The sequence below is a fragment of the Arthrobacter sp. B1I2 genome, from assembly GCF_030816485.1.
Lineage (GTDB): Bacteria > Actinomycetota > Actinomycetes > Actinomycetales > Micrococcaceae > Arthrobacter.
Window position 1 is genome coordinate 3,517,815 of the sequence record NZ_JAUSYC010000001.1, and the last position, 57,671, is coordinate 3,575,485.

Consider the following 57,671-nt stretch of genomic DNA (forward strand, 5'->3'; position numbering starts at 1 on the left):
CCCGCTGAAGGGCCGAATCAGCCACTTCGCGGTAGCTGGTCCGGGGCCCTGTGTTGCTGAGTCCCCGGGCTTCCAGGGCCGCGGCGCGGGTGCCGGCGTCATCGATCAGGGAGAGGACCAGCGGAACGGCTTGCAGCCGGAACGCGCCCGCCCTGGACACCAGGCTGCGGGAAACCACCAGGCCTCGCGACTCCTGGGCCTGCCGGATCCGCTGTGCCCGGGCCGCGATGGCGGGCAGCAGGGTCAGGGTGGACGCCAGGACGAAGGCAAAGCGGCCCTGTACTCCCCGTGCGGACAAGGCCGCCACGAGGTCGGGAACGCGGACGCTGAAAGAGAACAGCAGCAGGGCCAGGACCACGGCGGCCAGCTGCAGGATCCGCTGCCCGGCGAAGTCCAGGCCCTCTGCCGTGATGCGGGCGGGTCCCCACTCTGCCAGGACCGTCCTGCCCTCGGGAAAGAACAGCCCGTGCAGCCAGAGCAGTGACAGGCCAAGCGGGACGAGGACTGCCGCGGCCGCCGGCAGGACGCGGCGGGCCGTGCCGCCCGCCATGGACAGGCCAAGGCACGCGGCAACCACGGCGAGGGACAGCAGCCAGCTGCCGGCCGCCGTCGTGATGGCCGCCGTGGCCACGGCCGCCGCCAGCGACGTCAGCGGGTTAAGGCGTTCCCGCCTGGCGGGCTCTGCGGTCCTGCCTGCCGGTGATGCTGCCACAGGTTTCCGGTCAGCCGTTCCGTGCTGAATCCTGGGCATTGCCCTGTACCGGGCCTTGGGCCGAACTTTGCACCGGACCGCCCGCCGGGGTCTGGCCGGCCAGGACCCGGTGGCGCCGGAGGAAGGGGAACTGTCCGCGGGACCGGCGGGGCAGCGCGTAGACCAGGATGGCCACGATGGTGAACACGATGGCCTTGTCCATGGGGTCGGAGAGCAGCGCCTGCTTGGTGATGGCGGCCAGGAGGGTGTCACCCATGGCCCGGAACGCACTGACGATTGCCCCGGTGGCCACGCCCGAGGTTCCGCCGAAGACGAAGGCGGCCACGGGGGCGGAAACCACGCCGGCGATGATCCCGGTGACGAAGCCGGCGACGGGGGCCAGGTAGAAGCGGCGGAAGAGGCCGTAGCGTGCTGCCAGCCCTGCCAGGCACCCGATGAGCGCGGCGCCCGCGGCGAACGGAAGCACCGTGGGGTTGAAGAAGGACCAGACAATGCTGCTGAGCGCGCCCGTGGCGGCACCGGCGGCCGGTCCTGCCAGGACGGCGATCAGCACCGTGCCGATGGCGTCGAGGTAGAAGGGAACCAGGGTGCTGCCGACGAACTGGCCGAGCACGATGTTCAGGACCAGTGCCACCGGGATCAGCACCAGGGTGGATGCCGGCAGCGTGGGCAGGACGGCGATGATCAGCAGGACCGCGCCTGCCAGGAAGCCGGTGAGGGCGATCAGGGCCGATGCGCTGCCCGGGCCTCCGGTAATGTCTGCCGGCTGGTTGAGCACCAGGTAGACGTAGGTTGCGGCGATGGCCAGGGCGCCAAGGATCTCCAGCACCCGGCGGCGGGCTGCGGGGCGTTCCTGGGACGGAAGCGTCAAAGAGGACGATGACATGGGGAATGTTCCTTTGGGGGCAGGCAGGTTGCCCGGCAGTACCGGGACGAAGGATGGCTGCCTATGTCACCTCGGCAGCAGCCGGCGGCAACTGCGCCGGGCCGGACGTGGCCCATTCTACCGGCCATCCACCTCCCACGGCCCACCCTCCGGCAGTGGACTTCTTTGCCTCACCCGCCTTTATCCCACCTGCTTAATCCCGCCCGCCTTATCCCACCCGGCGGGCCAGGCGCCCCACGGCGGACACCAGTTCGCGGAAAGCCTGCTCCGGTTTGTTGCCGGAAACCACTCTGGCGTTGGGGGGTGTGCCCCAGAGCCCGCGGAAGTCGGCCACGGTGGTTCCCGCCAGGAGCGGAGAATCCGTTTCGACGTCCACGGTGGCGGTGCGGGCCGTGTACTCGAGGGTGCCGGCGGCGACTCCTGCGGCGAAGAAGTCGTGGACGTGGGCCAGGTACCCCTGGTCATAGAGCCGGTGGAACTCGAAATAGAAGCGCAGGGCATCTGACAGGTGCCGGATGAGTGTGTTGTCGGAGGTGCTCCGCAGGCCCTCGGGCTGTTCGGGGAGCACCAGTTCGGGCACGGCGGCGCCTGCAGCCTGGGCCAGCGCCGTGACGTGGGCCGGGTGCAGCTCCATGCGTTCGGTGGTGTCCAGCGAGCAGACGATGGGGAGTTTCTCCAGGGGCCGTCCCCGGTAGGCGGCGTAGACCTCCTTGGCTGCGTGGGGGTCCACGTGGGTGTTCCACTCGGCGGTGGGGGTGGTGTTGCCCTGGTGGTAGAACGCCCCGCCCATGATCACCACCTTGGCCAGGAGGTCGGGAAGCGCCGGTTCCTTGCGCAGTGCCAGGGCGAAGTTGGTCAGCGGGGCGGTGATGAGCGCGGTGAGCTCCCCCGGCCTGGCCCGGGCATGTTCGACCCAGAGGTCCACGGCGTTCCGGGGGCTGAACCGGCCGGCGGGTTCGGGCAGGACGGCGTACCCGATGCCTTGCGGTCCGTGGGTCTCAGGGGTGGTGAGCAGCGGGATGGACAAGGGCTTCCGCGCGCCCACCGCCACCTGGACGCCGGGCCGGCCGCACAGTTCCAGCAGTGCCAGTGTATTGCGGGCCACCTGATCGGCGTCCACGTTGCCGGGGGTGGCCGTGACCGCCACGAATTCGGTGTCCGGGAGGGCGGCGAGGTAGGCAAGGGCCAGGGCGTCGTCGATCCCGGTGTCTACGTCCAGGAGGTAGGCGGGCATGGTTGCCTAGAAGAGCGCGACCTTGGGCACCGCGGGGAAGATCGCGTCCAGCTCAGCAAGGTCCTCGGCTGCAGGGACCCAGTTTGCCGCTTCCGCGTTCTGCCTGACCTGCTCCGGCCGGGTGGCGCCGGCGATGACGCTGGCCACGGAAGGCTGGGCGGCGAGCCAGGAGAAGGCCACCTCGATCTCCGTGAGGCCCCGTTCCTTCGCAAAGGCGCTGAACCGGCCCAGCTGGTCCCAGTCGGCGTCGTCCACCATGTTGGTGCGGGTGTGGCTGAGCCGCGACCCCTCCGGAGCGTGGCCCGGCGAGTACTTGCCGGTCAGTAAGCCGTTGGCCAGCGGGAAGTACGGCAGGACACCCAGGCCGAACTCTTCCGCGGCCGGCGTCACCTCAAGCTCGGCACGCCTGTCCAGCAGGTTGTAGTGGTTCTGGGTGGAGATAAAGCGGGCCGTGCCCAGTTCGCGCGCCACGTACTCCGCCTGGGCAATCTGCCAGCCGGACCGGTTGGAGTGGCCGATGTAGCGGACCTTGCCGCTGCGGACCAGGGTGTCCAGCGCCGCGAGGGTCTCATCGATGGGAGTCAGCGGATCCGGGGTGTGGAACTGGTAGAGGTCGATCCAGTCGGTGCCGAGCCGCCGGAGCGAAGCCTCCACCGCCTGGATGATGTACCGCCGCGATCCGCGGGCGCCGAAGTCCGGCCCGCTGCCGCCCTTCATGTCCATGCCGAACTTGGTAGCCAGGACCACGCCGGAACGCCGGTTTCCGAGGGCCTTGCCGAGCATGGTCTCGCTCAGCCCGGGCTCCCGGCCGTACGTGTCCGCCACGTCGAAGAGGGTGATGCCGGCGTCGACCGCCGCGTGGACGACGGCGTCCGTGGCGTCCTGCGACTCGGTGGCGGTATTGGCGCGGCCAAGGTTGTTGCAGCCCAGGCCCACGGTGGAGACGGTCAGGCCTGACTTTCCAACGCGGCGGTAACTGGTCAAGGACGCCTCCTAAAGGCTGAAGCTGTTGGCGGGCTTGGCTGAGTGCTTGAGTTTGTAATGCTCCGGGTCGCTGTACGGGGCGGCGCCGATGCTGAGCTTGGTGAAGTCCAGGTCCTCGCCGCGGGCGCAGACTTTGATGGCGTTGACGGCCTTGTTCACGTCCGGGCAGAGGCAGAAGATGTTGAGCTTGTAGTCCGTGAATTCGGAACGCTCCACCGTGCCCAGGCCCCGCCAGGCGAGGTGGCTGATCAGGGCGTCGGTGGCCTTCTGCTCCAGGTAGCGGTCACGGTCGGTGCCTTCCCGCGTCTTGAGCGCGAACTGCGCCACCACCCAGAACTGCTCCTCGGTGGGGATCTCGGCGAATCCGTCCTCGGCGCACTGGGCTGCGAAGGCGTCCAGGAGGCCGTCGGCCGCGGCATCGTCGGGAACGTCGGTTTCCTCGGTCTTGCTCTGGTGCCCCACCACGCCGAAGTTCATGACGAACTGCGAGTAGTCCTCATCGAACCAGGCCTCCCGGAAGTGGAGGGTGCCCTCGTCGTCGCGCTTGTAGACCCTGACAATGCCGCTCATGTGCGTCCTTTTGTAAACCATTCGACGTCGGTGCCGTCGAATGGAGATTGCTGTGCCTTCACCGCGTGGTACAGAGTGTCAGCGGAGGTCTGGATGTCCTCGATCAGTTGCTGCGGGTAGCGCATGGAGACGCTGTGCTCCGCGAATTCGTCCTGGTCGTCGATGAAGACGCCACGGGAGGCGGTCCGGATGACGTCCAGGTCCATGTCAATCACGTGGAACTCGGTCACTGAGGGCCGGATCTGCGTCCACTCATGGCCGACCGCCAGGTCGATGTACACCCGTACTCCGCCGGGGTGGGCGGAGTCGTAGAATGTGGCCACCCAGTCACCCTGGCGCGGCACCAGCAGTACGGCGTCGGACCGCGTGTAGAACGCGGCGCCGGGGCGGGAACAGAACTCGTTGGTGCCCTGGAAGATCCACCACCCGTGCTGGTCTTCGCCAAGGTACCGGCCCGGCACCACCCAGTGGGCCTTCCCGTTCCATTTCCGGTTCCGGGAGACCACCAGCTGGCCCGGCTGCAGTCCGTTGGGAACGCGGGTGGTGGTGGTGTGCAGAACCGGTCCGGACTCCCCTACGGCGCCGGGGTACTTCAGTTCGTCCTCGTCCCTCACAGGATCGGAAGGCTGCCGGTGGTGGGGTGCTGCTGTCCAGGCAAGGGACGCGCGAACGGAACCTTGGTTCCCAGGACCTGCGCCACGACGTCGTGCGTGATCTGCTGGGCGGTCAGCCCTACCCGCTCAAGCACCTGGTTGCGGGTGCCGTGGTCCAGGAACTCCACGGGCAAGCCCACCTCGTTCAGGGCCGTGTCCACACCTGCGGCACGCATCTCCTGCCGGATGCGCGAGCCCACGCCGCCCGCGCGGACGCCGTCTTCGATGCAGACCACCAGCCTGTGGTGCGAGGCCAGCGCAATGATGGAGCGGCGGACGGGCAGGACCCAGCGGGGATCCACCACGGTGGTGCTGATGCCCTGCGCCCCGAGCCGGTTGGAGACATCCAGGGCCAGCTCGGACATGGCGCCGACGCTGACGATCAACACGTCATTTTCGGTGGAGCCGGAGGGGCGGCGGGCAAGGATGTCCACGCCGTCGCCCAGCCGTTCCAGTGCCTCGACCGCCGGACCAACGGATCCCTTGGAGAAGCGGACAACGCTGGGGGCGTCGCTGATGGCCACCGCCTCGCGCAGTTCCTCCCGGAGCCGGCTGGCGTCGCGGGGTGCGGCCAGGTGGAGGCCGGGAACGATCTGGACCATGGCCATGTCCCACATACCGTGGTGGCTGGCGCCGTCCGGGCCGGTGACGCCGGCACGGTCCAGGACGATGGTAACGCCGGCTTTGTGGAGGGCGACGTCCATGAGCAGCTGGTCGAATGCCCGGTTCAGGAAGGTGGCGTAGACGGCGACGACGGGGTGCAGCCCGCCGAAGGCCATGCCTGCTGCGGCCGTGAGGGCATGCTGTTCGGCGATGCCGACGTCGATGACGCGCTCGGGGTGCCTGGCGGCGAACTTGTGCAGGCCAACCGGGATCAGCATGGCCCCGGTAATGCCGACGATGTCATCGCGCTCATCGGCGATGGCGGCGATCTCGTCGGCGAACACGGAGGTCCAGGACTGTGCGCCGCCGCTGCCGGTTGGTTCGCCGGTTTCGGGGTCGATGATGCCCACGGCGTGGAACTGGTCGGCTTCATGCGCGCGGGCGGGGGCGTAGCCGTGGCCCTTCTCCGTCATGGCGTGGACGATGACCGGCCCGCCATAATTCCTGGCGGTGGAGAGTGCGTGTTCCATGGCCTGGAGGTTGTGGCCGTCAACCGGCCCGATGTACTTCATGCCGAGGTCCTCGAACATGCCCTGCGGCGCCCACCAGTCCTTGATGCCCTTTTTCATGGCATGCAGGCTCTTGTACGTGAACTGGCCCATGGGGCCGCCGTTCTGCAGCTTCTTCTTCCACCAGTCCAGCGCGACCTCATAGGCGGGCGCGGCGCGGAAGGAGTCTATGGTGGGGCGCAGCGAGGCCAGGTAGTCCGCGAATCCGCCTACGGTAGGTGCGTAGGACCGGCCGTTGTCATTGACCACGATGACCACGCGGCGCTTCTTGTCCGCCGCGATGTTGTTGATGGCTTCCCATGCCATTCCCCCGGTGAGGGCGCCATCGCCCACTACGGCGACGACGTGGCGGTCACCTTCCCCTGTGAGCTGGCGGGCGCGGGAGATGCCGTCCGCCCAGGACAGGGACGAGGACGCGTGCGAGCTTTCGACGATGTCATGCTCGGACTCGGCCCTGGCCGGGTAGCCCGACAGGCCGCCTTCCTGGCGGAGGGTGCTGAAGTCCTGGCGTCCGGTGAGCAGCTTGTGGACGTAGGACTGGTGCCCAGTGTCAAAGACGATGCTGTCGCGGGGGGATTCGAAGATGCGGTGCACGGCCAGCGTCAGTTCCACGACGCCGAGGTTGGGCCCGAGGTGGCCGCCCGTCTGGGAGACGTTTGTGATCAGGAAGTCCCTGATCTCCGAGGCCAGCTGTTCCAGCTGTTCCTCGGTCAACTCGTTCAGGTCCTGCGGATTCCGGATGGTGTCCAAGATTCCCAATGACCCCTCCTTCGGGTGGTAGACGTGCCGTTTAACTCTAACGCCTTGGTCCGCAGGACCAGACGCACCAGAAAAGCCGAAGCCCCGGCTGGTCGCTGACCGGCCGGGGCTTCGGGGAGGATGATGCCTGCGCAGCAGTTCCCGCTAGTGCGCAGAGATCTGGCGCAGCACGTACTGCAGGATGCCGCCGTTGCGGTAGTAGTCCGCTTCACCCGGGGTATCGATGCGCAGTACGGCGTCGAACGACTTCGAGGAGCCGTCCTCGTCCGTGGCGGTGACCTTCAGGGTCCTGGGCGTGGTGCCCTCGTTCAGGGCGGTGACGCCCTCCACCGAGAAGGTTTCCGTGCCGGTCAGGCCCAGGCTGGCAGCGTTCTCGCCGGCCGGGAACTGCAGCGGGAGGACGCCCATGCCGATCAGGTTGGAGCGGTGGATGCGCTCGTAGCTCTCGGCGATGACGGCCTTGACGCCCAGCAGGGCGGTACCCTTTGCTGCCCAGTCGCGGGACGAACCGGAACCGTACTCCTTGCCGGCCAGGACCACCAGCGGGGTGCCGGCTGCCTGGTAGTTCTGCGCGGCGTCGTAGACGTAGGCCTGCGGGCCGTCAGCCTGCGTGAAGTCGCGGGTAAAGCCACCCTCGACACCGTCCAGGAGCTGGTTCTTGATGCGGATGTTCGCGAACGTGCCGCGGATCATCACCTCATGGTTGCCACGGCGTGAGCCGTAGGAGTTGAAGTCCTTGCGCTCCACACCGTTGGCCAGCAGGTACTGGCCGGCCGGGGTGTCGGACTTGAAGGAACCGGCCGGGGAGATGTGGTCGGTGGTGACGGAGTCGCCGAGCTTCAGGAGCACGCGGGCGCCGGTGATGTCCTTGACCGGTTCCGGCTGTGCCTGCATGCCTTCGAAGTACGGGGGCTTCCGGACGTAGGTGGAGTTCGGATCCCAGGCGAAGGTGTCGCCCGCCGGGGTGTCCAGTGCCTTCCAACGGTCGTCGCCGTCGAAGACGCCCTCGTAGCCCTTGGCGAACATTTCCTTGTCGATCGAGGAATCGATGACCTGCTGGACCTCAACCGGGTTGGGCCAGATGTCCTTCAGGAAGACGTCGTTGCCGGCCTCGTCCTTGCCCAGCGCGTCCGATTCGAAGTCGAAGTCCATGGAACCGGCCAGGGCGTAGGCGATGACCAGCGGCGGGGAGGCCAGGTAGTTCATCTTCACGTCCGGGTTGATCCGGCCTTCGAAGTTGCGGTTGCCGGAAAGGACGGCGCTGACGGCGAGGTCGTTGGCCTGGATGGCCTCGGAGATCTCGGGTTCCAGCGGGCCGGAGTTTCCGATGCAGGTGGCGCAGCCGTAGCCCACAATGTAGAAGCCGAGCTTCTCCAGGTAAGGCGTCAGGCCGGACTTCTCGTAGTAGTCCGTGACAACCTTCGAGCCGGGGGCGACGGAAGTCTTGACCCACGGCTTGGCGGTGAGGCCCTTTTCGACGGCGTTCCGCGCCAGGACGGCGGCGGCCAGCATGACCGAGGGGTTGGACGTGTTGGTGCAGGACGTGATGGACGCGATGGTCACCGCGCCGTGGTCCAGCTCGAACTCGCGTCCGTCAGCCATCTTCACGGGAACCGGGCTGGAGATCCTCCCGGCGCCGCCGTGGGCAGCCGAGTACTTCGGCGGTTCGCGGTCGGTGTCCGAGATGTGGGTTGCTCCGCCTGTGAAGGACGGGGCGTCGGAGGCCGGGAAGCTTTCCTCGAGGGACTCGTCCAGGGTGCCGGCGTTGGCGTCGTGGGAGACGTAGTTGAGCAGGTCGTGGCGGAACTCGTCCTTGGCCTCGGTCAGCTCAATGCGGTCCTGCGGGCGCTTGGGCCCGGCGATCGACGGAACAACGGTGGACAAGTCAAGTTCCAGGTACTCGGAGAACTTGATGTCGCGGGACGGGTCATGCCACAGGCCCTGTTCCTTCGCGTATGCCTCCACCAGGGCGACGTTCTGGTCGGACCGGCCGGTGAGGCGCAGGTACTCCAGGGTGACGTCGTCGATGGGGAACATCGCGGCGGTGGAACCGAACTCGGGGCTCATGTTGCCGATGGTGGCGCGGTTGGCCAGCGGCACAGCGGCAACGCCTTCGCCGTAGAATTCCACGAACTTGCCCACCACGCCGTGCTTGCGCAGCATTTCGGTGATGGTCAGCACCACGTCGGTTGCGGTGGCACCGGCAGGGATGCTGCCGCTGAGCTTGAAGCCCACCACGCGCGGGATGAGCATGGAGACGGGCTGGCCGAGCATTGCTGCCTCCGCCTCGATGCCGCCCACGCCCCAGCCCAGCACGCCCATGCCGTTGACCATGGTGGTGTGCGAGTCGGTGCCGACGCAGGTGTCGGGGTAGGCGCGGAGCGCACCATCCACTTCGCGGGTCATCACGGTGCGGGCCAGGTATTCGATGTTGACCTGGTGCACGATGCCGGTTCCCGGGGGGACCACCTTGAAGTCGTCGAACGCGGTCTGGCCCCAGCGCAGGAACTGGTAGCGCTCACCGTTGCGCTGGTATTCGATCTCCATGTTGCGCTCCAGTGCGCCGGAGTTGCCGAAGGCGTCGATCTGGACCGAGTGGTCGATGACCATTTCGGCCGGTGCCAGCGGGTTCACCCGCTTCGGGTCGCCGCCCAGTTCCTTCACCGCTTCACGCATGGTGGCAAGGTCCACCACGCAGGGAACGCCGGTGAAGTCCTGCATGATCACGCGCGCCGGCGTGAACTGGATTTCTGTATCGGGCTCCGCATTCGGATCCCAGCCTGCCAAGGCGCGAACGTGATCGGCAGTGATGTTCGCGCCGTCCTCGGTCCTCAGCAGGTTTTCAAGCAATACCTTGAGGCTGAACGGAAGGTTTTCTGCACCTTCAACGGAGTTCAACCGGAAAATTTCGTATTCGGTTCCGGCTACATTAAGTTTGCCTTTTGAACCGAAGCTGTCCACAGTGCTCATCGCAGGACTCCTCTCGCAACAGTTTCATCTTTGTCGCGCGGTTGACCGCCTGCTAGTTAGGAAGCCCTAAGTAGCTCCAGGGCCCGAAAATTTGCACACGGCCGGCCGAGAATTCGGGCGCGACGTGGGACTACTACGGCCATCGTAGTCGAAAACCCCGGCGGCATCATGGACCCGGAACCAGCAGTGCCACCGTCTCGAGGTGGTGGGTGTGGGGGTACAGGTCGAAGGCCCGCAGGCCGGCGAGGTCCCATCCTGAGCGGCGGAAGTAACCCAGGTCACGGGCAAACGACGCCGGGTCGCAGGACACGTACGCGATGGCCCGGGGCGTCGACGCAACGAGTTGGCCGACGACGGCTTTCCCGGCTCCGGCGCGCGGCGGGTCAAGGACAAGGGCGTCGAAATCCCGCGGTTTCTGGCGCAGGATCCGCTCCACGCGGCCCTGGACCACCTCCACCTGGGCTGCTGCGTGCAGGTTCTTCCGGGCGTCGCGGCTGGTCCCCGGCGCCCCTTCCACGGAGAGCACGGACCCCGTCTCCCCCACGGCGTCGGCCAGGACCGCGGTGAAGAGCCCCGCGCCCGCGTAGAGGTCGGCAACCACGGCACCGGGACGGAGGAAGTCCCCCTGCTGCAGGAATTTTGTGACAGCCCCCACAAGGGTCCCGGGCGCGTCGCGGTGGATCTGCCAGAAGCCGTCGCCTGTGACCCGGTAATCATGGCCCACGGCGGATTCCTGCACCCAGGTGCGTCCCCGAAGCTGCGTCACGTTGCCGGTCAGCGGATCAAAGGCCGCCACCGAGGCGTCCCCCGGCAGTTCAGCGGCGATTGCCCTCAGCCGTTTCTCCTTGGTGTTGGGCGCCGGGGCCAGGAGCACCAGGGGCCGGGAACCGTTGGCCGGAGCGGCCACCTCCACGCGGTCGATGCCCTGCAGGTCCAGGTCCCACAGGCGCAGGGCGTTGATGGCGTCGCTGGCCAGGGGCATCTCCCGCACGGGAACGATGTGGTTGGAGCGGTGGGCGTGCATCCCGAGCCTGCCGCCCGGGGTGACCGAAAAGCTGGCCCGCGTACGCCACCCAAGGCCGCTGCCGCCGTCGTACGTTTCCCCCACCGCTTCCACGCTCCCGGTCCAGGCAGGCGGCGCCTGCTCAAAGCCGGCCAGCCGGGTGAGCTGTTCGGTGAGGACGTCCGACTTCAGGCTGCGCTGCCTGGTGAGCGTCATGTGGCCGAACTCGGCACCGCCTACCGGCGGGTGGCCGTGGCTCCATGCCCGGAGGGAATCCGCGGGCCGCCAAAAGTGCTCCACGCGGTCCGGGGAAGCCTCCAGCACCTCGATGACATCCGCCCGCCAGAACTTGGCGTCATCTCCTGCGTCGGTCAGCCTGACCCGGACCTTCTCTCCCGGAATGGCGTGCCGGACAAAGACCACCCGGCCTTCATGGCGCGCCACGCAGTGCCCGCCGTGGGCTACGGGCCCGACGTCGAGCACGGCCTCTTCGCCGGCGTGGCCGGCAGCACCGGGTGCCTGGGTGGTGGAAGTTCTTGCGGTCACTGGACGTCCTGGAGGTTCTTTGCTTCTTCGGATGATTTGAGCTGCCAGGGAACGCTGGCCACCATGACTCCGGGTTCGAAGTGCAGGCGGGTCTTGATCCGCAGGGCGGTCTGGTTGTGCACCAGCTGCTCCCACCACTTGCCCACGACGTATTCCGGGATGTAGACCACGATGAGGTCCCGCGGGGAGTCGAGGCGCATCTGCTTGACGTAGTCCATGATGGGCGTGACCGTCTCGCGGTAGGGGCTGGCAAGGACGGTCAGCGGGACCGGGATTTCGAGCTTCTCCCAGTCGGCGATGGTGTGGGCCGTTTCCTCCGCGTCGATGTCCACCGTGATGGCATCCAGCCTGGAAGGCCGCGACGCGCGGGCATAGGCAAGCGCCCGCAGGACAGGCTTGCGGACGTGCGACACCAGCAGGACGGCGTGCACCCGGGTAGGCAGGGCCCGGGGTGAGGAGTCCTCGTCCACAGCGAGTTCCTTGGCCACGTTGTCGTAATGCGCCCGGATGCTCCACATGATCAGGAAGAGGATGAACATGGCCAGCAGGGCGATCCAGGCGCCCTGCTCGAACTTGGTGATGAGGACGATGACCAGCACCAGCCCCGTCATGCCGAAGCCGATGCTGTTGATGGTGCGCGACTTCATCATCCGGCGCCGGACGGCCTTGTCCTTGGCGAGCTTCAGTTCGCGTCCCCAGTGCCGGATCATGCCCAGCTGGCTGAGGGTGAAGGAGATGAAGACGCCCACGATGTAGAGCTGGATGAGCTTGGTGACGTCCGCGTCGAACGAAATGATGAGCACCAGGGCGCCCGCCGCGAGGGCAAGCACACCGTTGCTGAACGCGAGCCTGTCGCCGCGGGTCCGGAGCTGGCGGGGCAGGTAGCCGTCCTGGGCCAGGATGGAGCCCAGGACCGGGAACCCGTTGAATGCCGTGTTGGAGGCGAACACCAGGATGACGCCGGTGGCGGCCACCACGACATAGAAGGGAATGGATCCCGCACCGAAGATGGTCTGGGCGATCTGGCTGATGGCGGGGTTTTGGACGTAGCCCTCCGGCAGCGGCTCGCCGTTCAGCAGGAATTCCGTGGCCGGATCCAGCACGATGTGGACCTTGGTGGCGTTGGCCAAGTAGATGATGCCGGCCAGCATCGCGGCGCCGATGACGCCCAGGAGCAACAGGGTGGTGGCCGCATTCCTGCTCTTGGGGTGCCGGAAGTTGGGGACGCCGTTGCTGATCGCTTCGACGCCGGTGAGCGCTGCGGCGCCGGAGGAGAAGGCCCGGAGCAGCAGGAACGCACCGGCCAGGCCCACCAGGCCCTGGTCGAAGCCCTCCGCCGGGACGATGGTGAAGGCCGCCGACGGTGCCTCCCCCAGTTGCCCCGTTGCGGCTTGGAAAACGCCCACCGCGGTCATTCCCAGGATGGACGCCATGAAGATATACGTGGGGACAGCGAATACGCTGCCCGCTTCCTTGATGCCCCGCAGGTTGACCAGGGCAAGGATGACGACGCCGATCGTGGCGATGACGGCCTGCTCACCGTGCAGTGACGGTACAGCGGTGGTCAGGTAGGCGGCCGCCGAGGACATGGACACGGCCACCGTCAGGACGTAGTCCACCAGGAGGGCTGACGCCACGGTCAGGCCGGCGTACTTTCCGAGGTTTACGTTGGCGATCTCGTAGTCGCCGCCGCCCGACGGGTACGCGTGGACGTTTTGCCGGTAGGAGGCGACGACGGTCAGCAGGACCACCATCACGGCCAGGCCCACCAGGGGCGAGATCGCCACGGCGCTGACGCCTGCCAGGGCAAGGGTCAGGAGGATCTCGTCCGGAGCGTAGGCTACGGAGGAAAGGGCGTCGGACGCGAAGATCGGCAGTGCGATCTTCTTGGGAAGCAGGGTATGGGCCAGACGGTCGTTCCGGAACGGCCTGCCCACCAGCACGCGTTTGACGGCGTTCAGTATTGTCAACACCCCACAAAGCTAGTCTGAATCCCGGACGATGTCATGACGGGCAGCGGCCAGGCCTCACAGGGGCCATGCCGGTAGAGTTCTAGCTGCACGATCCTGACTTACATATAGAGGAGATACGGTGGCGCATTTCGTGATCATGGGATGTGGCCGGGTGGGGGCAACGCTGGCGCACACGCTGGAGGATGCCGGGCATTCCGTGGCCATCATCGACCAGGACGACCGCGCGTTCCGCCGGCTCCGCCAGGGCTTTACCGGGCGGAAGGTCACCGGCGTTGGCTTTGACCGGGAAACCCTCAAGCAGGCAGGGGTCGGAGAGGCCTACGCCTTCGCCGCCGTCTCGAGCGGCGACAACTCCAACATCCTGGCCACCCGGGTGGCCCGCGAAACCTTTCACGTCCCGCATGTCGTCGCCAGGATCTACGACCCGGGCCGCGCGGAGATCTACCAGCGCCTGGGCATTCCCACGGTGGCCGCCGTCCGTTGGAGCGCAGACCAGGTGCTGCGCCGCATCCTTCCCGAACAGCACCTCGCAGGGGACTTCCGCGAACCCTCCGGCCGCCTGGTCCTGGCCGAACTGGACCTCGACACCGGCTGGATCGGACACACCATCAGCAGCATCGAAAAAGCGGCCGACGTCCGCGTCGCATACCTCACCCGGTTCGGCGAGGGCCTGCTGCCTGACGCAGGGACCGCCTACCAGGACGGCGACACCGTGCACGCCATGCTGCCGGTGGACCGCAGCGCCCAGGTGGCCCAGATCCTCGCCAAAGCCCCCGCCAAGGAGTATCAGTGAAAGTCGTTATCGTCGGCGCCGGCAGTGTCGGATCGTCCATCGCCCGGGAACTGCTGGCGCATAAGCACGAAATCCTCCTGATCGACCTCAAACCAGAGGTGATCGGCCGCAGCGGCCTGCGGGGCGCGCATTGGCTGGTGGGTGACGCGTGCGAGCTCTCCACGCTGCAGGGCGCCAAGGTGGAGGACGCCGACGTCGTGGTCTCCGCCACGGGTGATGACAAAGTCAACCTGGTGGTGTCACTGCTGGCCAAGACCGAGTTTGGAGTTGGCCGGACCGTGGGCCGGGTGAACAACCCCAAGAACGACTGGATGTTCAATGATTCATGGGGCGTCGACGTCGCCGTTAACACCCCGCAGCTGATGACCGCCCTGGTGGAAGAGGCAGTGGAGATCGGCGATCTGGTCCGGCTCCTGACGCTGCAGACCGGCGTGGCATCACTGGTGGAGTTCACCGTTCCCCATGACTCCCACGTCATCGGCATGACCGTGGGCGAGATCCACTGGCCGGAGGACGCCACACTGGTGGCGATCCTCCGTGACCAGGCGCCCATCGCCCCCAGCCGGGACGACGTGATCGATGGCGGCGACGAACTTTTCTTCGTCACGACCATCGCCGCTGAGGACGGACTTCGGGAGCTGCTCTCTTCGGCCCCGGGGAGCATCGACACCGGCGGGGAGCCTTCGGGCAGCGGCCAGCCGGCCACCGCGGGCGGCCACGGGCATGCTCAGGACGACGACGGCTTCGACGGCTAGGTCCGCCGCCGCACCCTTGGGATAAGGTGGCCCGGGCTTCGCGCGGCTTGGGCGTCAGGCGGCCCGGCTGTCAGGAAGCTTGGTTCAGGTGGCCTGGTTTGTGCCGGCCACAGGTTCCGCCGGAGCAGGCCGGGTCAGGAGCCAGGCCACCCAGACGCCGAGGATGTACAGCGGTGCGCCCATGATGAGGCGGGTGGTGGCGAGGGCGGCCAGGCCGTCGGTGCCCATCAGGTAGAGGGGCACCTGCACGATGAGCCGGAGCGCCAGGACGGCCACGATGATCCAGGTACCCAGGCGGTACGCCTTGACCCGGTCCGGTTCCTTGCGCCACTCCAGGCCCTCGTTGCGGATAAAGCCGAAGAGGAGCCCGGCTACGGGCCACTTGACGGCAATTGAGAGGACCATCGCCAGAATGTAGGCCGCGTTGGTGAAGAAGCCGGGAAGATAGAAGTCTTCCGCTTTGCCGGTGGTATTGGCCAGCCAGGCGGAAATGCCGACGCCGGCCACACCCGCCAGGGCCTGCGTCAGGGGCCGCCGCTGCATCAGGCGGACAACGGTGAACACGGCTGCCGATGCCAGGGCGGCCACCAGGGACAGTGTGAGCTCGCGGGTGATGGTGAACGCCACCAGGAATACGAGGCCGGGCACGATGCTCTCGGCAATGCCCTGCACTCCCCCGGCGCTCCGCAGGACGTCCACCTGCCCGTCATGCCGGCGGTGGAGCCCGGCCTTTGCGGCGTATTGGGCGGCGAGGCCGGCAACCGGGCTCTGGCCGGCAGCCTGCCGCCCGCCCTGCTGCTGTCCGCCGGAATCTGCAGGGCCGGATGGCTGTTCGGGCTCTTGGGCGGTCATTCGTTCTCCTGGCGGGACAGTATCTCGTAGCGCGGATTGAATATGGTGGGCATGTCTTTGCCGCGGGCCAGCATCCCCTCGACCCGGATCCGCGCGCCGGCTTCGATGCCCGGTACCCGGTGGCGGCCCAGCCAGACGACGCGGAGCCGCGGCCGCCTGACCCGGCCGGGCCCCGGAGCGGGACGTTCGGCGTCGTCCGCGGAAACGATGGCGCTGAATTCAGGGGTCCGATCGGCGGGAACGAAGGTCACTGATTCAACGTGCCCCTGGCACCTGACCCTTCCCCGGTCCGGCAGTTGCCCCAGTGGGGTGATTCCAGCGGACGCACGCACAGGATTGTTGTCGGGGGCCTCAGCCGAGCTGGGTAATTTCGGGACCACGTTCGGGCTCCTCCAAAGTGGGCGCGGCGGGCGGAGGAGTGGCGGAGGCGTCCTTGGGCAGCCTCAGCTGCAAAAGGTCGCGCGGCGGCATCGGGCTGTCGCCGCGGACCACGACAACCTGCCGGAACAGGGCCTCGAGCGGTTCAGCGGCGGGGCGTTCCAGCGCCGCGGGTCCGCCCAGGACGCCGCGCAGGAACCAGCGGGGACCGTCCACACCGATGAAGCGGGCCACACGGTAGCCCTGGCTCCCGTCCGGAAGCCCGGCGGGCAGCTTGGCCACCAGTTCGGTACCGAAGGCCCCTTCCACCTCTTCAACCTGGCCGCCCTGCGCGCCGACCGACTGGCCGATCTGTTCGCGGATCTGGCCCCACAGCGTCTCAGTCTTGGGGGCCGCGAAGGCCTGCAACTGAAGGCTGGAGCCGTTCAGGTCCAGGGTTACTGCCACTACCCGCTGTGTTGCCTCTTCCACTTCGAGGCGGAGCTGAAGGCCCTCGCTCGGCGTGATAAGCAAGGCGCCCAGGTCCACAAAGCCGTCGCGGCTGCTGATCTCGGCCTCGTCAAAGGGGCCGTCCTGGCGGCGGGCGGCAGTGGCGGAGCCGCTTTCTTCGCCCTCCACCAGCGTGAGTTCTTCGGCCGGCTCCGCCGGCTCGTCCTTCTTTGCTTTCCTGCCGAACCCAAAGGCCATGGGTGACTCCTTAATTCTGAAAGATGCCAGTTCTGGAACCTGCCGGTGGAACCTTGGAGGTCCCGCCGTCGTGCGTGCTGGCGTGGCAGCGGGTGCAGCCCGGGGTCAGGCTCCGGGGATGTTGAACCCGCCGGTGGAGCCGAAGCCGCCCGTGCCGCGCACGGATCCGTCCAGTTCGCTGACGGGAATGAATTGGGCATACTCCACCCGCTGGATGACCATTTGGGCAATTCTATCGCCGCGCCGCAGCTCTATCGGCTGGGACGAATCGGTGTTCAGCAGGGTTACGGAGATCTCGCCCCGGTAGCCCGCATCAACGGTGCCGGGAGCATTGACGATCGTCAGTCCGTGCTTGGTGGCCAGGCCGGACCGGGGGTGGATCAGCGCCACGAACCCGTCGGGAAGTGCGATGGCGACGCCTGTGGGGACCAGTCTGCGCTCACCGGGCAACAGGACCACGTCCTCGCGGGCACGGAGGTCTGCGCCGGCGTCGCCCGGGTGTGCGTAGGAAGGCGCCTCGAGCTCCGGATCCAGCATCTTCAACTGGACCTGGAGGGTAGGGGCGGGCGATGCTGCGTCCGGGACGAGGTCTACCGTGGCGGGATGATCAGTCACAGTCACTCACTCTAACCCGCGCGCCCAAATCAGTCCTAGGGAGGCCCGGAGAGCGAGCCGGTCCCAAGGTGAAATAGCCGGCCAAAGGTGGAAAGCTTGGCCTTATGCCCGAATCAAGCTCGCCCGCGTCCGTTCCCAGCACGCCCCCTGCCGGGGCACCTGTTATCTACAGGGAGAAGCTGTGGCCCAACGCCTGGATCTGGATCATCGCGGCCGGCGTCTCCGCAGCGGGCATCCTGGTTTTCGCCCCTATCAGCATGGCGGCTGGCTACACGGCAGCGTTGGTCCTCTTCGCCATCATGGCTGTCCTGCTAATTCTTTCCACGCCGGCCATCACGGTGACGCCGGACACCCTTACCGTTGGAAGGGCCACCATTGAACGCCGTTTCGTCGGCGCCGTGCAGCACTTCAGTTCAGGCGAAGCGACGGCGGAGCGGGGCACCCGGCTCAACGGGCTCGCCTACCTTTGCATCCGCGGCTGGATCGATCCCGTCGTGAAGATCGAGATCACGGACCCGGCTGACCGAACCCCCTACTGGCTTGCCTCCACCCGCCATCCGGACCAGCTGACGGCTGCCCTGGCCCGGCGCTGACACTGCCGCTGCGCCTGGCCTTGGGCCGCGCAGTCCTGCCCTGCGGCCGCAGATAGCACTGACTGGTTACCGGCGCGGGGCCCGCTCACCCATCTTTCGGCCCGGTTCCGGCGGAAAATCACGGCGCGCCCTGTTCCTTGAGCCAAATCCCCGGCGTCGAGTGGCAGAGTTTCGGTTGATAGTAATGCCAGGGTGGAGGATTTGTATGCAGGATCTACGGCTTGTAGGCGTGCACGACGACGGGACGCATCTCCTGTTGAGCGGGGCCGGCGGCGAGATGTTCCAGCTGCCGATCGACGAGGCCCTCAGGACGGCCAGCCGGTCCACGGCTAGGCCGCGGGCGGAAAGGCCTGCCGTTCCGATGTCCCCAAGGGACATCCAGGCACGGATTCGTGCCGGCGCCACTGCTGCGGACGTCGCCGAGTTGTCCGGAATGCCGCTGGCCAAGGTGGAGCGCTACGAGGGACCCGTCCTGGCGGAGCGTGAATACGTTGCCCAGCAGGCGCGGAAAGTTGAAGTCGCGGCGCCCTCCCCCGGCCATGACGTCTACCGGTCCGCTTTCGGTGACAACCCGGCAACGCTGGCCGACATGGTGGCCCACCGCCTGTCCGCCCACGGGATCGACCCCACAACGGTGGAATGGGACTCGTGGCGGCGCCAGGACGGAACGTGGACTGTCTCGGCAAGTTTCGAGGCCAAGCCCGGCGGCACCTCCGGGATCGGAGAAGAACCTCCCGCGCTCTGGACCTTCAACCCCGGACGAAAGTCACTGCAGAACACCAACCGCTGGGCGCAGCAGCTGAGCGAACTTGAGCCGCTGGACGGGCCCGTTCCTGCCCGCCGGCTCACCGCGGTATCGGACCGCCCCTTTGATTTCGAGACTGACGCGGATGCATCCAAGACTTCCTCCGGCGGCCCGGGAGGACCTGGCCAGGATGCCGGCAAGGAATCCGACGGCCTCCTGGACATGCTCCGGTCACGACGCGGCCAGCGGCTGGGCTTGGACGAGGATTCGGACGACGCACTGGCGCTGCTGCTCACGCATGGCGTGCCGGCTGCCCACCCCCGCCCCTCCGAGGTGACCGCTGAAACGGAGGCCGGGGAGCCTGAACCGCAGGATGACCAGCCGGATGCACCGGCGGCGCAGGGCGGTTCCTTCATCAGGCGAAAGGATGCAAGGCCGTCCATGCTTTCAGGGCTCAGCATCCTTCCGCCGCACCGGGACAGCAATGACGATGCGCTGCGGCTTCACGACGGCGTCAGCACCGACACGAGGGAAATCACCATTGCGGCGTCCCCGCAGAAACCCTCCGGTTCCGCTCCGGGGGCAGGGTCCGGAAATTCCGGCAACGCCGGGTTGGATGAGCTTCTGGGCAGCAATCCCCGCCGCCCGGCATCCAAGCAGGACGATTCATCCCCCTCGACCGGACAGCTTCCCGAAACCGAGGCGCCGGAACGGCCTGCAAGGCCTAAACGGTCCAGCGTGCCGTCCTGGGACGAGATCGTTTTCGGCACTCGGAGCGACTAGAAGCGGCCTGGCCCGCGCGGGAGGACTGTGACCCGCTCCGGGCAGCGGCAGGCCTGGCGGCTCAACCGTTGTTAGTCGGGTCAGACTCCATTAGTGTCCTCCCTACAGGTCTTCGGCCGGTTGGTCAGCTGCCTGGATGCCCGCACCGCCGCGGGCACGTCGCAACTACCCGGGAGGTTCGCAGTGCCGGACACAACCTGCCATATGTCGATCTCACTGGACGGCTTCGTTGCCGGGCCGGACCAGAGCCGGGACAACCCTCTAGGTATTCGCGGGCTGGAGCTGCACCGTTGGCATATTGGCGATCCCCGGGCCAACGACGCCAACAACGTGGCGACCGGATGGCTCATGCGCCCGCGGGGCGCCTACGTAATGGGTCGGAACATGTATGGCCCCATCCGCGGGGAGTGGAACGAGGAATGGAGCGGATGGTGGGGGCCCGAGCCTCCGTATCACGCCCCTGTGTTCGTTCTGACCCATCATGCCCATGACCCGATCGAGATGGAGGGCGGGACAACCTTCCACTTCATCACCGATGGCTTCGATGCCGCCTACGCCGCAGCCCGGGAGGCCGCCGGGGACAACGGTGTGGATATAGCCGGTGGAGCCTCCACTGTCCGGCAGGCGCTGACCGCCGGCGTGATCGACGAACTCACCCTCGATATTGCACCGGTCCTGCTCGGTTCAGGTGAGCGCATCTTTGACGGAATTGAATCCTTCGGTTTCGAACCTGTTGAGGTGCTCCACTCGCCGCTGGCAACGCACATCCGCTACCGTCGAGTGGCCTAACAGCAATTCACCGACCCCGAATCCCCCTGAGCGGGCGTTCGGACTGAGACGGCATTCCTAGGCGGTGGCAACGAGCTGTCGTTCGAGGCCATCGGAATTCAGGAGATATGCGGCGTAGTGTTCGGGCTCGCCAGCGTTGGGGTACTTGTCCGCGAACAAGGGGGTAGGCATGCGCCGGGTATGGCAGCGAATATCCATGGTCCGATCATTCTTGACGATCAGTCTGATTGCCGTGCTCCCGGCGGTTGCCGTAGCAAGCTGCAGCTCCTCTTCCCAAGGCGAGCCGCCATGCTTTCCCCCTAAGTTCTCGGCCAATCCTTCCAGTGCCAGGACTGGTGAGGTGGTGACTGTGTCGGCCTCCGACGCGCAGTGCAATCCACGCTATGGGGAGAACGCCCGCATCAAAATCACCGTGACAGACTTCAGCGGTGGCAAAGTCATCGATGCGACAGCCCCGATGAACAATGCCGGCGGTTTCGCGTTTACCTTCAAAATACCCGCCGAAGCCGCGGCAGGAGAGGGCTCCATTGCCGCATACCCATATGACATCGACTGGTGCGACGACACGGGCCGGAACAACCGAGCCCATGCAGAAGCCCCTGCCTTCACACTCTCTTCCTGCGCAATGCCGCAGGAGCCCATCACGATACTTCCCTAGGACGGGATTCAGATGGCCGGCCACGGCCATCACGACAGACGGCCGCCCGGTGAAGGATTCTGCAACGGGACGCTCACGCGCCAGGTTAGGCCGAGTTGGTGATCCAGTCAGCCATTCTTCTCATGCATGCATCTGGCCACGCGGTGGATTTCGTTGTCGAGCCTCCTCCTCCGGCAGATCCTGCAGCGGGCACTGCAAGCTCCAATGCGGGCCGAGGGACCGAAACCGCTGAGGCTGCCTCTGGTTCTCACCGGGGTGCATTCAGGACCGATTGAGCCGACGGTGGAGGTCTTGAAAGAACGTCCGGAAGCAGCGTCTCTTGGTTGGGAGGACATCCACGAAGTTTCCCTAACGTTGCCCGCCGGGCAGGCGTACTTCAACACACCAATGGATTGGAAGACACAAGTCGTGGGCAGCATAGCTGGTGACGAGAAGGGCATCTACCGTGCGCGGCTCCACGCAAACGGCCAGGACGCAACTGTCGACCCTGTTGTGGAAGCACCCACAGAGCAGCACCTGATCCAGTTCTGGAAAGAAAACGACATCAGCGCCAACTGTCATCTCATCGCTACCAGAACAGGGCAAAAGCCTCCCGCAGTTCACGAAGTCCCTACAGATGACGCAGGTATCTCTCTGGCGAGTCCAAGAACGATCGCCAGTTGGAAATCAGGTCGAGGTCGGACCAAGTCCGCTGGCGGAGTCCCCACGGGCCGACTTCGAGAATCTGCGCACCCGGGAGGGCTGCGAGGACCGGGGAGTGGGTGGACATGATGACTTGGGAGCCTTCGGCAAGGAGGTCTTTCAGGACCGCCAGGAGGCTAAGGCATCCCGCGAAGGAGAGCGCCGACTCCGGTTCGTCGAGAACCCATAATCTGCGTCCCCGGAAACGACCCACGGCCAGTTCCAGGAACGATTCTCCGTGTGACATGTCGTGGAATGAGATGTCCGGACCCGATGTGCTCGGGTTCTTCTCAAGGTAGGTGAAAAAACCGTGCATGGTTTCCGCACGCAGGAAATAACCCCGTCGTGAGGCGCCAGCGTTTCGGACGAGTTGCAGGTGATCGGCGAGAACGGATTCGGTAGATCTGGTGCTGTGCCGGGCGCCTGTCGATCCGCCTTCCGGAGATAAGCCATAGGCCAGCGCGATAGCTTCCACGAGCGTGGATTTACCCGACCCGTTTTCGCCAACGAAGATCGTTGCCGACGTTAGGTCGAGTCCGTGGTCCAGAACCTGCGCGACAGGGGCCAGGACACCCGGCCACCGGCGGCGGTCGAGATGGTGGGCAGGGTCTTCGGCCACTCGCCTGATTGGAAAATTGTGCGAAGGCATGCCCCATTGTTGCAACCCATTCCACTGGTCCACCAAGTCGCCCGAACCATCGAAGGCACCATCGGGGCACACAGACGTCCCGTAGAAGGATCGGCGTACGGGCGTTTCCAGGGAGTCCTATGGTCCGCAAAGTAAGGCCGGGAGTCGTGTTTCCTCGGAATGATTGCGCCTACGCACCGGCCACCCTAGAGGGTGCCTTCGATAAGGCGTGGAGGCAATTCCGCGAGGCTTTGGATAGTCCCCTGACGCCTTGTGCCTTCGCGGTTGAGGTGGAGGGCTTGTAGCCCCGCGTTCCGGGCTCCTTCGATATCGACCCTGTAGCTGTCTCCGACGTAAAGGGTCTCGGCCGGCGATACGTTCATGCTTCGGCAGGGCTCCATGAAGGCTTCTTGTGCCGGTTTGGCGTGGTTTGTGAGTTCGGAGGTGAAAATCCGGTCTAGGAGTGGTTCGAGTCCTATTCTGTTGATCTTCGACGTTTGCTGGTCGTGGTTCCCGTTGGTGATGACGCCCACCGGCATGCCGATGGCCCGGAGGCCCTGCAGCGCGGGTGCCGCGTCTGGAAACGCCGTCCAGGCTTCCTCGTAGTTCTGGAGGTAGGTGGTGAATAGTTCGTCTATTCGCGTGTTCGTTTGGGGGACTGTAAGCCCGGCTAACGGGAGAAAATGGCGGAGCCGCTCACGGCGCTGTTCCTGGAAAGAGAGTTCCTTGGTGAGAAACCGGTTGTAATTGACTTCCTCGATTTCAAACCACCAACGTGTCAGTTCGTCGGAACGCTCCGTTTCAAGATATTGAAGGAAAGCGTCCAATCCGGCACGGGCAGATGCTGGATGATCGAAGAGAGTGTTGTCCAGATCGAATAGGACGGCTCGAATTTTCACCCGCCAAGCGTAGCCGCTGTTCTTCGATGCTTTGGGATCAAAGGACGCGGAAGGCACTGCCGCCGCGACGAATCACCGGGCTGATTCAACGCCCGGATAAGGATCCCCTTGCGAACTGCACAGTGCGCCAAATAGCGCTGCAAAAATGCCGCCATTTATCGCTGAAAGTCACAGTCCGAGTCTCCGCCAGCACTCAGGATCTCACTGCCCAGCGGAACGCTCCCGCGGCCGCCGGCGTGGATCCCGACACTATCTACGTCGACCACGGATTCACCGGCACCCAGGGCGAACGCGCCGGCCTTGGCAAGGCCCTGACCGTTTGCCGCAAGGGTGACACGCTCGTGGTGAACGTGGTCGCCTGCCCGATCACTGCCCGACGCCAGAGACATCGCGGACGAGCTCACCCGCATGGGCGTTGCCCTCAACCTTGGCGGCAGGATCTACGATCCTCATGATCCTGTAGGCAAGCTCTTCCCCCCGGGGCTGGCGACTCCTGGGATTTTGAGAGCTTTGGTTATTCGGCATCGCTCGCTCTACGGTCTACCGCGCCATCCAACGAGCAACACCAATGCCGCCGAGGTGACAAATAGCGCCGTGATAAGAACGCCACTTGTCGCTGGGAGTCACACCGAATTGGAGCCCAACTGCGGACAGCGGAAGTGAGGGCGGCGGGTAGTCCCGTTTAGGGAACCCCCGGGGGACCTCAAGTGTTAGGCGGGGACCACTTGTACTGGCTTGAACCTAAAAGGTCCCCCGCACTCACGTCCGAAGGGGTATTCCCCGGTTGATTCCGCTTCTATAGCCAGGGCTCTGGTTAGTCGTTTCCCAGAAGAAGTGCGGGCGTCCACATAGATCGAGGTGATGCTGACTGGCGGAGTCAGGTAGGGCGGGGATTGCGGCACCAGCCATTTACCCTCCGCGTTTTTGGTCAGCGGCTGAGGAGTGCAGCCCTCGCCGAAACAGGCCGACACCGATTCCGGCGGGGTGGAAAAGGACAGTTCTACATCACCGACAAATGCCCAACCCATTGCTGGACATGCTCGGTTTTCACCTGCCATGCTGCCGACGACGAGGGTACTTACCAGCAAGGCGGCAGCCGCAGCCAATCCAAGCAGAAGTACTTTTCGACGCTCCATAGCGGGAGCCTACGCTGTCGATCAGTCCCGGTCTTGCCCTCGAGCTCTTTCGATTGTCAAGTGATCTTCGAGAAACAAGGACAAACGCTCAGTGGGCCACTCTTGCTGGTGCCTCGCCAGGAACGCCCCATAAAAGCCACCTTCAATCAGAGGTTGTGACGCGCACGGGAAAGCACCGACCAGAGTCAGGAAGCGAGGTGCTGAAGGAGTGCTTCTTCGAGGAGGCTTCGTGCGCCGGGCAGGGACCCGGGTGGCCAGTGGGTTGGTTCCCAGTCCTGGTGTTCGCTTGTGTAGTGCCGCCCGGTGGGTGAGATCCAGCCGGGTGGTTCGTTCTTGGTGGCCGGGGTGGGTTTCCAGCCGGTGGTGTGCCGGAGTCTGTGGTGCTTGGGGCAGGGTTGTCCCAGGTTCGAGATCCCGGTGCTCCCGCCGTGGTGCCAGGCGAGAATGTGGTCGGCGTGGTTGTCCAGGGAGGTGTTGCTGCAGCCGGGGAACGGGCACTTGCCGTCCCGCATCCGCAGCCACGCCCGCATCGCGCCCGTGACCCGGTAGCTTTTCCGGCCGATCTCCAGCGGCGCCCCGTCCCGCGGGTCCACCAGCACCCGGTAGAACGACCCCGCCCCGTCCGCCACCAGCGCCCGCGCCATCGACGGCGGGATCGGACCGAACCCATCCAGCACCGCCGGTTCATCCGTCAACCCCAGCAGGGAAAACACCGGAACCGTAACCAGCACCTGGGCCCGGACCGGCGACGACGGGTAATCCTGCCCGGCACCGGCGGTGGCGCCGCTTCCACCGGGCCCGGCACCGGCAGGGGCAGCGGTGCTGCAGGTACCGCTTCCGTGGGTGGTGCCGCTGCTGAGAATCGCTGCAGCGAACTTATCGGCCCTGAGTTGGGGCATGGTGCGCGGTTCGTCAGGGCCTTGCAGGCCGCGGGCGATAGCGGTGAGCCGGTTCCAGCCGGCCAGGGCCTGGTCCGCGGGCAGGTACGCCGAGAGCCAGGCCATCCCGTCCTGGTCCGGCCGGTACTCCACCCGCCGGTCCGCGAGTCCTTTGGCGTGGCGTTTTTCGATGCTCCCGGCGTGATGGCGTTCCCGCCAGATCCGGGCCTTGGCCCTGAACCGGTGCGCCGGCATCTCCCCCACCGGGCACCCCCGCGCAGGATCCGGCGCGTCCGGGTCCAAAAAGTGCGCCTCCAACGCCGCCGCCCCGGCCGGGTCCAGGGTGGCGGCCTCATCGGCCATGACCACCGCGTGCTGCCACGACAGGTCCCCGGCAAACAAGGCAGCCAGGGTCCGCGGCAAACCGGACGTCAGGGCGTGGGAGGTGGCCAGAAACGAACCCGCAGCCCTTGGCCCGAGAGCCAACACGCACCCGATCTCCGCCGCGACCGCCATCTCCTGCGCCACCACCGGCACATCCAAAGGGGCCACAGCAGAAGCAGTGTCCGCGTACTTCACCGCAGTCTTCGCCTTCAACCCCGCGAACCCGGCCTCCACCTGCCGCGCACCGGCAAGAATATCCAGGCACCCATCCGCCAACCCCGCCAACGGATCAGCCTCCGAAAACGCCTCACCCGCCCCGTCCGCCTCCGCATTCAACACAGCAAGAGCAGCACGAATATCCCCAAACGCCTTCGCCACCGCCGCTTTCCCCATAAACCCATCATGACAAGGGGGTCTGACATTCTCCCGAAGTGCCATGGTGGGTAGAGTCGGCCACGCGAAAGACCGTGTCCAGGGGCTCCTTCGCTTTTCGCCTATGTCCCTCGGCCGTCGCCGGGCCCGCCTGAACCCCGCCAGAGGCAGGCATCCACCTCGAACGGCAGCAACTGGTCCTGCTGGGCCATCAGGCTTGCGCCGTGTGCCGTCACCCGCCGCATGAAGTGGCGCCGGCACAACGTCTCGTAACCCACCACGGGCACGTGGCCGGCCTCTGGGGCGGCGGCAGCCTCAACCACCATGTCCACGTCGCCAACCACCACCTGGGCGCCCTCGGTGACCATGACGCCGTCGACCGTCCTGGCGTTGTGCGTGGCGCGGCGCCCGCACCAGCACAGCGCCTCCACCTGGAGCACCTGTACCCGGTCGGCAAGCTCGATGAGCCGTTGTGAACCCGGGAACAGCCGGGTGCGGAAGTCGGCGGTAATGCCGAAGGCGAAGACGTCGACGTCGATTTCGTCCACCACTTTGGCCAGCTGTTCCACCTGCCCGGGAGTGTAGAACTGGGCCTCGTCGCAGATCAGGTAGTCGACACGCAGGCCCTGGGTGCGGCGGAACATGACTTCCTCCCAGAAGTCGGTGCTGTCCAGCACCTCCACCGCGTCCGTCTCCAGGCCCAGGCGGCTTGAGATCCGGGATTCACCGGCGCGGTCGTTGCGGCTGAAGCGCACGCCACCACGGCCGCGGACCCGGTGGTTGTAGTCCATCTGCAGGGCCAGGGTGGATTTTCCGCAGTCCATGGTGCCGGAGAAGAAGATGAGTTCAGCCACGCCGGCGGTTCCTTCCTTCGGCCGCGAAGCAGAGCAGCGGGACCTCCCGCTCGGATTTCGTCAGCGAGCCGTGCTGGCCCACCACCTCCATGGCGGTAGGGCGCATCCTCCGGCCGTCGTACAGCGCGACGGCGTCACGGGCCGCAATCATCACGTCGCCGATCCTGCCTTCAACAGCGGGCCGGACGTCGCCAAAGAGTCCCCCGGCAACGGCTTCCTCGCGCGTGAAGGCCCACACCCGGCCACCGAACCGCGCCTTCCAGGCAGCGAGCAGCCGTTCCCGGCCTCCTGCAGTGGCCTCCAGGTGCGTCTCTTCCAGGTACAGGTGCACCATCCGCGGCTCGCCGGCAGTATGGCGGACGCCGTCCACCAGCTCCGGGTGGGCGGAGAAATCGATCCGCTGCGGTCCAGGGACGTCCAGCATTCCGTGGTCTGCGGTGAGCAGAATCGTGGTGCCGGCCGGAAGGGAGGAGTTGAGCCGCTTCACCGTGGCATCGAGCTCTTCCAGCTGGTGTTCCCATTGCTCGGAACGGCAGCCGTAGCGATGGCCCGCCTTGTCCAGCTCGTTCATGTAGAAGTACATGAGGGACGGGCCGGCGGCCGCCATTGCCTCGGCAGCCGCGGCAGTCCGCGCGTGGGCGGTGGTTCCGGCGATGAACCTGCCGCCGCGGAGGGCAGCCCGGGTCATGGGCGAGCCGTCGAACTGGGGGAGGCTGACGGTGCTCACATCCACGTGTCCGGCGATCCGTTCGAACACCGTGGGGAACGGCTGCCAGAGGGACGGGTCCACGCCCGGATCCCAGTTGCCCAGCAGGTTGACCACCTTGTCCTGGTCAGGGTCCAGGACGTCGTAGCCCACCATGCCGTGCTGGCCCGCAGGCAGTCCGGTCCCGAAGCTGGACAATGCGGCCGCGGTGGTGGAAGGGAAGGCGGAATCCAGCCACACAGGGACGTCACCCTGCCCGGCCTGCATCACCGAGCGCAGGAAGGGCGTGTGGGCCGCCTTTTGCTTCAGCAGGTTCCTGCCCAGACCGTCGGCGAGGACCACGCAGACCCGTGAGGCGGCCGGAAGTCCCAAAGTATTGGTGAAGCCCTCCATGCCAAGGCTGGCTGCGGCGCTGGTGAGGACTTCGGCGATTGACCGGTGCCCGTAAGCGGGTGCGGCGGGAAGGTCGGGAGTGCGCTCGGAGGCTGTGGTGGCTTGTGCGGCGTGGAGGCGGTCTTCCGGCATCTCAGCGCTGCTGGTGCCCGCGGCTGAGCCGGTTGCCGAACACCCCGGCACGCGGCCGCGGCGCCATGGACTGGGCGTGCGGAACGGGAGCTGTGGAACCGGTGTTGACCGCCCGCAAGGCCCTGGCAAAGAGCTTGGCGTCCTGCACTGCCTGCAGGCCGTCAGCCTCGGCGCTGATGCGGAGCACGATGTCTTCCTGCGCGATGGTTCCGGTGTAGCCGTGGTCCGCTTCGCACTGCGGATCGCCGCAGCTGGCAGGACCCATGTCCAGCCGCTGGCCACCGGACCACGCGATGGACAAGGTGAGTTCCCGGACGGGGTCCGAGGGCTTGTAGTTCTGCGGCTGGGCGTACATGTAGCTCAAAACCACCGACCGGATCTGTGCCACGGGAACGGACTCGGTAGAGATCTGCGCGACGATCTGCTCCCCCGCCTCGTCCAACTGCTGGTCGTCCACGTGGGTGATCACCAGCATGTCCGCGGTAAGGACCAGCACGGTGATGTGGCGGCGAACTTCTGCCCGGTCAAAGTGGGTTTCCAGGTGCACCAGGTGGGCCACGCAGTCGCGGCCGTCCAATGCATCGTCGACGACGTCAGAGACCAGGCGCGGGTAGAACCCGGCCTTCTGCAGCGCGTCTTCCAAGCTTTGGCCCTGTACTCCGTGGTTGTGTGAGCTGTGCTGGCGGACTGCCTGGTTTTCATTGCCGGGCGTTTCGGGCGCCGACGCGGGAGGCTGGAAGCTCATGCCCCCATTTTCACAGATCGCCCGGTCACTTGCTAACCGCGTCAGCCCAGCATCGCCCGGCGGGCACTGTCCGTGCGCTGCGCGGCATTGCCGATCCGCACGTCGGCGGCCAGGATGGTAACCCCCGCGGTGCCGCACAGGACGGGGTTGAATTCCACCAGCGCGATCTCTGGGTGGTTGTCCTTCATCCAGGCCAGCCTGCCGGCGAGGTCCTCCAGCGCCTGCACATCAACGGCCGGCAGGCCCTGGTAGCCGAAGAGCTTCCGGGACGCCCGCGGAGCACGGACGAAGTCATGTACGTCCACCGCGGAGAGCGGCGGAACCCGGTGGGCCCAGTCGTCCAGGAGATTGACGGCGTCGCCGGCGAGGCCAAAGGAGATAACCGGCCCCAGCAATGGATCCTCGATGGCGCGGAAGGTACAGGCTTGCCCCACCGGCGCCATCGCCTGCACTTCCAGGGCGGGGTCGCCGTAGGCTGCGAGCGCCCGGCGCATCTGCACCACGTTCTGGCGCAGCGACGAGGCGTCCTCGATGCCAAGGCGCACCCCGCCCAGGTCCAGCCGGTGCCGGAGGGCGGGGTCGGTGGTTTTCAGCACCACCGGCCAGCCCAGGGCGTCCGCTGCGGCCACGGCCTCATCCGGGGTGGTGAAGGCAGCAGAGGGCAGGACGGAGATGCCGTAATGCCCCAGCAGGGACGCAGCCGCCGCGGGGTCCAGCTGCTTAAGCTGTTCCCCCTGGACGTCGCGTAGCAGGGCGTCGAGCTCGGACTCCGCCTGCCGGGGGTCGCAGCCGGCGGGTTCGACGAACTGCCCGTGGTCTCGGGCGGCCCACTCCGCGTACCGGACCACGGCCGCAAGCGCGGCCACGGCTGCCCCGGGGTTGGAAAAGCAGGGGACGGTACAGCCCTCCGCTCCCACCAGGCCCTCCACGTTGATGGCGGGGTCCAGGATGCCGGTGAAGGCCGCCACCACGGGTTTCCCGGCACTGGCCGAACATTCCGCCAGGACCTGCGCCACGGCGTCGGCGGTCAGCCCGCGGGCAGGCAGCAGTGCCGCGACGGCGGCGTGCACTGCATCCGACGCCAAGGCCTCAAGGAGGGCCTTCCGCAGTGCGGGCAGGGCCACCGACTGGCCGGCATCGAGGTCCAGTCCGGAAACCACCTGGGCCACTCCCAGCCCGTGGGCGGCAGCGCTGTCCGCCACCACGTTGCCCAGCGCCTGGGAGTTGCTGAAGATGGCGACGTCGGGCCCGGCAGGAAGCGGCTGGCCTGAGACCACCTGGGCCACATCCACCAGCTGTTCCACTGTTTCCACGCGGATCACCCCGGACTGGCGCAGCATGGCGTCCAGTGCACCGGCGGGCGCCTGGGTGGTCCGGACGGCATGTCCGGGCGGCAGGCGGAGGCCCATGGTGTCCGACTTGGCCACGATGACCGGCTTGGTCCGGGCCAGGCGCCGCGCGATCCGGGAGAACTTGCGGGGGTTGCCGATCGATTCCAGGTAGAGGCCCACGGCGGCGGTGTCGGCGTCGTCCTCCCAGTACTGCATCATGTCGTTGCCGGAGACATCGGCCCTGTTGCCGGCCGAGAGGAGGCTGGACAGTCCCAGCCGGCGCCGGCTGGAGGCGGCGTACAGCGAGACGCCGATGGCCGCGGACTGGCTGAACAGGCCCAGGCCGCCGCGCAGCGGCATGGTGGGTGCCATCGAGGCGTTCAAGGACACGTCCGGGTGGGTGTTGGCGATGCCCAGCGACGCCGGGCCAATCACCCGCATCCCGTTGGCCCGGGCCTGGCGCACCAGGGCGCGCTGCCGCAGCAGGCCGCGCTCGCCGTCGTCCGCGAAGCCTGCCGAGGCGATCACGACGCCTTTGACGCCCGCCGCCGCACATTCTGCCACCACGCCCGGCACTTCCTCGTAGGGCACTGCGACGATGGCCAGCTGGACGGGTTCGGGAACTTCGGAGAGCTTGCCGTAGGACATCATGCCGGCCAGCTCCAGCGCCTCGGGGTTGATGGCGTAGACGGAGCCGTGGAAGCCGCCCTCGATGATGTGCTCCAGCAGCTGGTACCCCACGGTCCCCCATTTGCGGCTGGCACCGATCACGGCAACGGACGACGGCGCCAGCAGGTCCCGGACGCTCCTCGCCTCCGCGCGGTGCTCGCGGGATTCCATCACCGCGCGTGATTTTTCGGTGGGGTCGATGTTGAACTCGAGGCTGACGACGCCATCGTCGAAGTGCCGCTTGACGTCGTACCCGGCGTCGGAGAAGACCATCAGCATCTTGCGGTTTTCCGGCAGCACCTCCGCGGTGAACTTCCTAATCCCGTTTTCGTGCGCGGCGGCGGCCAGGTGCTCCAGCAGGATGGAACCGATTCCCCTGCCCTGATGGGCGTCCGCGATGTTGAAGGCGACCTCGGCCTCGGTGGGATCGGCAAGCCGGTCATAGCGGCCGATGCCGATGATTTCGCCGTGGATGGTGATGACGAACGCCACCCGGTCCTTGTAGTCCACTTCCGTGAAGCGCTTGAGCTCCTTGGCTGACAACCTGGCCTTGAACGCAAAGAAGCGCATGTAGATTGAATTCTGCGACTGTCCGGTGTGGAAGGCCTGCACCGCGTCCGCGTCCGACGGGTGGATGGGCCGAAGATGCGCCGTCCCGCCATCACGCAGGACGACATCGGCTTCCCAATGTTCCGGATATTCGCCGTCCCCGGGCTGATCCACCATAGGCTTAGCCTAGCCAAAAACTATCGCAGCACACCCCAAAGGCTGCGCAGTAACCCCAGAAGGATTTACCAAACCCCATGGCCCGCCGCCAAAGTTCAAACCCCATCGTGGATGACAACTACACGGAAAACATCGTCGATATCGATGTCACGTCCGAAATGCAGGGCTCCTTCCTGGAGTACGCGTACTCGGTGATCTATTCCCGGGCCCTTCCGGACGCCCGTGACGGGCTCAAGCCGGTACAGCGCCGCATCCTGTACATGATGAGCGATATGGGCCTGCGCCCGGACCGCGGCCATGTGAAGAGTGCCCGCGTGGTGGGCGAGGTCATGGGCAAGCTGCACCCGCACGGCGACGCCGCCATCTACGACGCCATGGTGCGCATGGCGCAGGACTTCTCGCTGCGGCTGCCGCTGATCGACGGGCACGGCAACTTTGGCTCCCTCGACGACGGCCCGGCAGCGCCGCGGTACACGGAGGCGCGGCTGGCTGCGGCCGCGCTCACGCTCACCAACCACCTCGACGAAGACGTGGTGGACTTCGTCCCCAACTACGACAACCAGCTGACCCAGCCGGACGTCCTTCCCGCCGCATTCCCCAACCTGCTGGTCAACGGCGCCACCGGCATCGCCGTCGGCATGGCCACCAACATGGCACCGCACAACCTGGTGGAAGTCATCTCCGCAGCCCGGCACCTGATCGCCAACCCGGATGCCACCCTGGATGACCTCATGCGGTTCGTCCCGGGCCCGGACCTGCCCAGCGGCGGCCGGATTGTTGGCCTGGACGGCATCCGCGACGCCTACGCCACCGGCCGGGGATCCTTCAAGACCCGCGCCAAGGTGGAGGTGGAGCAGCTCTCCGCGCGCCGCACCGGCCTGGTGGTCACCGAACTGCCGTACATGGTGGGCCCGGAAAAGGTGATCGAGAAGATCAAGGACGCTGTCAACGCCAAGAAGCTGACCGGCATCAGCGACATCGTGGACCTGACGGACCGCAAGCACGGGCTGCGGCTGGTCATCGAACTCAAGAACGGCTTCAACCCGAACGCGGTCCTGCAGCAGCTTTACCGGTACACGCCGATGGAGGACTCCTTCGGCATCAACAACGTCACCCTGGTGGACGGCCAGCCGCAGACGCTGGGCCTGGTGGACCTGCTGTCCGTCTACGTCAACCACCGCATCAACGTGGTCCGGCGCCGGACCGTCTTCCGGCTGGGGAAGAAGAAGGACCGCCTGCACCTGGTGGAGGGCCTCCTCATCGCCATCGTGGACATTGACGAGGTCATCCAGATCATCCGGTCCTCGGACGAGGCCGCGGCGGCCCGCGAACGGCTGATGTCGATTTACGACCTCACCGAGGTCCAGGCCAACTACATCCTGGAACTGCGCCTCCGCCAGCTCACCAAGTACTCCCGGATCGAACTGGAGAAGGAGCAGGACGAGCTCCGCCGCGAGATCGCGGAACTGCAGGCCATCCTGGATTCTGAGGAGCTGCTCCGCACCGTGGTCTCCGACGAACTCGGCGCCATCGCCGAGGACCACGGAACCCCGCGCCGCACCGTGCTGCTGGAATCCGAGGCGGTCTCCCCCACGGTGGCGTCCGCCGAGCTTGTGGGAGCCAACGGAAAGAAAGGCAAGACCGCACCGCTGGCACTGGAGATCGCTGACGACCCCTGCTGGGCCATCCTCACCGCCTCCGGGCAGGTGGCCCGCACCAGCAACCAGGAGCCGCTGGCCGAGGCCGGTGCCCGGAGCAAGCATGATGTCTACACCTCGGTGGTTAAGACCTCGGCCCGCGGCGAGATCGCGGCCATCACCTCGCTGGGCCGCATGCTGCGCCTCCAGGTGATGGACATGCCGGTGCTGCCGCCGGTGAGCGGGCTGCCCAACCTGGCTGGAGGTGTTCCGGCCAAGGATTTCCTCACCCTGGTGAAGGGCGAAACGCTGGTGGCGTTCGTGCGCCTGGATGAAGTCCTGGCCATCGGCACGGCCCAGGGCGTGGTGAAGCGTGTCCAGCCGGACTACCCGCTGAACCGCGAAGACTGGGAAGTCATCACCCTCAAGGACAAGGACGTCGTGGTGGGGGTAGCTCCCGCCGGTGACGACGACGCTGAACTGGTGTTCCTCACCCGGGAAGCCCAACTGCTGAAGTTCCCCGCCGCTGTCGTCCGCCCACAGGGACGTACCGCCGGCGGCATGGCCGGCATCAAACTCGCCGCGGGTGACCAGGTGATCTTCTTCGGCGTCGTCCAGCCCAAGGACGAGGCCGCCGTCGTGGTGACCATCGCCGGTACCAACGGAGCCCTTCCCGGCACCGCGCCGGGCACGGCGAAGGTAACAGCGATTTCCGAGTACCCGGCCAAGGGACGTGCCACCGCAGGGGTCCGGTCGCACCGGTTCCTCAAGGGTGAGGACACGCTGCTTCTGGCCTGGGCCGGGCACGGTCCGGCCAAGGCTTCATCCGCCGCCGGCGTGGCGCGGTCCCTGCCGCAGGAGCATGGCCGCCGCGACGGCTCGGGCGTCCCGCTCTCCCAGGCCATCGAAGCGGTGGGCCCGGCCATGGCATGGACGGACGGACCGGCGGCAGAGGCCTAGCTTCGAGCGCGCCCGCACCGCTTAGACTGCTCCCATGCCTATCGTTCCTGATGAAAAGGACTGGACCTGGGTCCTGTCCCGCCCCTGCCCGGAATGCTCTTTCACCGCCTCAACCGCCACGCCGGCAACGGTTCCGGGGAGCATCGAAAGCATGCTCCCCCGGTGGCGGGCCGTCCTCCGGCGGCCGGACGCAGCGCAGCGCCCCAATGACCACACGTGGTCTGCGCTGGAGTACGCGTGCCACGTGCGGGACGTCTTCGCGCTCTTCGACCAGCGGCTGAACCTGATGCTGGCCTCCGGGGACGCGCGGTTCGAGAACTGGGACCAGGACCGGACCGCGGAGGAAAAGGACTATGCCAACGCCGACCCCTCGGTGGTGGGCGCTGAACTGGCGGCGGAAGGACACCAGGCCGCCGCATCCTTCGCCCGCGTCCGCGAAGAGGACTGGGGACGCAAGGGGCTGCGCAGCAACGGCTCGGAGTTCACCGTCCTCACGCTCTCGCAGTACTTCCTGCACGACGTCGTTCATCACCTTCACGACGTCAACGGCTGAAGCCGCTGGCCATTGGGGCCCGTCCCGGCCTTTGTGCGGGAGGGGCCCGGCGGGAAGCGCTTAGCGGGACCTGGCCAGCGAGGGCTGCCCGGAGGAGGTCGAAAGATCCAGCCTGGCATCGCCGGCCTGGATGTCTGCGGGGTTGTGGGTCACCAGCACCACCGTGCGGTCCCGCAGTCCCGCGCGCAGGTCCGCCAGCATGGCGGCCGCGGACTCCGCGTCGAGGTGGGCGGTGGGCTCATCCAGCAGGATCACCTCCGCACCTGTCAGCAGGGTCCGCGCCACGGCCAGCCGCTGGCGCTCGCCGCCGCTCAGGAAGGCACCGCCGGGGCCGATCCGCGTGTCCAGCCCCGCCGGGAGCCGGCGTACCAGCCCGGTAAGTCCGACGGCGGCCAGGACCGCCTCCACCTCGTCGTCCGCCAAAGCCCGTGCGCCGTTCCCGGACGGCCGGCCCAGCAGCAGGTTTCCCCGGATCGTGGAGTCGAAAAGGTGCGCCTCCTGCGGGCACCACGCCGCCCGGCCGGTGACCCGCGCCTGGCCTGCCACCGGCGGCAGGAAGCCCAGCAGCACCGAGAGCAGGGTGGACTTTCCCGAACCCGACGGTCCGGTGACCGCCAGCCAGCGCCCCGGCCCTGCCACCGCGTCCACGCCCGAGAAGACCGGGGAGCCGCCAGGCCATGCCGCGGCGAGGTCCACCAGCTCAACGCCTGGCGCCCCGCCTTCCCTGTCGGGAACCGGCTGCAGGCCGTCGGCCGGTTCGCCGGCGGAGGATGAACCGCCGTCAAGGGCCCCCGACTCCCCCACCCGGCGCATCACGGCACGGAGCGCGGGGAACTGGCGGACCGCCGTCGTCATGGCTGCGTACGGTTCCACCAGCGCCAGCAGCAGGAGCACCACCACGGCGGCGGTGGCCGGGGCAACCTGGGCCGCGAGGACCCCGGGAGCCGCCAGCCATGCCGCAGCCAGCGCGGCGGTGCCGCAGGCGGCGGTGGCAAGAGCGTGCCCCAGCCCGTCGGCCCAGGCGGAGCGCTGGGAGGCGCGCGTGGCGTCGCGGTCCTCCGCGAGCAGCGCCTCAAGCACGCGGGGGGCCACGCCGTTGGCGTGCAGTTCGGCCCGGGCGTCCAGGGCTGCAGTGACGCGGCGAAGGACGCCGGAGCGCAGGGACTGTTCGGCGCTGGCGGATTTGCGGTCGCCCCGGAGCGCGGCAGCGGGCGCCAGCAGCAGGCCGCTGATGGCTGCGCCGGCCACTGCGGGAAGGGCGGCCGGAACCAGGACGCCGGTGGCGGCCAGCGCCAGGACGGACACCGCGACCGCTGTCAGGGGCGGCAGGACCACGCGTGGAAGGAGGTCGCGGACCGTGTCGACGTCGTCAACGACGGTACCCAGCACGTTGCCGCCCTGCAGGAGCCGGCGCAGCGACAGCGCCCTGCGGCTCAGCGACTCCCAGAGCCGGCCGCGCAGGCGGGTGAGGGCGGCAAAGACGGCATCGTGCAGCAGCAGCCGCTCCCAGTAGCGGAAGACCGCCCTGCCAATGCCGAAGAACCGGACGCCAACGATGGCGGTCAGGAGGTACAGGATGGGCGGCTGCTCGCTGGCCCGGATGATGAGCCAGCCCGAAAGTCCGGAAAGCGCGACGGCGAAGACGGCCGCCAGGGTGCCGACGAAAGCCGCGGCCGCGAACTTGCCCCGGACCGGTGCCAGCAGTGCCGCCAGGAGGCGGGCCGCGCCTGGTGCAGGCTGGACGGGGCGGCTCGTCGCGGCATTGCCGGGGACGTTGTTGTCAGTTGCAGGGCTGCTCGTAATGGGGTTCGCTGTTGAGTCGGTGGCGCTGAAGCCCGGCAGGACGCTGGCAGCGCTGCCATCGTGGTGCGTGGCTGCGGCGGCCCGGTCCGCGGGCACCACCGGCACCAGCACGTCCGCAAGCTGCCGGGTGCGCTGGTTGTGGGCCACCAGGATCACGGTGGCCTGGCCGCGGAGCCGCCGGATGGCGTCCTCCACGATGAGCGCGGAAGCATCGTCCAGGTGCGCCGTGGGCTCGTCCAGCAGCAGGAGGGTGGCCCCGGCGTCGATCCTTGCCAGCCCGCGGGCCAGCGCCACGCGGCGCAGCTCGCCCGGGCTCAGTTCAGCCTGGTGCTTTCCTGCCAGGTGGGCGGCCCCGGCGCGCTCAAGGCAGCGGCGGGCACTCTCTTCGGCGGCAAACCGGTCCGGGCCGCGGCCGGGATCCGGCGAGAGGTACAGCAGCACCTCGTCCAGGACGGTCCCGGCCACCATAACGGGGTGCTGCGGCACCCAGGCCACCGCGCTGCGGTCGAGGCCGCTGATGGTCCCAGTGATGCTGGTCCCGTCGCCATCACCGATCGTCCCCGCGAGCACGGCCAGGACGGTACTCTTGCCCGCACCGCTGGGGCCGTCCAGGGCGGTGATCCTGTCCTGCGGTGCGGTGAAGGTGAGGGGCCCGACGGCGGCTCCGGACCGGCCGGCGTACGTCACGGTGAGTCCGGTGGCCTCAAGGGGAGCGCCGGGCCGGCCGGCCTTGGCCGCCGGCAGGGGGGTTGCTTCGGGTGCACCGGTCACGGCGGCTGTTTCGGCGAGCGCCACCCGGCCGTCGTCGCTGGCATGGTGGGCGGTGCCCAGCTCCCGCAGCGGAAGGTAGCAGTCCGGTGCCAGGAGCAGTGCCAGCAGGCCGGCTTCGAGTGGCATGTCGCCGTGGACCAGCCGGACACCAATGAAAACGGCCACCACGGCCACCGAAATGGTGGCGATGAGTTCCAGGGCCAGTGCGGACAGGAACGCAGTCCGCAGGGTGCCCATGGTGCGGGAGCGGTATTCCTCCGAGATCTCCTCCAGGGCCTTGCGCTGGGCGGTGGCCCGGCCCAGTCCCACCAGGACCGGCAGGCCCTTGGCGAGCTCGAGCATGTGCGCGGACAGCCGGGCCAGCGAAGCCTGTGCCTCGCGTACGCTGTCCTCGGTGTACCGGCCGATCAACACCATGAACAACGGGATCAGGGGCACGGTAAGCACAATGACCAGCGCGCTCACCCAGTCCGCGAAGAGGATCCGGGCCCCCAGCAGGAGCGGCACAGTGGCGCAGTTGACCAGCGCGGGCAGGAACTGGGTGTAGTAGCTGTCCAGGGCGTCCAGGCCGCGGGTCGCCAGCACTGCCAGGCCGCCGTCGCCCGGGCCTGAGGACCGGACGCCCGTGCGCAGGGCGCGCTCCAGCAGCTGCGCGCGGAGCTCTTCCTTGACCCCGAGTGCCGCGCGGCGTGCAGCGACGGCCTGGCCCCAGACGGTCAGGGAGCGGAGGACGACGCCGGCGAGGCCGGCCACGAGCTGGGCCGGCCAGGCAGGGTTCCCGGCAACCAGTCCGGCCAGGGCGGAGGCCACCGCCTGGCCGATCAGGACCAGGGACAGGGCCTTGAGCGCGGCAAGGACTCCCAGCCAGTAGATTGCCGAACGGGTTGCCGGACCGGCAGGAAAAGTTGGCCGCACGTCAGCCCTTGGTGGTGAATGCCTTGGCGGCCACCGCGGGAAGGAAGCTGTGGGCTTCCGGGATGTGGGCGGCGCTGACACGGTGGCGGAAAACCCAGTAGGTCCAGGCCTGGTAGGCGATCACCAGGGGAAGGCCAAAAGCCGCCACGATGCTCATCAGCCCCAGGGTGTAGTCCGAGGAGGAAGCGTTGGAGATGGTGAGGTCAAAGGCACTGTCCAGCGTAGAGGGCAGCACCACCGGGAAGACGGCGCCGAAGATGGACGCCGTGCCCAGCACCAGGAAGGCGCCCAGGGCCAGGAAGGACCGGCCTTCGGATCCCTTCCGGGCCAGCAGCCAGGCAGTAACGGCAGCAGCAACGGCCAGGACGACGGCGGCCCAGGTCCAGGGTTTGCCCTCCATGAACTGGATGGCGAGTGCCCACGCCGCGATGGGCAGGAGCAGGACCGGCAGGAGCCGCACGAACCACTGGCGGGCGCGGTGCCTTACGTCGCCGTCGGTCTTGAGGGCCAGGAACGCCAGGGCGTGGAGCAGTGCGAACCCCACCACGGCGATACCGCCCAGCAGGGCGTAGCCGCTGAACCAGGCCATGGGGCCGCCTTCGCGGTCGCCGTTGGCGTTCAGCGGAAGGCCGGTGGTTGTGAGGGCCAGTGCGGCGCCCACGCCGAAGGCGGCGAAGAAGGAGCCCAGCACGATGGCCCAGTCCCACCGGTTACGCCAGCTGTCCGTGTCTACCTTGCCGCGGTATTCGAACGCCACAGCACGGAAGATCAGTGCCAGCAGGACCACCAGCAGGGGGAGATAGAGCGCGGAAAACAGCGACGCGTACCAGAGCGGGAAGGCGGCGAAAGTGGCGCCGCCGGCGGTCAACAGCCACACCTCGTTGCCGTCCCAGACAGGCCCAACGGTGTTCAGCAGCACCCGGCGCTCCGTGTTGTTGCGGGCGAAGAGCTTCATCAGCATCCCTACGCCCAGGTCGAAGCCCTCCAGGAAGAGGTAGCCGGTCCACAGCACCGCGATGGCGATGAACCATATGGTGGGAAGCAGTTCCATTGTTCGTTTCCTCTGCTAGTAGGCGAAGGCCAGGACGTCGTCGGCGGGTTTGGTGTCCCCGGTGCCGCCGGAGCCAGGCGTTTCGTCCTCGTTCTCGTCCGCCGGTGCGTGTACGAGTTCAGGCATCGCGGAGACCACGCCGCCGCGGATGTACTTGACCAGCAGTTTCACTTCCACCACCAGCAGGACGGCGTAGACGGCGGTCAGGGCCACCAGCGAGGCGATGAGTTCCCCTGCGGAGACACCCGGAGACACGGCGGCGGCGGTGAACATGAACACCTGGTCGATACCACTTGGATCCGGATTGGGCGCCACGACGAATGGCTGCCGGCCCATCTCGGTGAAGATCCAGCCGGCGGCATTGGCACCGAAGGGGGCCAGGATGCCGAAGACTGCCAGCCGCATCAGCCACAGGGACTCCGGTACCGTTCCCTTGCGGGTGAGCCAGAGGGCCACGAAGGCGGCCAGGGCGGCCAGCCCGCCGAAGCCAATCATCATCCTGAATCCCCAGTAGGTGACCTCCATGACGGGCACGTACTCGATCTCCTGGCCGGCCCGGTCACCGTAGATGGGGTTCTCCGGCAGGTGGGTTCCGTAGTTGGCCTTGTACTCGGGCAGCAGGCTGTTGACCCCCTTGACCTCGGTGGTGAAGTCACCCTTGGCCAGGAAGGACAGGATGCCCGGAACTTCGATCACGGCCACGACATCGTCGCAGTTCCTGGATCCGACGTTTCCGACGCTCAGGACGGAGAAGCCGGTGCCGTCGTGGCAGGCCGCCTCCGCGGCGGCCATCTTCATGGGCTGCTGCTGGAACATCAGTTTGCCCTGCAGATCGCCGGTCACGGCAGTGCCGGCGAAGGAGATCATGGCCACCACGGCACCGATCCGCAGGGACCGGATCCATACGCTGTGGTCCGCATGGTCGCGGCCGGGGATCCGGGGGTCTTCACCGGGGATAACCCGGCCGTCGGCACCCACCGTGTCGACGCCGTCGTGCCGCCGCCGCCACAGGTGGTACCAGGCGATGCCCAGGAGGAAGCCGCCTGCCACGGCGAGGGCGCCGAAAAGCGCGTGCGGGACGGCCACCAGGGCCGTGTTGTTCGTGAAGACAGCCCACGCGTCGGTCATGACGGGCCGGCCGTTGATCATCTCAACACCCACCGGGTGCTGCATCCAGCTGTTGGCCACGATGATGAAGTAGGCGGAGAGTGCCGATCCGATGACGGCCACCCAGAGGCAGGCAAGGTGGATGGCGGGCTTGAGCTGCTTCCAGCCAAAGATCCAGAGGCCCAGGAAGGTGGATTCGACGAAGAAGGCCAGCAGGGCTTCCAGCGCCAGCGGCGCGCCGAAGACGTCACCCACGAAGCGGCTGTATTCGCTCCAGGCCATGCCGAACTGGAACTCCTGCACGATGCCGGTGGCCACGCCCATGATGAAGTTGATGAGGAACAGCTTTCCCCAGAACTTGGTCATCCGCAGGTACTCAGGCTTGCCGGTGCGGTACCAGGCCGTCTGGATGACGGCCACTACAAGGCCCAGGCCTATGGTCAGCGGCACCATCATGAAGTGGTAGACGGTGGTGATACCGAATTGCCAGCGTGCGATTTCCAAGGCGTCCATGGCAGTCCCTACTGTTAGCCAATGCAGTTTTCTACACCCCGTAGAACTGCAACTTCTACACAGTGTAGAACATCGGCGGCGGTGAACGAAAACTGGTCGCCCTCCCCTGGGATGGCCCGGAACACCGCGCGGCGCCATATGTTCTACCCGATGTAGAACGTATGGCGGTTTCGGGGTAAATTTAGTTTTGTAGTTGAACAGCAGCAACGTCACCGGGTGCCGCAAGGGCGGCCGGTGCGGGGAATTTAAGGAAAAGTGAAATGGCTAGTCTTGGTGAACTGGAACGGGCAGTTATGGATCTGCTCTGGGCGGGCCAGGAAGCCGCCACGGCCAATACCCTGAGGGACCAGCTGGCGCGCACGTCGGCGGCACAGGGCGGGCCGGGCCACGAGGGCAAGGAACTGGCCGTCACCACGGTTCTTACCGTTCTCTCCCGGCTGGAAAAGAAAGGGCTGGTGGAACGCGAACGCGGAACCCGTCCGCACCGGTACCAGGCAGTGTCCAGCCGCGCCGACCACACCGCCGAACTTATGCATGAGGTCCTGGGTTCAGCCCCGGACCGGGAAGCCGTCCTGGCCCGCTTTATCGGGTCCGTGTCCGAAGGTGAAGCCGAGACGCTGCGCAAACTGCTGGGTCACCTCTAGCCCACCATGTTCTGGGCCTCATACCTGCTGGCGGTCCTTGCGATAATCCTGGCCTGGCCGGTGCCGATCCTCCTGTCACGGGCACAATGGCCGGCCAGGTCGCCGTTCACGGCGATGCTCCTGTGGCAGGCGATCGCACTGGCAGGTGGACTGTCCATGATCGGCGCCATGCTGGTCTACGGCCTCGAGCCGATCGGTGACAACCTCCTTGCGGGGCTCCGCGCCCTTGCCGGCATGGTGCTTTTCAATGCCCCCACCACGGCGCTGGGGTTTTGGCACATCTTTGCATTGTCCACCGCTGCCCTGCTCACGGCCCACCTGGTCTTCACGCTGCTGCTGACGTACTACAAGATCCAGCGGCAGCGGCGCCGCCACCGTGAACTCCTCGCGCTGCTGGCCTCGCCGTCGGGCCAGGACGCGGGAACCCTGGTCATCAGCCACGACTCCCCCGTCGCGTACTGCCTTCCAGGGGGCGCCCGGTCCGTGACCGTCCTGTCGGACGGCCTGATGGCCGCCCTGGAGCCGGCCGAACTGCGCGCCGTCCTGATTCACGAGAACGCGCACCTGAGCCAGCGGCACCACCTTCTGCTCTGGGCCTTCGCCGCCTGGCGGCAGGCCCTGCCATGGCTCCCCACCACCCGGCTTGCCCAGGAGTCGGTCAACTCGCTGATCGAGATGCTGGCCGACGACGTCGCATTGCGGACCGAGAGCAAGGCGACCCTCATCAAGGCGATCGCGATCGTTGCCAGCGGTTCGGCAGGAAACGGGAGTGCCGGCGATATCCGGCCATCCTCACCCAGCCTGGCCCTGTCCGGCCTGGAGGCGGCCTCGGGCGGCCCGGGCTCGGACGCCGTCCGGACCGCAGCCTCCCGGGTCAGCCGCCTCCTGACGCCGCAGCCCCAGCTTCCCGCCGCCGTCCGCAGCGCCGTCCTGGCCGGCTCCGTCCTGCTGCTGGCGTTGCCTACGGCGCTGCTGGTGGTTCCCGGGCTGCTCGGCTGACGCCAAGCAGAGACTGCCTGCAATCAGGCGTCGATGCGTTCCCGGTCCAAACTGGATGCGCCGGCAATGATGAAGTCCTTGCGCGGGGACACATCCGAACCCATCAGCAGGTCGAAGATCTCCTCTGCCTGCTGCGCGTTCTCGATCCCCACCTTGCGCAGGGTGCGGTGCCGCGGGTCCATGGTGGTTTCCGCCAGCTGCTCGGCGTCCATCTCCCCCAGGCCCTTGTACCGCTGGATCGGTTCCTTGTACCGCTTGCCCTCCTTGGCCAGGCGGGCCAGCAGCACGTGGAGTTCGGCCTCCGAGTAGGTGTAGATCATCTCGTTGGCCTTCTGGCCGGCGTTAATAACCTCCACCCGGTGCAGCGGCGGAACCGCGGCGAACACCCTGCCCTCCACGATCATGGGCCGCATGTACCGGAAGAAAAGGGTTAGCAGAAGGGTCCGGATATGGGCGCCGTCCACGTCGGCGTCCGTCATCAGGATGACCTTGCCGTACCGGGCAGCGCTGATGTCGAAGCTTCGGCCCGAGCCTGCGCCCACCACCTGGATGAGGGCCGCGCACTCGGCATTGGACAGCATGTCCCCCACCGACGCCTTTTGGACGTTGAGGATCTTTCCGCGGATGGGCAGCAGGGCCTGGAAGTCTGAGGAGCGGGCCAGCTTGGCTGTCCCCAGCGCGGAGTCACCTTCCACGATGAACAGCTCGGAACGTCCGACGTCGTCCGTCCGGCAGTCAGCGAGCTTGGTGGGCATCGAGGAGGTTTCCAGGGCGTTCTTACGCCGTTGGGTCTCCTTGTGCACGCGGGCCGAGATGCGGGACTTCATCTCGCTGACGATCTTTTCCAGCAGCAGCGCCGACTGGGCCTTGTCGTTCCGGTTGCTTGAGGACAGCTTGGCGGAGATTTCGCGCTCCACCACCCGGGCCACGATGGCGCGCACGGCGCTGGTGCCGAGGATCTCCTTGGTCTGGCCCTCGAACTGCGGTTCCGCGAGCCGCACGGTCAGGACTGCCGTGAGGCCGGCGAAGATGTCGTCCTTTTCGATCTTGTCGTTCCCCGCCTTGAGCTTGCGGGCGTTGGTCTCCACGGCTTTCCGGAAGGTCTTGACCAGCGCCTGTTCGAACCCGGACTGGTGCGTGCCGCCCTTTGGGGTGGCGATGATGTTCACGAAGCTGCGCACGGTGCTGTCGTAGCCGATCCCCCAGCGCAGCGCCACGTCCACTTCGCAGTCACGCTCAACCTCAGCCAGCTGGCTGTGCCCCCGTTCGTCAAGGACGGGGACCGTCTCCTTGAACTTCCCGGATCCATGCAGCCGCCATACGTCGGTGACGGCGGGATCAGCGGCGAGGAACTCGGCAAACTCGGAGATGCCGCCGTCGTGGTGGAAGACCTCCTCATGCGGGCCGGCCTCGCCCGGGGTTCCGGGGAGCTTGCGCTCGTCCCGCACGGTGAGCTTGAGGCCGGGCACCAGGAAGGAGGTCTGGCGTGCACGGGCAGCAAGGTCCTCATAGGAGAACTTGGCATCCGGGGTGAAGATTTGCCGGTCCGCCCAGTAGCGGATCCGTGTCCCGGTAACTCCGCGCTTGGCCTTGCCCACGATGTCCAGCACAGAATCATCGACGAACGGGGTGAACGGCGCTGCCGGGTCCAGCCGGGACCCGGTGTCCTTGAAGCGTCCCGGTTCGCCGCGCCGGAAGGACATCCGGTACGTCTTTCCGCCGCGGTCCACCTCGACGTCCAGCCGCGAGGACAGGGCGTTGACCACTGACGCGCCGACGCCGTGCAGGCCACCGGAGGCGGTGTAGGAGCCGCCGCCGAACTTGCCGCCGGCGTGCAGCTTGGTGAAAACCACTTCGACGCCGGTGAGTCCGGTCTTGGGTTCCTTGTCGATGGGGATGCCGCGGCCGTCGTCGTGGATCTCAACCGAGTTGTCCGCGTGGAGGATGATGCGGATGTCATGGCCGAAGCCGGCCAGGGCCTCGTCCACAGAGTTATCGATGATTTCCCAGAGGCAGTGCATGAGGCCACGTGAGTCGGTTGAGCCGATGTACATGCCCGGACGCTTGCGAACGGCTTCGAGGCCTTCCAGTACGGAGAGGTGCCGGGCGGTGTACTCAGAGCTTGGTGCCACTGGTGATGAACTCCTTCAGGGACGTGGAAGCGGCGCTGGGACCGCTCCTTCTAGGGTAGTCGGCGGCAGCGGCCACAGGTGTCTGCCACACCCGCCGGCAGGTGTGCGGCGTGCCACCAGCCCCCGTGATGGGCGGAACTGGGCAATTCTTGACCCAACCTTGCGGATACGCGGACAGCGAACTTGCCCCATCCTTGCGACGGTTTGGATACGAATACTGGTTATATAGATGTACTGATCTACTAAGGAGGCCGACATGACAACAGCAGTGGCAGACCGCACGCTAAACGCACTCGACCGGTGCGACCGTTGCGGAGCTCAGGCATATGTCCGGGTTGTACTCGAGTCCTCCGGCGGTGAGCTGTTGTTCTGCGGCCACCACGCCCGTGCAGTCGAGGCGACGCTCAAGCCGTTGAGCTCCGACTGGCACGACGAGACGGGAAAGCTTCACGAGAAAGCTGCCGTGGAAATCGACTAGATGAGGCATCGGTAACAACGATCCCTGCGGGACCCTTCCACCACGGAAGGGTCCCGCAGCCGTTTAACCCGCAGGCGTTCAACGGCACGGGAGGCATACGCCGCTTCCGGGCAGTTGAAACAAAAGCAGGGGCCGTTCCAAACCCACCCTGAAGTGGATTTGGAACGGCCCCTGCCTGGGCAGTGCGGAGGACCTAGTCCAGGTAGTCCCGCAGCACCTGCGACCGGGAGGGGTGGCGGAGCTTGGACATGGTCTTCGATTCGATCTGGCGGATCCGCTCGCGGGTGACGCCGTAGACCTTGCCGATTTCGTCTAAGGTCTTCGGCTGTCCGTCGGTCAGGCCGAACCGCATGGCAACCACGCCGGCCTCGCGTTCGGAAAGGGTGTCCAGAACCGAGTGCAGCTGCTCCTGCAGGAGGGTGAAGCTCACGGCGTCAGCCGGAACAACAGCCTCGGAGTCCTCGATCAGGTCACCGAACTCGGAATCGCCGTCCTCGCCCAGGGGGGTGTGCAGCGAAATCGGCTCACGGCCGTACTTCTGGACCTCGACCACCTTCTCCGGGGTCATGTCCAGTTCCAGTGCCAGTTCTTCGGGTGTGGGCTCGCGGCCCAGGTCCTGGAGCATCTGGCGCTGGACGCGTGCCAGCTTGTTGATGACCTCGACCATGTGCACCGGGATACGGATGGTGCGGGCCTGGTCAGCCATGGCACGGGTGATGGCCTGGCGGATCCACCAGGTGGCGTAGGTGGAGAACTTGAAGCCCTTGGTGTAGTCGAACTTCTCCACGGCGCGGATCAGGCCCAGGTTGCCTTCCTGGATCAGGTCCAGGAACAGCATGCCGCGGCCGGTGTAGCGCTTTGCCAGCGAGACCACCAGGCGGAGGTTGGCTTCCAGCAGGTGGTTCTTGGCGCGCTTGCCGTCGTGGATGATGAATTCGAGTTCGCGCTTGTACTTCGGGTCCATGGAGCCGTCGTCGGCGGCGATCTTCTCCTCGGCGAACAGCCCGGCCTCGATCCGCAGCGCAAGGTCGACTTCCTGCTCGGCGTTGAGCAGTGCCACCTTACCGATTTGCTTCAGGTAGTCCTTGACGGGGTCGGCCGTGGCGCCGGCTGACATGACCTGCTGCACGGGGGCGTCATCGTCGTCTGCGTCAGAGTAGACGAAGCCCTTTCCGCTGCCGGCGGCAGCCTTGACGGGATCGGCGTCCTCCGGCGTGTCCGGACCTTCAAGGACGATGTCGTCGAGGTCTTCCTCTACTTCTTCGACCTCGTCCGGGTCAGCGTCACCGGCGGACTTTCCCGCAGCCGCTGCTGCAGCCTTGGCGCCGGGCTTGGGCCCACGCTTCTTGGGCTCGCGCTTGCCTTCGCCCGCAGCCTCGCCGGCTGAAGCCTTGTTGGCTGCCCGCGTAGCTGCCCGCTTGGCATTGGTCGCGGCCTGCTTCTCCTCAGGGGACAAGACATCCTGGGCGGCGGAATCCTTCTTCGTGGAAGACGGGGTCACAGAAAACCTTTCTAGCGGTGGTCTGTGGAATCACCATACGGGCAACACCACTATGACCCTGTCAAGTCCGTGTTGAAAACCAGGTGCCACCACGGCCGGCAGAGTCCCTTAAGACAACTCCCGGAGCGGCTGTAATGTTCCCTTGCGGGACGGTTACAAGCACTTGATACACGGACCCAACCGGGTCTCGGCATCTATTGTCTCATGATTTGCCCGGATCCGGCCTCCCCTGCCGCCAACAGTTCGGGCTGCCCCCGACCCACCTATGCCCGCCAGGCTTCAGGCCGCGTGGTCTCCGATCACAGCGTCTCCTTTTCCCCCGCAGGATCCGCACCGAATTTTTGCCAGGCCGCTTCCTTCCGTGCGGCCCAGCCGCAAAGCGTTCCCCTGCCCACGAGATCCAGCAGAAGTTCCGCCAGCCGGTATTCCGGATCGAGTTCAAGGGCCTGGCCCAGGTAGACAGCCGCGTAGGAGCCGCGGCCGCGGCACCAAGCCACCCAGCCACGGAGCGTCAGCGCCGCAGCGGCCGGGTGCCCGCCCAGCACAGCCAACTGCCCGAGAATCCGGTCCAGTGCGTCCAGACCGTCCCAGTTGGGCACGTCCGGCGCCACGCCCATGAGCACCTCTCCGTAGCCGGCAGGAGCAGAGCCGGAAGCGGCGCTGCGCGTCCGGCGCCGCAGCCCCGGCGGGCTTGCTGTTGCCCGTGCCGCCTCCACCACCGGTTCCTTCACCCGCCGCTGCCGGCCGGCGACGTCCGCCGGAGGCAGCATTGGCACTGCCACCACGGACACGTCGCTGCCGTCCTCACTTTCGTCCGCCAGGACGCGGAACCGTTCGGCGCCGGCCTCCGCGGCGTCCCTCCCGGCCGCTGCCATGACCAGCACGGCGTCGCGCCAGGTGGGAACGAGCAGCGTTGCGCGCAGGAAGGCGTCCCGCTCGACGTCCGGGATCCACGGGCCGGCCTGGGAACGGTCCAGCAGCAGCTCCCAGAAGTCGAGCACGGCATTGAACTGGGCCCTGCTCCGCGACCGCCCGCCGAGCTCGTCCTCCCAGCCGGCCTCCGCTTCAAGGACAGCTGCCAGATGCATGGCGGGGACCGGCGCTTCCGGCCCGCTGCCCGCCCTTGGCGCGGGGCCGACGCTGCTGCCCCGGTACACCATTTCGGCGTTCAACATGCTGTCCCTGATCTCCCGCACGGGACGTCCCGGAAGCGGACAGCACGAGGTATCGCCGCAAAGGGCGTCCCGCCAGTACTCGTCGCCCACAAACCAGGCATCCCGGACGGGCATCCCTGCCTGGTCCAGGACGGACTGGAGCACGGAGATCAGAAGGTCGTAGCCGGACGGCGGGACCATTCCGGCGTCGCTGGTGAAGACAGCCAGCAAAGCGCCGTCAGCCTGCTGGTCCGACTCCAGGTAGCGGCGGACGGCACGGGCAAACCCGGAAGGATCTGCCTGCGTTCCCGGGCCGGGGAGATCAAGCCGCAGCGTGGCTCCGAGCCTGGTGCCGTGCAGTGTCATGGCCACCAGGCTGGATGCCGGCCAGTACCCGAGGGAGTGTGGAATGAAGCCAAGAATGTCTTCCGGCCCGCGGACTGTTAATCGTTCTGAAGCTGTCATGGCTCCAGCTTTCGCCGCCGCCGGCGCCGCGGGCAGAGGTCAGTTCAGCTATGTGGGTAACCGGCGCAGTGGAGGAACAGTGCAGGGAGGAACATCAAGGAGAGAAACGGGACGAACCGGGCAGGCTCAGTCGTCAGTGTGCGCCGGCTGGCGGCGGCGCGCCAGGCTTTCCCGGCGCTGCCGGGCCAGGGCGCTGCGCAGTGGCGGCACCACAATCCCCTGGGCGGCCATTTGCCGGCGCACCTTCCGCCGCGAGGCCAGGATGGCCGTGGCGCCGACGGCCAGCAGCAGGAACTGGACGCTCAGGGCCAGCCGGAAGGGATCCAGGCCGTACAGCACCCCCTGTGAGAACCCGGTGGCGTAAAGGACGTCGAGTACCAGGCCAATCAGGAAGATGGACACCAGGGCCGCCAGGAAGCCCCCAACGTTGACGATGCCCGTGGCAGTGCCGATCCGGTGCGCGGGGTTGAAGGTCCGCGCGAAGTCGAAGCCGATCATCGACCCGGGGCCGCCGATTGCGAGCACCACCACCAGGCCGGCCAGCAGCCACAGCGGGGCGCGCCCGGGAAGCAGCAGTACCGCGGCCCAAGCGGCGGCGGTGGTCCCCGCGATCAGCAGCACCATGGTGGACCGCCGCAGCGGGTGGCGTGAAACGAAGCGCCCGATGAACGGGCCCACGGCCATGGCGGCGGCGACGTACAGGGCCATGAGGGCGGCCACGGTGCCGGCATCCAGGCCTTGGCCCGAGATCAGGAACGGGTAGCCCCACGTCATCGCGAACACGGTGCCGCTGAACTGGATGGTGAAATGGCTCCACATCCCCAGCCGGGTGCCGGGCTGCCTCCAGGCCCGGGCCAGCGAGGCACCTGTGGCCCTTAGCCCCTGCCGGGCGTGCGGACGCTCAGTCCCCGGCGGAGCGTCCTGCAGGAACAGGACTACCAGCACGACGGCGAGTCCGGACATCCCTGCCAGCATCAGGAAGGCGGGGGTCCAGCCGGACAGGTGCAGGACCAGCGCGAAGGGCAGGACACTGAACAGCTGCCCCAACTGCCCGGACATGCCGGTCAGCTGGGTGACCAGGGGGACGCGGGCAGGAGCGAACCACAGCGGGATGAGCCGGATCACCGAGATAAACGTCATGGCGTCCCCGGCACCCACCAGGACACGGCCCAGGACTCCCCCGGGGATGCTGTCAGCGAAGGCCAGCTGCAGCTGTCCGAGTCCCATCAGGACTGCGCCACCGGCGATCATGGCGCGGGAGCCGAACCTGTCCACCAGCACCCCGACCGGGATCTGGAGCCCGGCGTAGACCAGCAGCTGCAGGACGGTGAAAAAGGAGATGGCGGACGCGGAAGCATGGAACCGCTCCGTGGCCTCGAGCCCCACCACGCCGAACGAAGTCCGCTGCGCCACGGCCACCAGGTACCCGAAAATTCCAATGGTCCAGATAAGCCAGGCGCGGGGAGCAGTCACTGTTTCATTATGCCCGGCGCGCGTCCGCAGCCCCCCAAGCTGTGACGCGGAACTCCTGCCCGGTCCTGCCGCCCCGGTGACTGCCCGGCGCTACTGCCCCGGGTTCTCCCTGGCCAGGTAGGCCTCCACGGCGGCCCCGAGGTCGTCCGCGTCCGGAAGCTCGTCATTCTCATTCGCGAGGAGCGACCGGCGCACGATGCCGTCCGATTTCTCGTCGTAGCGCGTTTCAAGGCGGGAGACCACCTGCTGGACCTCCTCGGACGCCTCGATCTGTTCCGCGATCTGGCGGCTGACCTCGCGGCCGGACTCACGCAGGCGGTCGGTGGGCAGCATCAGGGAGGTCGCGGCGCCCAGGTATTCCAGCCCGGCGACGGCGGCGGTGGGGTACTCGGCCTCAGCAAGGTAGTGCGGCACGTGGATGACGTAACCGGCAACATTGCGCCCCGCCTCCACGAGGCGCAGCTCCAGGATGTGTCCCACGGCGGCGGGAACTTCAACGGTGGGCTTCCACACGGAAATGCCCTCGATCAGCTCAGGCCGGTTTCCGTGCACCGTCACACCCACGGGCCGGGTGTGCGGCACTGGCATGGGGATGGAGTGGATCCAGGTGACCAGGTTGATGTCCAGTTTTTCCACGATGTTCACCACGGCGCGGGCGAACCGTTCCCACTGCAGGTCGGGTTCGAAGCCGGCCAGGAGCAGGAAGGGCTTTCCCAGCCCGTCCACCAGCCGGTAGAGGGCCAGCCGTGGCTCCTGGTAATCCTGGATATGGTCTTCCACGAAACTCAGGTGCGGCCGGCGGGACCTGTAGTCGATCAGCTGGTCCGCATCGAAAACCGCCACAGGCTGGGCATCGAGGTTGTTCAGCAGTTCGGCGTTAATCTGCTTCACCACGTGGCCGGCGTCGGCGAAGCCGGTGAATCCCATGACCAGGTTCAGCCCCTGCAGCCCGGGGCTGTGGAACAGCTCGATGTTGCTGGCATAGAGCGCGTCAGGGTCCAGCAGGGAGCCGGAAATCCGTTCAAGCACGGCATGTTCCTTTCAGGGGTACGGGTGGACATCATTTACAACGCGGCAGGGGCACCCGGCATTCCGCGGCGCGGTGTGGCGCACATCTCAGGAAATTCTCCCGCTGCGCCGGGGAAGGGCTACGATCGGAACTGGCCTGCCAGGCGGGCTTGCACGCACCCGGACGCCGTCCAGAATCGGCCGGATCCGGGCCACCATGGCAGAGCGCCCAACATGCATCCCTGCCCGAACGTTTCGAGAATCGAGGACTCATCCCTGTGGTCAAGAATACTGAAGTCAACCTTAGTACCGTCGCGCGGGACCTTAAGAGGAACCCCAGCGATGCAGTGGTTATCGGGGTGGGGCAGGGAATCGACGGGCCCGTCCTGTTGGACAACCCGCTGACGGCGAAATCCGCGGAGGCCCTCGCCGACTCCCTCAAGGCGCTCGGGGTGACCGGCGCCGCGGACCAGCTGGTCCGCCTCCCTGGCCTGCCCGAAACCGGGGCCGGGATCCTGGTCCTCGCCGGAGTGGGAAAGGTCTCCGCAGCCAGCACGCTGGCGGGCGAATCGCTCCGCCGGGCAGCAGGATCCGCCGTGCGGCAGCTTGCCGGCCTGGCCACGGTCACCCTGGCATTCCCGACGGCGACGGTGGAGGACGTCACGGCAGTCGCCGAGGGCGCCGCGCTGGGCGCTTACTCCTTCACCGGATTCAGGTCTTCCACTGACGGTCTCAAGGATCCTGTCCGCAATGCCGTCATCTTCACGGAACTGGCAGGCAGCACGGACCTGGGTGCCGCGCTGAAGCGCGCCGGACTGGTGGCCAAGGCTGTCAACGCCACCCGCTCCCTGGTCAACACCCCGCCGAGCCACCTCTACCCGGAATCGTTCGCGGAGGCAGCAAAGGACCTGGCCAAGGGCCTGCCGGTCAAGGTCACCGTCTGGGACGAGAAGCGCCTTGAGAAGGAAGGCTTCGGCGGCATCATGGGTGTGGGCAAGGGCTCCACCCGGCAGCCACGGCTGGTCAAGGTCGAGTACTCCCCTGCCAAGGCCACTGCCAGCATTGCCCTCGTCGGCAAGGGCATCACCTTCGACACCGGCGGAATCTCCCTCAAGCCGGCCCTGAACATGGGCGACATGAAGAGCGACATGGCGGGTGCCGCCGTCGTACTTAACACTGTCCTTGCCCTCGCCGGCCTGGGCCTGCCGGTGAAGGCGACCGCCTGGCTGTGCATCGCAGAGAACATGCCCGGCGGTGGCGCTTCGCGCCCGGCCGATGTCCTGACCATGTTCGGCGGCAAGACAGTTGAAGTCCTTAATACCGACGCCGAGGGACGTCTGGTGATGGCGGACGGCATCGTCGCAGCCAGCCGCGAGTACCCGGACGCCATCATTGACGTGGCAACGCTGACGGGCGCGCAGCTTATCGCACTCGGCAACCGCACCGCCGGCGTCATGGGCTCGGACGGCGTCACGGGTGCGCTCAAGGCAGCGGCAGACCGCGCCGGCGAACTGGTCTGGCCCATGCCCCTGCCGGAGGAGCTGCGCCCCAGCCTGGATTCCCAGGTGGCGGACCTGGCCAATATCGGCGAACGCCACGGCGGCATGATGACCGCTGCCGTGTTCCTGCGCGAGTTCGTGGGTAAGGACAAAGCGGGCGAACAGATCCCCTGGGCGCACATCGACATCGCTGGACCGTCCTTTAACAACGGCAGCCCCTACGGCTACACCCACAAGCAGGGCACCGGATGCACCGTCCGTACCCTGGTTGCCTATGTTGAGGACATCCTGGCCGCCGCCTGAGCAACAGCCCGGGCAACTGCCCGGGCATCCGCTTGGATGGGGGCTGCGGTCCCGCTGTCACGCGGCTTTGGATGCAGGTGATCCCTGTGCCACAGAGCCGCGTGACACTGGACACAAGCGCTCCACAAACGCGCTGCCAAGGTGGAGCATGGATAGGTGGTTCGCTAAGGTGAACCACGGTAGTCACAAATGCAAGAGAGTTGCCCTGCTGGCATAATCACGGCAGTGCAAGTTCCAAGACCAGATGATGCGCGCAGAACGCGTCATCGTTCACGCGAGGGAGCGTTTTAGTGGCCGATCAGGCAACTGCGCAAGAATTCGACATCCTGGTACTCGGTGGCGGCAGCGGCGGATACGCTGCGGCGCTGCGTGCGGTACAGCTCGGCCTCACCGTCGGCCTCGTGGAGAAGGGCAAGCTGGGCGGCACCTGCCTCCACAACGGCTGCATCCCCACCAAGGCCCTGCTGCACTCCGCAGAGCTGGCCGACCACGCCCGTGACTCCGCCAAGTACGGCGTGAACGTCACCCTGGACAGCATCGACATCAACGCCGTCAATGCGTACAAGGACGGCATCGTCGCCGGCAAGTACAAGGGCCTGCAGGGACTCATCAAGTCCAAGGGCATCACCGTCATCGAAGGCGAAGGCAAGCTCCAGGGCACCGACACCGTCGTGGTGAACGGCACCGCGTACAAGGGCAAGAACATCGTCCTGGCCACCGGCTCCTACTCGCGCACGCTCCCCGGCCTGGAAATCGGCGGCAAGGTCATCACCTCCGACCAGGCCCTGACCATGGACTTCATCCCCAAGAGCGCCATCATCCTGGGCGGCGGCGTCATCGGCGTCGAGTTCGCCTCGGTCTGGAAGTCGTTCGGCGTGGACGTCACCATCGTGGAGGGCCTGCCCTCCCTCGTTCCCAACGAGGACGCCACGATCGTCAAGAACTTCGAACGCGCCTTCAAGAAGCGCGGCATCAAGTTCTCCACCGGCATCTTCTTCCAGGGCGTCGAGCAGAATGACGACGGCGTCAAGGTCACCCTGGTGGACGGCAAGACCTTCGAAGCCGACCTGCTGCTGGTTGCCGTCGGCCGCGGCCCCGTCACGGCCAACCTGGGCTACGAGGAAGCCGGAGTCACCATCGACCGCGGCTTCGTCATCACCAACGAGCGCCTGCACACCGGCGTGGGCAACATCTACGCTGTGGGCGACATTGTGCCCGGTGTGCAGCTGGCCCACCGCGGGTACCAGCAGGGCATCTTCGTGGCCGAGGAAATCGCCGGCCTGAAGCCCGTGGTGGTCGAGGACATCAACATCCCCAAGGTCACCTACTCCGAACCGGAAATCGCCACCGTTGGCTACACCGAGAAGGCTGCCAAGGAAAAGTTCGGCGAAGACCAGGTGCAGACCCAGGAATACAACCTGGCCGGCAACGGCAAGAGCTCCATCCTGGGTACCTCCGGCCTGGTCAAGCTGGTCCGCCAGAAGGACGGCCCCGTAGTGGGCGTCCACATGATCGGTGCGCGCATGGGCGAGCAGGTGGGCGAGGCCCAGCTGATCGTGAACTGGGAAGCCTACCCGGAGGATGTGGCGCAGCTGCTGCACGCCCACCCCACCCAGAACGAGGCCCTCGGCGAAGCCCACCTGGCGCTGGCCGGCAAGGCCCTGCACGGCTAGTTTTCCCCAGTATTACCAGGCCCGGTGCACCCGGCCACCAAGACCGGGTGCACTAGGCTTCCAACAAGGCAGCAATCATTCGCACTACAGATCAATAAGGAGAACGGGGACGACATGTCTGAATCCGTTAACTTGCCCGCGCTCGGTGAGAGTGTCACCGAGGGAACCGTCACCCGCTGGCTCAAGCAGGTAGGTGACCGGGTAGAGGTGGACGAGCCGCTGCTCGAAGTCTCCACCGACAAAGTAGACACTGAAATCCCCTCTCCTGTAGCTGGCGTGATTGAAGAAATCCTGGTCGCTGAAGACGAGACCGCTGAGGTAGGCGCACCCCTGGTGCGCATCGGTGACGGCTCAGGCGGCGGTTCCGCCCCCGCCGAAGAAGCTCCCGCTGCCGCACCGGCTGAAGCAGCTCCCGCCCAGGAGGCACCGGCTGAAGCCGCCCCCGCCCAGGAAGCCCCGGCTGAAGCCGCCCCCGCCCAGGAAGCCCCGGCTGATGGCGGCGGCGAAAGCCACGAGGTCACCCTGCCCGCATTGGGCGAGAGCGTCACTGAAGGCACCGTCACCCGCTGGCTCAAGGCCGTAGGCGACTCGGTGGAGGTCGACGAGCCCCTGCTGGAGGTCTCCACCGACAAGGTAGACACCGAAATCCCGTCCCCGGTTGCCGGCACGCTGCAGGAAATCCGGGTCAATGAGGACGAGACCGCTGAGGTCGGTTCCGTGCTGGCTGTGATCGGCTCCGGCGCTGCCGCTGCTCCGGCGGCCGCCCCCCAGGCGGCCCCTGCCCCGGCCGCGGCTCCGCAGCAGGAAGCCCCCAAGCAGGAAGCTCCCGCTCCCGCAGCAGCACCCGCCCCGGCCCCCGCACCGCAGGCTGCTCCTGCTGCAGCTCCGGCCCCTGCTGCTCCGGCAGCCCAGGAGGCGGCCCCGGCCGGTGGTTCCGAGTCCGGTTACGTCACTCCCCTGGTCCGCAAGCTGGCCAACCAGCACGGCGTGGACATCTCCTCGCTCTCGGGCACCGGTGTTGGCGGCCGCATCCGCAAGCAGGATGTCATTGCCGCCGCTGAAGCCAAGGCCGCTCCCGCTGCGGCTCCGGCCGCAGCCCCTGCCGCGTCCGCACCTGCCGCTTCGGCTGGAGCTGCCTCGTCGCTGCGCGGCACCTCCCAGAAGGCCCCCCGCATCCGCCAGGTCATCGCCCGGCGCATGCGCGAGTCCCTGGAAATCTCCACCCAGCTGACCCAGGTCCACGAAGTGGACATGACCAAGGTCGCCAAGCTGCGCGCCCGTGCCAAGAACTCGTTCCAGGCCCAGAACGGCACCAAGCTGACGTTCCTGCCCTTCATCGCCAAGGCCGTGGCCGAGGCCCTCAAGCAGCACCCCAAGCTCAACGCTGCGTACGACGAGGAAAAGCAGGAAATCACCTACCACAACGCCGAGCACCTTGCGATTGCCGTCGACACGGACAAGGGCCTGCTGGTTCCGGTCATCGCTGACGCCGGCAACCTGAACCTTGCCGGACTCGCCGGCAAGATCGCCGACGTTGCTTCCCGCACCCGCGACGGCAAGATCGGCCCGGACGAGCTGTCCGGCGGCACGTTCAGCATCACCAACATCGGTTCGGTGGGAGCGCTGTTCGACACCCCGATCATCAACCAGCCGCAGGTGGGCATCCTGGGTACCGGTGCCATCGTCAAGCGGCCCGTCGTGGTCGCTGACGAAAACGGTGACGACTCGATCGCCATCCGCTCCATGATGTACCTGTCGCTCACGTACGACCACCGCCTGGTGGACGGCGCTGACGCCGGCAGGTTCCTCCAGACCCTGAAGGCACGCCTCGAAGAGGGCGCCTTCGAAGCGGACCTGGGGCTGTAGCCTTCGCGGAAGTCCAACGACGGCGGTGCCGGCAAGGGTGGGAAACCTCCTTCAGCCGGTACCGCCGTCGCGGTTTAACAAGGAGCAGCCCGGCAATGGCCCGGGCAGGCCCGCGTGGCTTTGCTACGGGCTGTAGAACTGACTGGCTAAGCTAAAGCCATGACTATTCTCTTCAACATCCTGGTTTTCCTGCACGTGGTGGGAGCGGCCATGATCGTGGGCTACTGGATCGCCACGATGCGGACCCCCACCGTGCACCCGCGCCAGCGTGACGGCGCCTTCCTGCAGCTCCTCACCGGCATCGCCATGATGGGCATCCTGCCGTTCCTGCCGGACTCGGACCCGAACTACGCCAAGCTGGGCATCAAGTTCGTCATCGCCATCGTGGTTGCGGTCCTCGCCGTCATTGGCGCCCGCAAGGTCAAGAACGGACAGTCCGTCTCCACCGGACTCGCCCATGGCGTGGGCGGCCTGGCCCTGGTCAACATCGCCATTGCCACGCTCTGGCAGTAACCGCTTCGGGTAACCGGTCATAATCCTCTGAGAGCGGACAGCTGATGCACCGCCGGATCGAAGTCCCTAGGATGGGGAACGGCGGGGTCCAGGCAGCAGCCTGCCCCGGTACGGATCAATCTGAGGAGTGAACATGGCAGCAACACGTTCAGCGAATGCAGTATGGAACGGCAACCTGACGGAGGGTTCCGGCACCACCAGCCTGGCCACCTCCGGCCTCGGCACCTTCGACGTCACGTGGAAGGCCCGCACGGAAGCGGCCAACGGCAAAACGAGCCCCGAGGAGCTCATCGCTGCTGCCCACGCCGCCTGCTTCTCCATGGCCTTCAGCAACGAACTTGCAAATGCAGGCCACACACCGGAGGAAGTCCGCACCAAGGCCGATGTCACGTTCGTCCCTGGCACAGGTATCACTGGCAGCCACCTGACGATGTCAGCGCGGGTCCCCGGCATTTCGGAGGATGAATTCCAGAAGATCGCAGCGAACGCCAAGGTCGGCTGCCCGGTGTCCGGCGCCCTCGCCAGCATCGACATCACCCTGGATGCCACGCTGGAGTCCTGACCGGCCCGGACAGCAAACGACAAAAAAGGCCCTGCCTCACCGGGAATGCTCCGGTGAGGCAGGGCCTTTCGCTTGGCTACGCTTCCGTCCGCCGGCGCGCGGGCAGGGGTGCGGGCTTGAGCCGGCGGTAACCTTCGCGGGCCGGCGGCCGGTCCGTGGGCAGTTCCTGGATCATTTCCTTCAGCGCCCCGATGCCGTACTCCAACTGGGGATCGCGGCCGGCCGCGTAGGCGTGCGGGGGGTAGGCCACCTCGATGTCCGGATCAACACCGTAGTTTTCCACACTCCAGCCCACGCCGCCGCCAAACCAGTTGGCATAGCGCGGCTGGGTGACGCCGGTACCGTCCGCCAGGGAAAAGCGGTTGTCGATGCCCACCACGCCACCCCACGTACGCGTTCCGATCACCGGGCCGATGCCCCGCAGCTTGGACACCTGCGTGATGATGT

Annotated in this window: 48 protein-coding genes (2 of these 48 cut by a window edge); 17 read left to right on the forward strand and 31 right to left on the reverse strand. The window is 66.8% G+C overall.

The window, feature by feature from the left end:
- The 10 genes from QFZ57_RS16430 to QFZ57_RS16475 form a co-directional block, all read right to left on the reverse strand.
- On the reverse strand, positions 1 to 712 hold the 5' portion of the coding sequence (locus QFZ57_RS16430; RefSeq protein WP_306900970.1) for an energy-coupling factor transporter transmembrane component T family protein. 71 nt of this gene lie to the left of the window's left edge; only the first 712 of its 783 coding nucleotides appear in the window; its start codon is at positions 710 to 712; the stop codon falls past the left edge of the window.
- A gap of 10 nt (positions 713 to 722) precedes the next feature.
- Positions 723 to 1,598, reverse strand: coding sequence for an ECF transporter S component (locus QFZ57_RS16435; RefSeq protein ID WP_306900971.1), 876 nt, complete (start codon positions 1,596 to 1,598; stop codon positions 723 to 725).
- A 208-nt stretch (positions 1,599 to 1,806) separates the two neighbouring features.
- Entirely contained in the window at positions 1,807 to 2,832 is a 1,026-nt protein-coding gene (locus QFZ57_RS16440) for a nucleoside hydrolase (protein ID WP_306900972.1), read from the reverse strand.
- 6 nt (positions 2,833 to 2,838) lie between these two features.
- Positions 2,839 to 3,816, reverse strand: coding sequence for an aldo/keto reductase (locus QFZ57_RS16445; protein ID WP_306631581.1), 978 nt, complete (start codon positions 3,814 to 3,816; stop codon positions 2,839 to 2,841).
- A 9-nt stretch (positions 3,817 to 3,825) separates the two neighbouring features.
- Complete coding sequence (locus tag QFZ57_RS16450) at positions 3,826 to 4,386, reverse strand: hypothetical protein (RefSeq protein ID WP_306900973.1); 561 nt, start codon at positions 4,384 to 4,386, stop codon at positions 3,826 to 3,828.
- On the reverse strand, positions 4,383 to 5,000 hold the full coding sequence (locus QFZ57_RS16455) for a DUF402 domain-containing protein (protein ID WP_306900974.1): 618 nt from the start codon (positions 4,998 to 5,000) through the stop codon (positions 4,383 to 4,385). Before QFZ57_RS16455 ends, QFZ57_RS16450 begins: the two co-directional genes overlap by 4 nt.
- Positions 4,997 to 6,970 carry a 1-deoxy-D-xylulose-5-phosphate synthase gene (gene dxs, locus QFZ57_RS16460; protein ID WP_306631584.1) on the reverse strand — a complete coding sequence of 658 codons (1,974 nt, stop codon included), beginning with the start codon at positions 6,968 to 6,970 and terminating at the stop codon, positions 4,997 to 4,999. The genes QFZ57_RS16455 and dxs overlap by 4 nt, the downstream gene beginning before the upstream one ends.
- 144 nt (positions 6,971 to 7,114) lie before the next feature.
- Positions 7,115 to 9,940, reverse strand: coding sequence for an aconitate hydratase (locus QFZ57_RS16465; RefSeq protein ID WP_306900975.1), 2,826 nt, complete (start codon positions 9,938 to 9,940; stop codon positions 7,115 to 7,117).
- Between the two features lie 166 nt (positions 9,941 to 10,106).
- Positions 10,107 to 11,489: a class I SAM-dependent RNA methyltransferase gene (locus QFZ57_RS16470; RefSeq protein WP_306900977.1), complete on the reverse strand. Its 1,383-nt coding sequence runs from the start codon at positions 11,487 to 11,489 to the stop codon at positions 10,107 to 10,109.
- Positions 11,486 to 13,462, reverse strand: coding sequence for an APC family permease (locus QFZ57_RS16475; protein WP_306631587.1), 1,977 nt, complete (start codon positions 13,460 to 13,462; stop codon positions 11,486 to 11,488). The genes QFZ57_RS16470 and QFZ57_RS16475 overlap by 4 nt, the downstream gene beginning before the upstream one ends.
- A gap of 118 nt (positions 13,463 to 13,580) precedes the next feature.
- Between QFZ57_RS16475 and QFZ57_RS16480 the strand changes: the two genes are divergently transcribed.
- Both QFZ57_RS16480 and QFZ57_RS16485 read left to right on the forward strand, forming a co-directional pair.
- Positions 13,581 to 14,255 (forward strand): potassium channel family protein, encoded by a 675-nt coding sequence (locus tag QFZ57_RS16480; RefSeq protein ID WP_306631589.1) that lies wholly within the window; start codon positions 13,581 to 13,583, stop codon positions 14,253 to 14,255.
- Positions 14,252 to 15,010 carry a potassium channel family protein gene (locus QFZ57_RS16485; protein WP_306631590.1) on the forward strand — a complete coding sequence of 253 codons (759 nt, stop codon included), beginning with the start codon at positions 14,252 to 14,254 and terminating at the stop codon, positions 15,008 to 15,010. Before QFZ57_RS16480 ends, QFZ57_RS16485 begins: the two co-directional genes overlap by 4 nt.
- An 84-nt stretch (positions 15,011 to 15,094) precedes the next feature.
- On the opposite strand, the gene QFZ57_RS16490 is transcribed toward QFZ57_RS16485, so the two are convergent.
- The 4 genes from QFZ57_RS16490 to dut all read right to left on the reverse strand — a co-directional run bounded on the left by QFZ57_RS16490 (position 15,095) and on the right by dut (position 17,542).
- Entirely contained in the window at positions 15,095 to 15,862 is a 768-nt protein-coding gene (locus QFZ57_RS16490; protein WP_306900978.1) for a DUF3159 domain-containing protein, read from the reverse strand.
- On the reverse strand, positions 15,859 to 16,113 hold the full coding sequence (locus tag QFZ57_RS16495) for a hypothetical protein (RefSeq protein ID WP_306631592.1): 255 nt from the start codon (positions 16,111 to 16,113) through the stop codon (positions 15,859 to 15,861). The genes QFZ57_RS16490 and QFZ57_RS16495 overlap by 4 nt, the downstream gene beginning before the upstream one ends.
- Before the next feature lie 100 nt (positions 16,114 to 16,213).
- Positions 16,214 to 16,927, reverse strand: a complete 714-nt coding sequence (locus QFZ57_RS16500; RefSeq protein WP_306900980.1) for a DUF3710 domain-containing protein — start codon at positions 16,925 to 16,927, stop codon at positions 16,214 to 16,216.
- Positions 16,928 to 17,032: 105 nt separating this feature from the next.
- Positions 17,033 to 17,542, reverse strand: a complete 510-nt coding sequence (dut, locus tag QFZ57_RS16505; protein WP_306631594.1) for a dUTP diphosphatase — start codon at positions 17,540 to 17,542, stop codon at positions 17,033 to 17,035.
- Between the two features lie 104 nt (positions 17,543 to 17,646).
- Between dut and QFZ57_RS16510 the strand changes: the two genes are divergently transcribed.
- From QFZ57_RS16510 to QFZ57_RS16525, 4 genes are all read left to right on the forward strand, one after another.
- Entirely contained in the window at positions 17,647 to 18,135 is a 489-nt protein-coding gene (locus tag QFZ57_RS16510; protein WP_306631595.1) for a DUF3093 domain-containing protein, read from the forward strand.
- Between the two features lie 205 nt (positions 18,136 to 18,340).
- On the forward strand, positions 18,341 to 19,663 hold the full coding sequence (gene sepH / locus QFZ57_RS16515; RefSeq protein ID WP_306900982.1) for a septation protein SepH: 1,323 nt from the start codon (positions 18,341 to 18,343) through the stop codon (positions 19,661 to 19,663).
- Positions 19,664 to 19,867: 204 nt separating this feature from the next.
- Complete coding sequence (locus QFZ57_RS16520; protein ID WP_306900983.1) at positions 19,868 to 20,452, forward strand: dihydrofolate reductase family protein; 585 nt, start codon at positions 19,868 to 19,870, stop codon at positions 20,450 to 20,452.
- A 349-nt stretch (positions 20,453 to 20,801) separates the two neighbouring features.
- Complete coding sequence (locus QFZ57_RS16525) at positions 20,802 to 21,110, forward strand: hypothetical protein (RefSeq protein ID WP_306900984.1); 309 nt, start codon at positions 20,802 to 20,804, stop codon at positions 21,108 to 21,110.
- 610 nt (positions 21,111 to 21,720) lie between these two features.
- Here the strand turns inward: QFZ57_RS16525 and QFZ57_RS16530 are convergent.
- Both QFZ57_RS16530 and QFZ57_RS16535 read right to left on the reverse strand, forming a co-directional pair.
- Positions 21,721 to 22,440: an AAA family ATPase gene (locus QFZ57_RS16530; RefSeq protein WP_306901605.1), complete on the reverse strand. Its 720-nt coding sequence runs from the start codon at positions 22,438 to 22,440 to the stop codon at positions 21,721 to 21,723.
- A gap of 185 nt (positions 22,441 to 22,625) precedes the next feature.
- The gene (locus QFZ57_RS16535) at positions 22,626 to 23,318 is read right to left on the reverse strand and encodes an HAD family hydrolase (protein ID WP_306900985.1); all 693 of its coding nucleotides are present in this window, start codon (positions 23,316 to 23,318) and stop codon (positions 22,626 to 22,628) included.
- 26 nt (positions 23,319 to 23,344) lie between these two features.
- Between QFZ57_RS16535 and QFZ57_RS16540 the strand changes: the two genes are divergently transcribed.
- A complete protein-coding gene (locus tag QFZ57_RS16540; protein WP_306900986.1) occupies positions 23,345 to 23,773 on the forward strand; it encodes a recombinase family protein in 429 nt (142 codons plus the stop codon).
- A gap of 255 nt (positions 23,774 to 24,028) precedes the next feature.
- Here QFZ57_RS16540 and QFZ57_RS16545 read toward each other — a convergent pair whose 3' ends face one another.
- The 6 genes from QFZ57_RS16545 to QFZ57_RS16570 all read right to left on the reverse strand — a co-directional run bounded on the left by QFZ57_RS16545 (position 24,029) and on the right by QFZ57_RS16570 (position 31,644).
- Positions 24,029 to 24,454 (reverse strand): hypothetical protein, encoded by a 426-nt coding sequence (locus tag QFZ57_RS16545; protein ID WP_306900987.1) that lies wholly within the window; start codon positions 24,452 to 24,454, stop codon positions 24,029 to 24,031.
- Positions 24,455 to 24,639: 185 nt separating this feature from the next.
- Positions 24,640 to 26,109 carry an HNH endonuclease signature motif containing protein gene (locus tag QFZ57_RS16550; protein WP_306900988.1) on the reverse strand — a complete coding sequence of 490 codons (1,470 nt, stop codon included), beginning with the start codon at positions 26,107 to 26,109 and terminating at the stop codon, positions 24,640 to 24,642.
- A 101-nt stretch (positions 26,110 to 26,210) separates the two neighbouring features.
- Entirely contained in the window at positions 26,211 to 26,942 is a 732-nt protein-coding gene (locus QFZ57_RS16555) for a thymidine kinase (protein WP_306900989.1), read from the reverse strand.
- Complete coding sequence (locus tag QFZ57_RS16560) at positions 26,935 to 28,173, reverse strand: alkaline phosphatase family protein (RefSeq protein ID WP_306631605.1); 1,239 nt, start codon at positions 28,171 to 28,173, stop codon at positions 26,935 to 26,937. The genes QFZ57_RS16555 and QFZ57_RS16560 overlap by 8 nt, the downstream gene beginning before the upstream one ends.
- A 1-nt stretch (position 28,174) precedes the next feature.
- Positions 28,175 to 28,918 (reverse strand): DUF5998 family protein, encoded by a 744-nt coding sequence (locus QFZ57_RS16565; RefSeq protein ID WP_306631606.1) that lies wholly within the window; start codon positions 28,916 to 28,918, stop codon positions 28,175 to 28,177.
- 41 nt (positions 28,919 to 28,959) lie between these two features.
- Positions 28,960 to 31,644, reverse strand: a complete 2,685-nt coding sequence (locus tag QFZ57_RS16570; protein ID WP_306900990.1) for a bifunctional acetate--CoA ligase family protein/GNAT family N-acetyltransferase — start codon at positions 31,642 to 31,644, stop codon at positions 28,960 to 28,962.
- Positions 31,645 to 31,721: 77 nt separating this feature from the next.
- Here QFZ57_RS16570 and QFZ57_RS16575 point away from each other — a divergent pair, with 77 nt between their 5' ends.
- Both QFZ57_RS16575 and QFZ57_RS16580 read left to right on the forward strand, forming a co-directional pair.
- A complete protein-coding gene (locus tag QFZ57_RS16575) occupies positions 31,722 to 34,241 on the forward strand; it encodes a DNA gyrase/topoisomerase IV subunit A (RefSeq protein WP_306900991.1) in 2,520 nt (839 codons plus the stop codon).
- A 34-nt stretch (positions 34,242 to 34,275) separates the two neighbouring features.
- Positions 34,276 to 34,794, forward strand: a complete 519-nt coding sequence (locus tag QFZ57_RS16580; protein WP_306631609.1) for a DinB family protein — start codon at positions 34,276 to 34,278, stop codon at positions 34,792 to 34,794.
- A 60-nt stretch (positions 34,795 to 34,854) separates the two neighbouring features.
- Here QFZ57_RS16580 and cydD read toward each other — a convergent pair whose 3' ends face one another.
- The 3 genes from cydD to QFZ57_RS16595 are packed head-to-tail and all read right to left on the reverse strand — an operon-like array spanning position 34,855 to position 40,954.
- The gene (gene cydD / locus QFZ57_RS16585) at positions 34,855 to 38,283 is read right to left on the reverse strand and encodes a thiol reductant ABC exporter subunit CydD (RefSeq protein ID WP_306900992.1); all 3,429 of its coding nucleotides are present in this window, start codon (positions 38,281 to 38,283) and stop codon (positions 34,855 to 34,857) included.
- Position 38,284: 1 nt separating this feature from the next.
- On the reverse strand, positions 38,285 to 39,334 hold the full coding sequence (cydB, locus tag QFZ57_RS16590) for a cytochrome d ubiquinol oxidase subunit II (protein WP_306900993.1): 1,050 nt from the start codon (positions 39,332 to 39,334) through the stop codon (positions 38,285 to 38,287).
- A 15-nt stretch (positions 39,335 to 39,349) separates the two neighbouring features.
- The gene (locus QFZ57_RS16595) at positions 39,350 to 40,954 is read right to left on the reverse strand and encodes a cytochrome ubiquinol oxidase subunit I (RefSeq protein WP_306900994.1); all 1,605 of its coding nucleotides are present in this window, start codon (positions 40,952 to 40,954) and stop codon (positions 39,350 to 39,352) included.
- A gap of 260 nt (positions 40,955 to 41,214) precedes the next feature.
- Between QFZ57_RS16595 and QFZ57_RS16600 the strand changes: the two genes are divergently transcribed.
- Positions 41,215 to 41,598: a BlaI/MecI/CopY family transcriptional regulator gene (locus tag QFZ57_RS16600; protein WP_018769682.1), complete on the forward strand. Its 384-nt coding sequence runs from the start codon at positions 41,215 to 41,217 to the stop codon at positions 41,596 to 41,598.
- A gap of 6 nt (positions 41,599 to 41,604) precedes the next feature.
- Positions 41,605 to 42,597 carry a M56 family metallopeptidase gene (locus QFZ57_RS16605; RefSeq protein ID WP_306631613.1) on the forward strand — a complete coding sequence of 331 codons (993 nt, stop codon included), beginning with the start codon at positions 41,605 to 41,607 and terminating at the stop codon, positions 42,595 to 42,597.
- A 23-nt stretch (positions 42,598 to 42,620) separates the two neighbouring features.
- Here the strand turns inward: QFZ57_RS16605 and QFZ57_RS16610 are convergent, their stop codons facing one another.
- Positions 42,621 to 44,729, reverse strand: a complete 2,109-nt coding sequence (locus QFZ57_RS16610; RefSeq protein ID WP_306631614.1) for a DNA gyrase/topoisomerase IV subunit B — start codon at positions 44,727 to 44,729, stop codon at positions 42,621 to 42,623.
- Between the two features lie 256 nt (positions 44,730 to 44,985).
- On the opposite strand from QFZ57_RS16610, the gene QFZ57_RS16615 reads away from it, so the two are divergent.
- Positions 44,986 to 45,207 carry a DUF7455 domain-containing protein gene (locus QFZ57_RS16615; RefSeq protein WP_013600696.1) on the forward strand — a complete coding sequence of 74 codons (222 nt, stop codon included), beginning with the start codon at positions 44,986 to 44,988 and terminating at the stop codon, positions 45,205 to 45,207.
- 193 nt (positions 45,208 to 45,400) lie between these two features.
- Here QFZ57_RS16615 and QFZ57_RS16620 read toward each other — a convergent pair whose 3' ends face one another.
- From QFZ57_RS16620 to QFZ57_RS16635, 4 genes are all read right to left on the reverse strand, one after another.
- A complete protein-coding gene (locus tag QFZ57_RS16620; protein WP_306631616.1) occupies positions 45,401 to 46,708 on the reverse strand; it encodes an RNA polymerase sigma factor in 1,308 nt (435 codons plus the stop codon).
- Positions 46,709 to 47,007: 299 nt separating this feature from the next.
- Positions 47,008 to 48,327: a DUF4192 domain-containing protein gene (locus QFZ57_RS16625; RefSeq protein WP_306900995.1), complete on the reverse strand. Its 1,320-nt coding sequence runs from the start codon at positions 48,325 to 48,327 to the stop codon at positions 47,008 to 47,010.
- 126 nt (positions 48,328 to 48,453) lie between these two features.
- Entirely contained in the window at positions 48,454 to 49,800 is a 1,347-nt protein-coding gene (locus QFZ57_RS16630) for an MFS transporter (RefSeq protein ID WP_306631618.1), read from the reverse strand.
- A 90-nt stretch (positions 49,801 to 49,890) separates the two neighbouring features.
- A complete protein-coding gene (locus QFZ57_RS16635) occupies positions 49,891 to 50,829 on the reverse strand; it encodes a proteasome assembly chaperone family protein (protein WP_306900996.1) in 939 nt (312 codons plus the stop codon).
- 257 nt (positions 50,830 to 51,086) lie between these two features.
- On the opposite strand from QFZ57_RS16635, the gene QFZ57_RS16640 reads away from it, so the two are divergent.
- The 5 genes from QFZ57_RS16640 (at position 51,087) to QFZ57_RS16660 (ending at position 57,224) form a co-directional block, all read left to right on the forward strand.
- Complete coding sequence (locus QFZ57_RS16640; protein WP_306900997.1) at positions 51,087 to 52,610, forward strand: leucyl aminopeptidase; 1,524 nt, start codon at positions 51,087 to 51,089, stop codon at positions 52,608 to 52,610.
- A gap of 290 nt (positions 52,611 to 52,900) precedes the next feature.
- Entirely contained in the window at positions 52,901 to 54,283 is a 1,383-nt protein-coding gene (gene lpdA / locus QFZ57_RS16645) for a dihydrolipoyl dehydrogenase (RefSeq protein ID WP_306631621.1), read from the forward strand.
- 114 nt (positions 54,284 to 54,397) lie between these two features.
- Positions 54,398 to 56,149 carry a 2-oxoglutarate dehydrogenase, E2 component, dihydrolipoamide succinyltransferase gene (gene sucB, locus QFZ57_RS16650; RefSeq protein WP_306631622.1) on the forward strand — a complete coding sequence of 584 codons (1,752 nt, stop codon included), beginning with the start codon at positions 54,398 to 54,400 and terminating at the stop codon, positions 56,147 to 56,149.
- A gap of 159 nt (positions 56,150 to 56,308) precedes the next feature.
- On the forward strand, positions 56,309 to 56,662 hold the full coding sequence (locus QFZ57_RS16655) for a hypothetical protein (RefSeq protein WP_306900998.1): 354 nt from the start codon (positions 56,309 to 56,311) through the stop codon (positions 56,660 to 56,662).
- A 133-nt stretch (positions 56,663 to 56,795) separates the two neighbouring features.
- Entirely contained in the window at positions 56,796 to 57,224 is a 429-nt protein-coding gene (locus QFZ57_RS16660) for an OsmC family protein (RefSeq protein ID WP_306631624.1), read from the forward strand.
- A gap of 76 nt (positions 57,225 to 57,300) precedes the next feature.
- Here QFZ57_RS16660 and QFZ57_RS16665 read toward each other — a convergent pair whose 3' ends face one another.
- Positions 57,301 to 57,671, reverse strand: the end of a protein-coding gene (locus tag QFZ57_RS16665; RefSeq protein WP_306631625.1) for a S41 family peptidase. It continues 3,151 nt past the right edge of the window; 371 of the gene's 3,522 nt are visible here — the last part of the coding sequence; the start codon falls outside the window, past its right edge; it ends in the stop codon at positions 57,301 to 57,303.

Bases quoted from the DNA above. Each gene is read 5' to 3' on its own strand.
- QFZ57_RS16530 (WP_306901605.1), bottom strand. From the start codon at position 22,440: ATGCCTTCGCACAATTTTCCAATCAGGCGAGTGGCCGAAGACCCTGCC.
- QFZ57_RS16545 (WP_306900987.1), bottom strand. From the start codon at position 24,454: ATGGAGCGTCGAAAAGTACTTCTGCTTGGATTGGCTGCGGCTGCCGCC.
- QFZ57_RS16560 (WP_306631605.1), bottom strand. From the start codon at position 28,173: ATGCCGGAAGACCGCCTCCACGCCGCACAAGCCACCACAGCCTCCGAG.
- QFZ57_RS16660 (WP_306631624.1), top strand. From the start codon at position 56,796: ATGGCAGCAACACGTTCAGCGAATGCAGTATGGAACGGCAACCTGACG.
- QFZ57_RS16580 (WP_306631609.1), top strand. From the start codon at position 34,276: ATGCCTATCGTTCCTGATGAAAAGGACTGGACCTGGGTCCTGTCCCGC.
- QFZ57_RS16450 (WP_306900973.1), bottom strand. From the start codon at position 4,386: ATGAGCGGCATTGTCAGGGTCTACAAGCGCGACGACGAGGGCACCCTC.
- QFZ57_RS16575 (WP_306900991.1), top strand. From the start codon at position 31,722: ATGGCCCGCCGCCAAAGTTCAAACCCCATCGTGGATGACAACTACACG.
- cydB (WP_306900993.1), bottom strand. From the start codon at position 39,334: ATGGAACTGCTTCCCACCATATGGTTCATCGCCATCGCGGTGCTGTGG.
- QFZ57_RS16465 (WP_306900975.1), bottom strand. From the start codon at position 9,940: ATGAGCACTGTGGACAGCTTCGGTTCAAAAGGCAAACTTAATGTAGCC.
- QFZ57_RS16440 (WP_306900972.1), bottom strand. From the start codon at position 2,832: ATGCCCGCCTACCTCCTGGACGTAGACACCGGGATCGACGACGCCCTG.
- QFZ57_RS16595 (WP_306900994.1), bottom strand. From the start codon at position 40,954: ATGGACGCCTTGGAAATCGCACGCTGGCAATTCGGTATCACCACCGTC.
- QFZ57_RS16500 (WP_306900980.1), bottom strand. From the start codon at position 16,927: ATGGCCTTTGGGTTCGGCAGGAAAGCAAAGAAGGACGAGCCGGCGGAG.
- QFZ57_RS16540 (WP_306900986.1), top strand. From the start codon at position 23,345: ATGCTTTGGGATCAAAGGACGCGGAAGGCACTGCCGCCGCGACGAATC.
- sepH (WP_306900982.1), top strand. From the start codon at position 18,341: ATGCAGGATCTACGGCTTGTAGGCGTGCACGACGACGGGACGCATCTC.
- QFZ57_RS16570 (WP_306900990.1), bottom strand. From the start codon at position 31,644: ATGGTGGATCAGCCCGGGGACGGCGAATATCCGGAACATTGGGAAGCC.
- QFZ57_RS16615 (WP_013600696.1), top strand. From the start codon at position 44,986: ATGACAACAGCAGTGGCAGACCGCACGCTAAACGCACTCGACCGGTGC.
- QFZ57_RS16510 (WP_306631595.1), top strand. From the start codon at position 17,647: ATGCCCGAATCAAGCTCGCCCGCGTCCGTTCCCAGCACGCCCCCTGCC.
- QFZ57_RS16600 (WP_018769682.1), top strand. From the start codon at position 41,215: ATGGCTAGTCTTGGTGAACTGGAACGGGCAGTTATGGATCTGCTCTGG.
- QFZ57_RS16520 (WP_306900983.1), top strand. From the start codon at position 19,868: ATGTCGATCTCACTGGACGGCTTCGTTGCCGGGCCGGACCAGAGCCGG.
- QFZ57_RS16625 (WP_306900995.1), bottom strand. From the start codon at position 48,327: ATGACAGCTTCAGAACGATTAACAGTCCGCGGGCCGGAAGACATTCTT.
- sucB (WP_306631622.1), top strand. From the start codon at position 54,398: ATGTCTGAATCCGTTAACTTGCCCGCGCTCGGTGAGAGTGTCACCGAG.
- QFZ57_RS16435 (WP_306900971.1), bottom strand. From the start codon at position 1,598: ATGTCATCGTCCTCTTTGACGCTTCCGTCCCAGGAACGCCCCGCAGCC.
- QFZ57_RS16565 (WP_306631606.1), bottom strand. From the start codon at position 28,918: ATGAGCTTCCAGCCTCCCGCGTCGGCGCCCGAAACGCCCGGCAATGAA.
- QFZ57_RS16655 (WP_306900998.1), top strand. From the start codon at position 56,309: ATGACTATTCTCTTCAACATCCTGGTTTTCCTGCACGTGGTGGGAGCG.
- QFZ57_RS16550 (WP_306900988.1), bottom strand. From the start codon at position 26,109: ATGGGGAAAGCGGCGGTGGCGAAGGCGTTTGGGGATATTCGTGCTGCT.
- QFZ57_RS16490 (WP_306900978.1), bottom strand. From the start codon at position 15,862: ATGACCGCCCAAGAGCCCGAACAGCCATCCGGCCCTGCAGATTCCGGC.
- QFZ57_RS16605 (WP_306631613.1), top strand. From the start codon at position 41,605: ATGTTCTGGGCCTCATACCTGCTGGCGGTCCTTGCGATAATCCTGGCC.